General features: G+C 75.8%; 50 protein-coding genes and 1 pseudogene (1 of these 51 only partly in view). 22 read left to right on the top strand and 29 right to left on the bottom strand.

Annotated elements, in window-relative coordinates:
* From ACFPK1_RS27015 to ACFPK1_RS27005, 3 genes are all read left to right on the top strand, one after another.
* Window positions 1-129, top strand: partial view of a class F sortase gene (locus tag ACFPK1_RS27015; protein ID WP_378024049.1) — the 3' end only. Its footprint begins 1,338 nt before the window's first position; only the last 129 of its 1,467 coding nucleotides appear in the window; its start codon lies off the left edge, out of view; it ends in the stop codon at window positions 127-129.
* Window positions 130-149: 20 nt separating this feature from the next.
* On the top strand, window positions 150-662 hold the full coding sequence (locus ACFPK1_RS27010; protein ID WP_378024048.1) for a mycothiol transferase: 513 nt from the start codon (window positions 150-152) through the stop codon (window positions 660-662).
* Window positions 663-756: 94 nt separating this feature from the next.
* Window positions 757-2,037 carry a GH39 family glycosyl hydrolase gene (locus ACFPK1_RS27005; RefSeq protein ID WP_378024047.1) on the top strand — a complete coding sequence of 427 codons (1,281 nt, stop codon included), beginning with the start codon at window positions 757-759 and terminating at the stop codon, window positions 2,035-2,037.
* A 27-nt stretch (window positions 2,038-2,064) separates the two neighbouring features.
* Here ACFPK1_RS27005 and ACFPK1_RS27000 read toward each other — a convergent pair whose 3' ends face one another.
* From ACFPK1_RS27000 to ACFPK1_RS26970, 7 genes are all read right to left on the bottom strand, one after another.
* Complete coding sequence (locus tag ACFPK1_RS27000; RefSeq protein ID WP_378024046.1) at window positions 2,065-5,769, bottom strand: hypothetical protein; 3,705 nt, start codon at window positions 5,767-5,769, stop codon at window positions 2,065-2,067.
* On the bottom strand, window positions 5,766-6,584 hold the full coding sequence (locus ACFPK1_RS26995; protein WP_378024045.1) for a polysaccharide deacetylase family protein: 819 nt from the start codon (window positions 6,582-6,584) through the stop codon (window positions 5,766-5,768). Before ACFPK1_RS26995 ends, ACFPK1_RS27000 begins: the two co-directional genes overlap by 4 nt.
* Entirely contained in the window at window positions 6,581-7,510 is a 930-nt protein-coding gene (locus ACFPK1_RS26990; RefSeq protein WP_378024044.1) for a glycosyltransferase family 2 protein, read from the bottom strand. Before ACFPK1_RS26990 ends, ACFPK1_RS26995 begins: the two co-directional genes overlap by 4 nt.
* Window positions 7,507-8,613 carry a GNAT family N-acetyltransferase gene (locus ACFPK1_RS26985; protein ID WP_378024043.1) on the bottom strand — a complete coding sequence of 369 codons (1,107 nt, stop codon included), beginning with the start codon at window positions 8,611-8,613 and terminating at the stop codon, window positions 7,507-7,509. The genes ACFPK1_RS26990 and ACFPK1_RS26985 overlap by 4 nt, the downstream gene beginning before the upstream one ends.
* Window positions 8,610-9,035 carry a hypothetical protein gene (locus tag ACFPK1_RS26980; protein ID WP_378024042.1) on the bottom strand — a complete coding sequence of 142 codons (426 nt, stop codon included), beginning with the start codon at window positions 9,033-9,035 and terminating at the stop codon, window positions 8,610-8,612. The genes ACFPK1_RS26985 and ACFPK1_RS26980 overlap by 4 nt, the downstream gene beginning before the upstream one ends.
* A 1-nt stretch (window position 9,036) precedes the next feature.
* Window positions 9,037-9,993, bottom strand: coding sequence for a glycosyltransferase family 2 protein (locus ACFPK1_RS26975; RefSeq protein ID WP_378024041.1), 957 nt, complete (start codon window positions 9,991-9,993; stop codon window positions 9,037-9,039).
* Between the two features lie 191 nt (window positions 9,994-10,184).
* Window positions 10,185-10,907 (bottom strand): helix-turn-helix transcriptional regulator, encoded by a 723-nt coding sequence (locus ACFPK1_RS26970; protein ID WP_378024040.1) that lies wholly within the window; start codon window positions 10,905-10,907, stop codon window positions 10,185-10,187.
* 414 nt (window positions 10,908-11,321) lie between these two features.
* Between ACFPK1_RS26970 and ACFPK1_RS26965 the strand changes: the two genes are divergently transcribed.
* Window positions 11,322-11,858 carry a LuxR C-terminal-related transcriptional regulator gene (locus tag ACFPK1_RS26965; RefSeq protein ID WP_378024039.1) on the top strand — a complete coding sequence of 179 codons (537 nt, stop codon included), beginning with the start codon at window positions 11,322-11,324 and terminating at the stop codon, window positions 11,856-11,858.
* A 2-nt stretch (window positions 11,859-11,860) separates the two neighbouring features.
* Complete coding sequence (locus ACFPK1_RS26960) at window positions 11,861-13,126, top strand: cytochrome P450 (RefSeq protein WP_378024038.1); 1,266 nt, start codon at window positions 11,861-11,863, stop codon at window positions 13,124-13,126.
* Here ACFPK1_RS26960 and ACFPK1_RS26955 read toward each other — a convergent pair.
* Together ACFPK1_RS26955 and ACFPK1_RS26950 are read right to left on the bottom strand one after the other, a co-directional pair.
* Window positions 13,123-14,211, bottom strand: coding sequence for a GNAT family N-acetyltransferase (locus ACFPK1_RS26955; protein WP_378024037.1), 1,089 nt, complete (start codon window positions 14,209-14,211; stop codon window positions 13,123-13,125). The genes ACFPK1_RS26960 and ACFPK1_RS26955 overlap by 4 nt on opposite strands.
* Before the next feature lie 94 nt (window positions 14,212-14,305).
* Complete coding sequence (locus ACFPK1_RS26950; protein ID WP_378024036.1) at window positions 14,306-14,659, bottom strand: VOC family protein; 354 nt, start codon at window positions 14,657-14,659, stop codon at window positions 14,306-14,308.
* A 237-nt stretch (window positions 14,660-14,896) separates the two neighbouring features.
* Between ACFPK1_RS26950 and ACFPK1_RS26945 the strand changes: the two genes are divergently transcribed.
* On the top strand, window positions 14,897-15,493 hold the full coding sequence (locus tag ACFPK1_RS26945; RefSeq protein ID WP_378024035.1) for a hypothetical protein: 597 nt from the start codon (window positions 14,897-14,899) through the stop codon (window positions 15,491-15,493).
* A gap of 41 nt (window positions 15,494-15,534) precedes the next feature.
* Here the strand turns inward: ACFPK1_RS26945 and ACFPK1_RS26940 are convergent, their stop codons facing one another.
* Window positions 15,535-16,554: a C39 family peptidase gene (locus ACFPK1_RS26940; RefSeq protein WP_378024034.1), complete on the bottom strand. Its 1,020-nt coding sequence runs from the start codon at window positions 16,552-16,554 to the stop codon at window positions 15,535-15,537.
* Between the two features lie 58 nt (window positions 16,555-16,612).
* Window positions 16,613-16,774, bottom strand: a complete 162-nt coding sequence (locus ACFPK1_RS26935) for a hypothetical protein (RefSeq protein ID WP_378024033.1) — start codon at window positions 16,772-16,774, stop codon at window positions 16,613-16,615.
* A gap of 204 nt (window positions 16,775-16,978) precedes the next feature.
* On the opposite strand from ACFPK1_RS26935, the gene ACFPK1_RS26930 reads away from it, so the two are divergent.
* Entirely contained in the window at window positions 16,979-17,164 is a 186-nt protein-coding gene (locus tag ACFPK1_RS26930) for a hypothetical protein (protein ID WP_378024032.1), read from the top strand.
* Window positions 17,165-17,168: 4 nt separating this feature from the next.
* On the opposite strand, the gene ACFPK1_RS26925 is transcribed toward ACFPK1_RS26930, so the two are convergent.
* Window positions 17,169-19,190 carry an acyltransferase family protein gene (locus ACFPK1_RS26925; RefSeq protein WP_378024031.1) on the bottom strand — a complete coding sequence of 674 codons (2,022 nt, stop codon included), beginning with the start codon at window positions 19,188-19,190 and terminating at the stop codon, window positions 17,169-17,171.
* A gap of 124 nt (window positions 19,191-19,314) precedes the next feature.
* Here ACFPK1_RS26925 and ACFPK1_RS26920 point away from each other — a divergent pair, with 124 nt between their 5' ends.
* Window positions 19,315-20,823, top strand: coding sequence for a DUF2235 domain-containing protein (locus ACFPK1_RS26920; protein ID WP_378024030.1), 1,509 nt, complete (start codon window positions 19,315-19,317; stop codon window positions 20,821-20,823).
* Between the two features lie 173 nt (window positions 20,824-20,996).
* Window positions 20,997-21,551 carry a hypothetical protein gene (locus ACFPK1_RS26915; protein WP_378024029.1) on the top strand — a complete coding sequence of 185 codons (555 nt, stop codon included), beginning with the start codon at window positions 20,997-20,999 and terminating at the stop codon, window positions 21,549-21,551.
* 177 nt (window positions 21,552-21,728) lie between these two features.
* On the opposite strand, the gene ACFPK1_RS26910 is transcribed toward ACFPK1_RS26915, so the two are convergent.
* The gene (locus ACFPK1_RS26910) at window positions 21,729-22,643 is read right to left on the bottom strand and encodes a hypothetical protein (RefSeq protein ID WP_378024028.1); all 915 of its coding nucleotides are present in this window, start codon (window positions 22,641-22,643) and stop codon (window positions 21,729-21,731) included.
* A gap of 531 nt (window positions 22,644-23,174) precedes the next feature.
* Between ACFPK1_RS26910 and ACFPK1_RS26905 the strand changes: the two genes are divergently transcribed.
* A complete protein-coding gene (locus ACFPK1_RS26905) occupies window positions 23,175-24,620 on the top strand; it encodes a heparin lyase I family protein (protein ID WP_378024027.1) in 1,446 nt (481 codons plus the stop codon).
* 40 nt (window positions 24,621-24,660) lie between these two features.
* Window positions 24,661-25,674: an endonuclease/exonuclease/phosphatase family protein gene (locus ACFPK1_RS26900; protein ID WP_378024026.1), complete on the top strand. Its 1,014-nt coding sequence runs from the start codon at window positions 24,661-24,663 to the stop codon at window positions 25,672-25,674.
* A 178-nt stretch (window positions 25,675-25,852) separates the two neighbouring features.
* Here ACFPK1_RS26900 and ACFPK1_RS26895 read toward each other — a convergent pair whose 3' ends face one another.
* From ACFPK1_RS26895 to ACFPK1_RS26860, 8 genes are all read right to left on the bottom strand, one after another.
* A complete protein-coding gene (locus tag ACFPK1_RS26895; protein ID WP_378024025.1) occupies window positions 25,853-26,308 on the bottom strand; it encodes a hypothetical protein in 456 nt (151 codons plus the stop codon).
* A gap of 204 nt (window positions 26,309-26,512) precedes the next feature.
* Complete coding sequence (locus ACFPK1_RS26890) at window positions 26,513-27,283, bottom strand: DUF1990 family protein (RefSeq protein WP_378024024.1); 771 nt, start codon at window positions 27,281-27,283, stop codon at window positions 26,513-26,515.
* Between the two features lie 29 nt (window positions 27,284-27,312).
* Entirely contained in the window at window positions 27,313-28,638 is a 1,326-nt protein-coding gene (locus ACFPK1_RS26885) for a hypothetical protein (RefSeq protein WP_378024023.1), read from the bottom strand.
* Window positions 28,639-28,749: 111 nt separating this feature from the next.
* Entirely contained in the window at window positions 28,750-29,205 is a 456-nt protein-coding gene (locus ACFPK1_RS26880) for an SRPBCC family protein (protein ID WP_378024022.1), read from the bottom strand.
* Between the two features lie 117 nt (window positions 29,206-29,322).
* Window positions 29,323-30,672: a UDP-glucose dehydrogenase family protein gene (locus ACFPK1_RS26875; RefSeq protein WP_378024021.1), complete on the bottom strand. Its 1,350-nt coding sequence runs from the start codon at window positions 30,670-30,672 to the stop codon at window positions 29,323-29,325.
* Between the two features lie 94 nt (window positions 30,673-30,766).
* Window positions 30,767-32,143 carry a PepSY-associated TM helix domain-containing protein gene (locus tag ACFPK1_RS26870; protein WP_378024020.1) on the bottom strand — a complete coding sequence of 459 codons (1,377 nt, stop codon included), beginning with the start codon at window positions 32,141-32,143 and terminating at the stop codon, window positions 30,767-30,769.
* Between the two features lie 23 nt (window positions 32,144-32,166).
* Entirely contained in the window at window positions 32,167-32,838 is a 672-nt protein-coding gene (locus ACFPK1_RS26865) for a DUF5134 domain-containing protein (RefSeq protein WP_378024019.1), read from the bottom strand.
* A complete protein-coding gene (locus tag ACFPK1_RS26860) occupies window positions 32,835-33,071 on the bottom strand; it encodes a hypothetical protein (protein ID WP_378024018.1) in 237 nt (78 codons plus the stop codon). Before ACFPK1_RS26860 ends, ACFPK1_RS26865 begins: the two co-directional genes overlap by 4 nt.
* Window positions 33,072-33,356: 285 nt before the next feature.
* Here ACFPK1_RS26860 and ACFPK1_RS26855 point away from each other — a divergent pair, with 285 nt between their 5' ends.
* The 4 genes from ACFPK1_RS26855 (at window position 33,357) to ACFPK1_RS26840 (ending at window position 37,351) form a co-directional block, all read left to right on the top strand.
* Window positions 33,357-33,908, top strand: a complete 552-nt coding sequence (locus ACFPK1_RS26855) for a sigma-70 family RNA polymerase sigma factor (protein WP_378024017.1) — start codon at window positions 33,357-33,359, stop codon at window positions 33,906-33,908.
* Complete coding sequence (locus ACFPK1_RS26850) at window positions 33,905-34,690, top strand: zf-HC2 domain-containing protein (protein ID WP_378024016.1); 786 nt, start codon at window positions 33,905-33,907, stop codon at window positions 34,688-34,690. The genes ACFPK1_RS26855 and ACFPK1_RS26850 overlap by 4 nt, the downstream gene beginning before the upstream one ends.
* Window positions 34,671-36,560, top strand: coding sequence for a cytochrome c oxidase assembly protein (locus ACFPK1_RS26845; RefSeq protein WP_378024015.1), 1,890 nt, complete (start codon window positions 34,671-34,673; stop codon window positions 36,558-36,560). The genes ACFPK1_RS26850 and ACFPK1_RS26845 overlap by 20 nt, the downstream gene beginning before the upstream one ends.
* Before the next feature lie 62 nt (window positions 36,561-36,622).
* On the top strand, window positions 36,623-37,351 hold the full coding sequence (locus ACFPK1_RS26840) for a DsbA family protein (protein ID WP_378024014.1): 729 nt from the start codon (window positions 36,623-36,625) through the stop codon (window positions 37,349-37,351).
* Window positions 37,352-37,691: 340 nt separating this feature from the next.
* Here ACFPK1_RS26840 and ACFPK1_RS26835 read toward each other — a convergent pair whose 3' ends face one another.
* Both ACFPK1_RS26835 and ACFPK1_RS26830 read right to left on the bottom strand, forming a co-directional pair.
* Window positions 37,692-39,890 (bottom strand): heavy metal translocating P-type ATPase, encoded by a 2,199-nt coding sequence (locus tag ACFPK1_RS26835; RefSeq protein ID WP_378024013.1) that lies wholly within the window; start codon window positions 39,888-39,890, stop codon window positions 37,692-37,694.
* Complete coding sequence (locus tag ACFPK1_RS26830) at window positions 39,887-40,519, bottom strand: vitamin K epoxide reductase family protein (RefSeq protein WP_378024012.1); 633 nt, start codon at window positions 40,517-40,519, stop codon at window positions 39,887-39,889. Before ACFPK1_RS26830 ends, ACFPK1_RS26835 begins: the two co-directional genes overlap by 4 nt.
* A 134-nt stretch (window positions 40,520-40,653) precedes the next feature.
* Between ACFPK1_RS26830 and ACFPK1_RS26825 the strand changes: the two genes are divergently transcribed.
* Window positions 40,654-41,313, top strand: coding sequence for a hypothetical protein (locus ACFPK1_RS26825; protein ID WP_378024011.1), 660 nt, complete (start codon window positions 40,654-40,656; stop codon window positions 41,311-41,313).
* Between the two features lie 592 nt (window positions 41,314-41,905).
* On the opposite strand, the gene ACFPK1_RS26820 is transcribed toward ACFPK1_RS26825, so the two are convergent.
* Genes ACFPK1_RS26820 through ACFPK1_RS26800 form a run of 5 tightly spaced genes read right to left on the bottom strand, consistent with a single transcriptional unit; the run spans window position 41,906 to window position 50,244 of the window.
* On the bottom strand, window positions 41,906-43,105 hold the full coding sequence (locus ACFPK1_RS26820; protein WP_378024010.1) for an acyltransferase family protein: 1,200 nt from the start codon (window positions 43,103-43,105) through the stop codon (window positions 41,906-41,908).
* Complete coding sequence (locus ACFPK1_RS26815; RefSeq protein ID WP_378024009.1) at window positions 43,102-44,859, bottom strand: ArnT family glycosyltransferase; 1,758 nt, start codon at window positions 44,857-44,859, stop codon at window positions 43,102-43,104. The genes ACFPK1_RS26820 and ACFPK1_RS26815 overlap by 4 nt, the downstream gene beginning before the upstream one ends.
* Window positions 44,856-47,612 carry a glycosyltransferase gene (locus tag ACFPK1_RS26810; RefSeq protein ID WP_378024008.1) on the bottom strand — a complete coding sequence of 919 codons (2,757 nt, stop codon included), beginning with the start codon at window positions 47,610-47,612 and terminating at the stop codon, window positions 44,856-44,858. Before ACFPK1_RS26810 ends, ACFPK1_RS26815 begins: the two co-directional genes overlap by 4 nt.
* On the bottom strand, window positions 47,609-49,192 hold the full coding sequence (locus ACFPK1_RS26805) for a glycosyltransferase family 4 protein (RefSeq protein ID WP_378024007.1): 1,584 nt from the start codon (window positions 49,190-49,192) through the stop codon (window positions 47,609-47,611). The genes ACFPK1_RS26810 and ACFPK1_RS26805 overlap by 4 nt, the downstream gene beginning before the upstream one ends.
* Window positions 49,189-50,244 (bottom strand): glycosyltransferase, encoded by a 1,056-nt coding sequence (locus ACFPK1_RS26800; protein WP_378024131.1) that lies wholly within the window; start codon window positions 50,242-50,244, stop codon window positions 49,189-49,191. Before ACFPK1_RS26800 ends, ACFPK1_RS26805 begins: the two co-directional genes overlap by 4 nt.
* A gap of 348 nt (window positions 50,245-50,592) precedes the next feature.
* Between ACFPK1_RS26800 and ACFPK1_RS26795 the strand changes: the two genes are divergently transcribed.
* The 6 genes from ACFPK1_RS26795 (at window position 50,593) to ACFPK1_RS26770 (ending at window position 56,975) form a co-directional block, all read left to right on the top strand.
* The gene (locus ACFPK1_RS26795; protein ID WP_378024006.1) at window positions 50,593-51,345 is read left to right on the top strand and encodes a hypothetical protein; all 753 of its coding nucleotides are present in this window, start codon (window positions 50,593-50,595) and stop codon (window positions 51,343-51,345) included.
* Between the two features lie 2 nt (window positions 51,346-51,347).
* On the top strand, window positions 51,348-51,956 hold the full coding sequence (locus ACFPK1_RS26790; RefSeq protein ID WP_378024005.1) for a hypothetical protein: 609 nt from the start codon (window positions 51,348-51,350) through the stop codon (window positions 51,954-51,956).
* Window positions 51,953-52,918 (top strand): hypothetical protein, encoded by a 966-nt coding sequence (locus tag ACFPK1_RS26785; protein ID WP_378024004.1) that lies wholly within the window; start codon window positions 51,953-51,955, stop codon window positions 52,916-52,918. Before ACFPK1_RS26790 ends, ACFPK1_RS26785 begins: the two co-directional genes overlap by 4 nt.
* Entirely contained in the window at window positions 52,915-54,117 is a 1,203-nt protein-coding gene (locus ACFPK1_RS26780; protein WP_378024003.1) for an OmpA family protein, read from the top strand. Before ACFPK1_RS26785 ends, ACFPK1_RS26780 begins: the two co-directional genes overlap by 4 nt.
* Window positions 54,118-54,379: 262 nt before the next feature.
* Complete coding sequence (locus tag ACFPK1_RS26775) at window positions 54,380-56,074, top strand: glycine/sarcosine N-methyltransferase (RefSeq protein ID WP_378024002.1); 1,695 nt, start codon at window positions 54,380-54,382, stop codon at window positions 56,072-56,074.
* 157 nt (window positions 56,075-56,231) lie between these two features.
* On the top strand, window positions 56,232-56,975 hold the full coding sequence (locus ACFPK1_RS26770) for an LLM class flavin-dependent oxidoreductase (RefSeq protein ID WP_378024001.1): 744 nt from the start codon (window positions 56,232-56,234) through the stop codon (window positions 56,973-56,975).
* Here the strand turns inward: ACFPK1_RS26770 and ACFPK1_RS26765 are convergent.
* A pseudogene (locus tag ACFPK1_RS26765) lies at window positions 56,972-57,159 on the bottom strand (IS630 family transposase); the annotation flags it as partial. The gene ACFPK1_RS26770 and the pseudogene ACFPK1_RS26765 sit on opposite strands and share 4 nt — an antisense overlap.

The following is a 57,159-nucleotide window of genomic DNA, read 5'->3' as shown; positions in this document are numbered from 1 at the left end:
CTGCCGTCCGATCGGATCTACGGGCCCGCGACCACGCCCCAGCTGCGGCTGCTGACGTGCGGCGGGCCCTTCGACGAGAGGACGCTGTCGTACCAGGACAACGTCGTCGTCTTCGCCTCGGTGCGGTGACGCGGACCGGAGGTCGATCCATGGACGCCATCGACGTACTCGTCGACGCTTTCGGCCGCGCGCAGGACGACGCGCGGCGGGCCGTCGACGGGCTGACCGCCGACGAGCTGAGCTGGCGCGCGGACGCCGAGGCCAACCCGATCGCCTGGCTCGTCTGGCACCTCACCCGCGTGCAGGACGACCACGTGGCCGACCTCGCCGGCACCGAGCAGGTGTGGACCGCCGACGGGTGGGCGCGCCGCTTCGACCTGCCCCTCGACGACGCCTCGATCGGCTACGGGCACACCTCCGAGCAGGTCGCGTCCGTGCGCGTCGAGGACCCCGCGCTGCTCACCGGCTACCTCGACGCCGTCCACGAGCGCACCGTGGCCTACCTGCGGACGCTGTCCGGCGACGATCTCGACGAGGTCATCGACGACCGCTGGGACCCGCCCGTGACGCGCGGGGTGCGGCTGGTCAGCGTGGTCGACGACGACATCCAGCACGCCGGGCAGGCGGCCTACCTCGGGGGCCTCGTACGCCGCCGGCGGTGATCTCGCCGGGGTCCCTGTGTTCCTCACCACTCTCCTACTCGATCGAGGGCTAGACTCCGGGCGCGGCGATCACGCGCGTGGGGGTGGGGGGCAGATGCGGAGCCAGGGCGTCCGGTGGCCACGGGTGCTGGCGGCGCTGTCCGCCGCGGCCACCCTGCTGCTCGCGGCAGGCTGCGAGAGCGGGTCCGCGCGCGCGTCGGCCGCGCCGTCGAACGTGCTCGGCCCCGGCCTCACCCACACCCAGTTCAGCGCGATCGACGCCGGTCCTCAGGCGGCCGGGGCGATCGCGGCCGCGCTCGGCGCGCAGCCGATGCCGCAGGCGCAGCACATCATGGGGTTCGGGGTGGCCAACCCCGAGCCCTCGCCCGGCGAGTACGACTTCGCGAGCCTCGACGCCCGCATGGACTTCATCCGCCGCAGCGGCGGCACCCCGGTGATCACCCTGTGCTGCGCGCCGGACTGGATGAAGGGCGGCCCGGAGGGCAGCACCGACTGGAGCCGGCTCGAGGTCGCCCCCCTGCCCGAGCACTACCAGGACTTCGCGGACCTCGCCGCCGAGATCTCCCGCCGTTACCCCGACGTCCACCACTTCCAGGTGTGGAACGAGTTCAAGGGCTTCTTCAACGAGCAGACCAAGACCTGGGACGGCCCCGCGTACACCGACCTCTACAACCGCGTCTACGACGCGCTCAAGGAGGTCGACCCCGGCAACCAGGTCGGCGGGCCCTACATCGAGATGACCGCGCCGCCGCCGGGGGTCTACACCGGGCCCTCCGAGCTCACCGGGCCGTGGGGGCTGGTCGACCAGCGCATCCTCGACGCGTTCGGCTACTGGAACGACAACAAGACCGGCGCCGACTTCGTCGTCGTCGACGGGCACACCACCACCGAGGAGGGCGCGCCCGACGACGTCACCGCCCTGGCCAAGATCGGCGACGTCAACCGCTGGATCCAGGGCCGGACGTCGCTGCCGCTGTGGTGGGCCGAGTGGTACGTCGAGCCCGACGCGGCCCGCTGGCCGCCGGAGAAGCGGCTGGCCCAGCGCGCGGCGGGGCTCGTCGAGTTCGCGCGCACCGGGGTCGCGACGTCCTTCTACTGGAACGCCGCCGCCCGCAACGCGTCGTCGCCGACCGGGCTGTGGGCCGCGAACGGGCAGCCCGAGCCGTTCCTGGCGACGCTGCAGGAGTTCGCGCGCCAGTTCCCGCCGGGCGCCCCGGTCGCCGACGTCGGCGTCACGCCGCCGGTGTTCGGCGCGCGCGGGCCGCGCGCCACAGTGTTGGTCAACACCAGCGACGCCCCGGTCACCGCGACCGTCGAGGGCGCGGACGTCGAGCTCGGGCCCTACGAGGTCCGCTGGGTGCCCCAGGGTGTGTAGTGGCAGGGCGTCTGAGCAGTAGCCAGGTCAGGTCAGCGCGAACAGGCGCTCGACCACCACCGCCAGGAACGCGAGCAGCAGCGGCCCCCACACGAACACCGTGGTGGCCACGGCGGCCCGGCCCGGGCGGCGCAGCGCCCAGATCTGCTGCGCGAGCAGCACGCCGACCAGCCCGATCAGTACCGTCACCCCGACCGGGGTCCACTCCGTGGGCCCGATGCGCACGCCGAGCAGCTCCGGGACCCGCCCGGTGATCGGGTCGAACGCCTGGGGGTTGCGCGGGACCCAGACCTGGGCGTCGCCGGTGTCGAGGACCTTCTCCAGCCGGGGGTCGGCGGCCAGCGCCGCGCGCAGCTGCTGGCCCCAGCCGCGCGGGTAGCCGGCGCTGACCTCGAGGTACTGCTCCTCGGAGCGCGAGGTGACGAAGTAGGTGCTGCCGCCCCAGTAGGCGAGCTGCTCGACAATGACCCCGGTGTTGGCGGCGGCGTCCGGCGACGCGAGCGTCGCGCGCACGCCGACGCCGATCATGTCGGTGTAGCCGATCGGCATCATCGGGGTCGCCCCGGAGTCCAGGGAGTCGGTGAGGAAGAGGACCTGGGCGTTGCCGGGTCGGTCGTAGACCCACTGCACGGCGGCCAGCTCCCCCGGCGACACGCGCTCGAAGGCCTCGTTGCCGTACGCCGCGACCCCGTAGGCCGCGCCGAGCACCAGCACGACGAGCCCCGCGGCCACGTAGCGCCAGATCGACCCGAACGCCGCCCGGAACCCGGTGCCCCGCGAGGTCTCGGGGAAGAACGCCATCGCGATGAGCACGCACGCGCCGGGTAGCGCGAACATGTACACCCGCAGCCCGATCTCGCCGCCGTAGCTCTGCACCAGCACGGCCAGGAACGGCACGGCGAGCAGGAGCGCGACCACCCGGTCGTCGACCCCGCGGTGGCGGCGGCGCAGCAGGCCCACCACCGAGCCGACCGCGAGCACGCCGAACAGCGCGACGCGCACGAGCACCACGGCGGCGTGGGCCACGTCCCCGCCGGAGCGGGCGACGATGCTGGTGGCGACGTTGCCGGACACGTCGCCGACGCCGCTGAGGAGGTCGTTGAGGTGGCCGGTCCAGTACGCGGCGGTCATGAGGCTCACCCAGGCCACCAGCAGCACGCCGAGCAGCACCGGCAGCCCGCGCAGCGTGGAGCGCCGGCCCAGCGCCAGCGCCCCGGCGGCGATCACCATGACGAACGGGGTGAGCTGGTGGCTCGTCGTCGCCGCCGCGAAGATCACCAGCAGCAGCCCGAGCAGGGCGACGCGGGTGGCCGGGGAGGACGGCCGCGCGGCCGCCTCGCCCGCCTGGGTCGGCGTCCCGGTCACCCGGCGCACGCCCCGCCGGGTCGCGCTCCCGGCACGGCGCAGCCACGACGGTGTCCGGCGCAGCGCGCCGTCGACCCACGCCGGGCGCCCCGCGGAGCCGACGGCCTCGCGACCCACCGGGCGGAACCACGTCAGCAGGATCCCGATGAAGATCATGTAGAGCAGGAACGTGAAGCCCTGCGGCGAGAAGTAGTCCTGCCCGATCCACTGCAGGACGGTGAACAGCAGCGCGGCGAACCACTTGCCGCGCCAGCTGATCCGCAGGGTGCGCAGGATCAGCCACAGCGCGAGCAGGTAGAGCAGGTTCGACAGCAGCGGCGTCACCCGCACCAGGGGCAGCAGGTCGGTCGGCGACGCCCCGTCGGACACGAACGACACCAGGGCGAAGAAGCCGGGCCAGCTGAAGCGGGCGTCGACGTCGGGGGCGACGGTGCCGAACGTCGAGATGAAGTCGACGAACCCGAGGTGCACGTACGACGTCGGGAACCGGGGCAGCGGCTCGATGAGCGCGGTCAGGCCGTGCAGCGCGCAGCACACGGCGACGAGCTGGGCGGTCAGCAGGACCTTGTGCTCGCGGGCCAGCGCGATGGCCGCGACGACGCTGACCAGCAGCAGCGCCACCCCGACGAGCGTGAGCACCGGCAGCACGGCGATCAGGCCCCAGCCGCCGAGACCGTCGAGGTTCACCCACATCAGCGGCTCGAGGATCATGACCAGCGACAGCAGGCTGGCCATGGCGACGATCACCGCCGGGCCGCCGCGGTCGACCGAGATCAGGAAGCGCTGCCACCGCGAGCGCTCGGGCGTCGCCCGCGCCGGGCGGGGCGCGGGGTCCTCGACCGGTTCCTCCACGGGTTCCTCGGCGGTGTCCTCGACCGGGGGTGCCGGCGGGGCCTCCCCGGCGGCCGTCGTCCGCTCGCGCACGACCACCTGCAGGGGGATCACGCGCCGGTCGGTGCCGGTCGGGGACGGGGTCGGGGACGGGCGCGGGGTCGGGCTCGGGCGCCACGGGTCGAACGGGGCCGGCCGCCGGACGGCGATCACGGGCAGCAGGCGGGGCAGCACCAGGAGCGCCACGGCCACCTGGCTGACCAGCACCAGCACCCCGACGCCGGTGACGGGGTCGATGGGCATCCCGAGCGTGCCGCCGCCGAGGAACAGGCCCGCCACGACGGTGCCGACCACGACGGTGCCGGAGACGACCTGCCAGCGCACGATCGACCGGGCTCGTCCCTGAGCGCGCAGCACGCCGAGCCAGACCTCCATCACCGCGCGCCCCAGCGCCGCGAGCGCCAGCAGCTGCAGCAGCGGCGCGGCGGCGGCGTAGTCCGGGCCGAGGAAGGACAGCAGGGGGCGGGCGAGCACGAGCAGGCCCACCGCGGCCGCCCCGAGCAGCGCGACCGAGCGCACCAGCGCCGAGCGCGCGTAGCGGGCCAGCCGGTCGGCGTCGAAGACCCCCTCGACGGTGAGCGTCTGCGCGAGGTTGTTGGGCACCAGGTTGAGGACCGCGGCCATCATCCAGGCGATGTAGAACACCGCGAACGTCGAGGGCGGCAGCGCGGCGGCCACGACGACCGGGATCAGGTAGATCGCGCCGAAGCCGAAGAGCGCGCCGATGAAGTCGCCGGCGAGGAACCCGCGGATCCCGGTGGCCGTGCCGCCGGCGGTCTCGCGGGCGTGGCGCGGCACCCGGCGCGCGAACACGAGCAGGTTGACGGGCAGGCAGAGCAGGATCATCGGGACGATCCACGCGACGTAGACGCCGGTGGCGGGCAGCGTGGTGGCGAGCAGCACCAGCAGGCCCGCCTTGACGATGCCGAACACGGTGTTCTCGAGCGCCACCCAGCCCGCGCCGCGCATGCCGACGAGCACGCCGTCCTGGACGGTGAAGATGTTGGCCGCGACGGCGACGCCGACGAACCCGATCGCCGCCCAGGGGCTCGCGAGCAGCCCGAACGACGGCCCCCACCAGCCGAGGGTGAGCACGAACCCGGCCGCGAGCGCCGCGACCGCGAGCGAGCTGAGCCCGTAGCTGACCAGCACCAGGCGCGCCGTGCGCCGCCCGCTCCGGGGCAGGAACCGGCTCAGGGTGCCGGTGATGTTGATGCCGACGATCGCCGAGAGCAGGGTCATCGCCGAGATCAGCGCCGAGGCGCGCCCGACGTCCTCGGGCGTGTAGAAGCGTGCGGCCAGGAACCAGAAGACGAGCCCGAGCAGCCCGGTCATGCCGGTGTTGACGATCAGCGCGTAGGAGTTCCGCGAGAACGGGTCGGTGAGGTGCGACCGCAGCCGGGCCCGCCGCGACGGCGCCGGGGCGTCGCCCACCCGCAGCGTCGCCGTGCGGGCGTCGACGGAGCCGGCGGTCACGAGCGGGCCCGCCCGGCCAGAGCCGACCGTGACAGGGCCGACCGGCCGCGCCGCACGACGAGGTACCCGGCGGTCAGGGTCCGCTCCTTCCAGTAGATGCGGGCGTGGTGCTCCCCGCGGACCACGCGCCCGAAGGTGTCCAGGCCGGTGTCCCGCGCGACCGTCAGACGCGGCAGGGCGTAGCCGTCCGCGCCCGGGCCGGCGGCGAAGTTGCCGACGCTCGCGGCCAGCCGGTAGCCGGCGTCGGCCACGGCGCGGCGCACCCGCGCGCTCGAGTAGCCGTAGGGGTAGGCGAGGTGCGGCACCTCGTGCCCGAGGCGCTCGGCGAGCAGGCGCCGGGGGCGGGCGAGCTCGTCGCGCAGCGCGGCGTCGGGCAGCTGGTCGAGCTGGGCGTGGCTGTGGCTGTGCGCGCCGACCTCGATGCCGGCGGCGTCGCACTCGGCGACCTGCGACCACGACAGCATCCGGTCCAGCGGGTGCCCGGCCGTCTCGGGGCCCGCGTCGTCGAGCCACCCGGTGGTGACGAACAGCGTGCCCGTGGCGCCGGCGGCGCTCAGGCGCGGGAGGGCCTCGCGGTGGAAGTCGGCATACCCGTCGTCGAAGGTCAGTGCGACGGGCCGCTCGGGCGCGGTGGCCTCGCCGCGGCGGATCGCAGCGAGCTCGCCGACCGTGATCGTCGTGAAGCCCTCGGCGGCGAGGAGCTCGAGCTGCGCGGCGAACCGGTCGGGGTGCACGGACAGGCCGTACGTTGCGTCGGCGGGCCGCGCGGCGACCGCGTGGTACATGAGCACGGGGACGGTCACGGGCGCCGTCACGACGCGCTCCGGGCCAGGGTGCCGACGGCGTAGCCCGCGGTCGTGGTGAGCAGCCCGGCGGTGATGGCGCCGGCGCGCGCGAGGCCGTGGCGGTCGCCGCGCCAGGCCTGGCGCACCCCGCGCGTCACCCCGCGGCGCAGCGTCACCGCGGCGTAGCTGCGCTCGGCGGCGAGCCCGGCCGCGGCCCCGACGCTGCGCGTGACCAGCGCCTTCGACAGGCCCTCGGCGTAGCAGCGCGCGCGGAAGTAGCGGAAGCCCTCGCGGGCGGGCGGGACACGGTGCCAGATCACCGCGCGCGGGTCGTGGACGAAGCGCGCGCCGGGCCGGTGGGCCGCGACGCGGATGCAGAACTCGGTCTCCTCGCACCCCAGCGGGCGGCGCCGGGCGGCGGTGCGGCCGATGTGGGAGGGGAAGCCGCCGGCGATCTCGAAGGCGTCGCGGCGGAAGGAGGCGTTGCCGCCCAGCAGGTTGCGCACGGGGCCGGGGTCGCGGCCGACGAACGTGCAGCCGACCACCCAGTCGAACTCCTCGGGGAACCACGTCGGCCGCTCGGTGGCCCACCAGGGCAGCGTCAGCCCGCCGACGCCGAGCACGTCGGGGTCGTCGTAGCCCGCGGCGAACGTGCGCACCCAGTCGGGGCCGGCGACGGCGTCGTCGTCGAGGAACGCGACGACCTCGCCGGTGGCGGCCGCGACCCCGGTGTTCTTGCCGCCGGACAGGCCGCGGGCCTGGGCGTTCGCGATGACGTGGGCGTCCGGGAGTGCGCGGGCGAGACGGTCGCGCAGGTCGGGGTGGTGGTCGACGACGACGATCAGCTCGTGCGGGGCCGTGGTCTGGTGCTCGGCCACCGACGACGCCGCGGCGAGGACGTCGTCCCACCGCTCGTCGGTGTAGGCGCAGATGACCACCGAGACCGTGCGCGTCATGCCGACACCCCGTTCACGTGTCCGGGCGGGCGGATGCGGCCGCGGGCGCGCAGCACCCGGTCGGCGACGCCGTAGAGCCGCGGGTTGCGGTCGACCGCGCGGCGCGCCGAGCGCACCGGCGCGGTGCGCGCCCACGCCAGCGCCGCGGCGGGCACGAGGCGCGCGACCCGCCCCTCGGCGACCGTGGTGTCGCCGGACTTCAGCTCGTCCTTATAGGTCTTGGCGCCGCGGCCCATGTCGATGAGCGCCACACCGTCGTCGGCCGCCGCGCGCGCCATGGCGAGGTGCAGCAGCAGCCCGGGCGAGTACCGGCCCATGCTCGGGGCGTAGGCCGGGAACCAGGTCGGGACGACGCCGTGGTCGCGCAGCCCGAAGTGGCCGGCGACCAGCTCGTCGCCGGCGTAGAGCAGCGACAGGCAGCCGCGGAAGGTGCCGTCGCGCTGGTCCAGCAGCTGGTGCACCAGCCCGCGGATCCAGGGCCGGGCGAAGCGGTCGGAGCGCCCGGTGCGCTGGTACTGCGCCGACTTCCACTCCAGCACCGTGTCGAGCGCGCCGGCCGCCGTGTCGTCGGCGGCCTCCAGCACGAAGCGCAGCGGGCCGTGCTCGCGCTCCAGCCGCCGCGCGCGCCGGGGCAGATCGCGGACACGGGAGGAGCGGGCCCGGACGAGCTGGTACCAGGGGTCGAAGCCGTCGGTGAGGTCGATGACCGGCGACGGCGCGCCCGACGTGCGGTACGCGTCGAGGACGTGCTGGCCGGCCACGAGGTGGTCGAACTCCCACACCGACAGCCCGCAGGCGCGCACCATCTCCCGCGCGTCCCACGTGGCGTCGTGCGCGTGCACGAGGCCCTGCGCGTCGCTCAGCCCGGGCGCGACGGGCAGGCCGCGGCCCAGCGGCGCGTGCTCGAAGGGGAAGAAGCCGACGATCTCGTCGCGCTCGTGGACCACCCCGACGCGCGTGCGGGGCCGGAAGCGGGCCACGGCCCGCGTGAACTCCGGCGACAGGAACGGGGTGTGCAACGTCGGGGTCAGCGCCTGCAGCGCGCGCCACCGGCCGATCTCGCCGGACGTGAGCTCGGCGGGCTGCACCACGTCGAACCTCACGTGCTCACCTCGGCGGAGATGTCCGTCCTCGCCGTGCGCCCGGCCGCCGCCCGCTCCGAGCGCGCCGTCGCGAGCTCGACGCCGACCCACACCGCCACGCTGATCCCGGTCACGACCAGCACGCCGAGCCGCACGTCCCACGGCCCGAGCGCCAGCATCACCTGGGCGACCACGGTGTCGAGCGCGAGCGTCCAGCCCACCGCGATCACCGCGCGAGCCACCGGTTCCAGGCGGTGGGTGGGCACGGCGACGGCGAGCGCGGGGACGAGCAGCAGGACCGCGGCGACGGGCAGCGGCTCCCGGCCGTCGAGGACCACGGCGGCCCACCAGCCGGCGACCAGCGCGAGCGCGGCCCCGGTGAGGCTGGCGACGAGGCGGGCGGTGGAGAGAGGGACGCGCCGCAGGAGGGCGGCGGGGTCCACGTCAGGGCCCCACGGGGTCCGGCGCGGTCGCCACGCTCGCCCGGTCGCGGTGCTCGGCCCGCTCGTGCACGAGGCGGCGCAGCTGCTGCACCGCGCGGCCGCTGGGCCCGCGGTCGTGCTCGCGCAGCAGGGTGCGCAGCACGCGGGTGCCGTCGCGGACGACGTGGAGGTTGGAGTGCCCGTGGCGCCGCGGCATCTCCAGGCTCGGCACCTCGGCGATCCGGAAGCCCGCGCGCAGCGCCGAGATCGTCAGCGACGTCTCCACCTCGAAGCCGGGGCGGCTGAGGTCCAGGTACGGCAGGCAGCGCCGGTGGAAGGCGACGTAGCCGTAGCAGAGGTCGGTGAGCACGGTGTCGTGCATCCGGTTGACCATGCCCACGAGCACGCGGTTGCCGCTGCGGCGCAGGCGCGTGATGTCCCGCGAGCCGCCCCCGCCCATGAAGCGGGAGCCCTTGACGAAGTCGTAGCCGTTGTCGAGGAAGTGCAGGAAGTGCGGGATCTCGTCGGGCGCCATGCTGCCGTCGGCGTCGATCATGACGATGTGGTCGCCGGTGGCCGCCAGGAAGCCCTCCCGCAGCGCGTCGCCCTTCCCGGTCCCGACCTGCTCGACGACGTGGATGTCGGGCCGCACGGTCTGCGCGATCATCACCGTCGCGTCCCGCGAGTGGCCGTCGACCAGCACCACCTCGTCGATGCAGCTCGGCACGTGCCCGAGCACCCAGGCGATGTTGGTGGCCTCGTTCATCGCCGGGATGACCAGGGAGACCTTGTCCAGGCGGGGTCCCTCCCGTGCGACCGCCCGTTCCACCGCCCCCCGTTCCACGGCCCGGCCGGGCACGACCCGGGGCAGCGGGACCTCGGGGAACGCCTCGGGGAACGCCTCGGGGAAGGCGCGGGGGGACGGGGGGAGGGGACCGCGCCGCCCCTCCCCCGCCTCGCCGTTGCGCTGGACGGTCACCATTCCTCCATCAAGGTGGTCGGGACCCCCGGATGCGACGGTGGTGGGTCGAGGCCGTTCGTCCCGCGCGGCCGATCTGGTGTCTCGGGAGGCACGGGAGGAGGACCGGGGTCCCTCAGGGAGGCGACGCTACGACGGGGGCCCGGGTGTCCGGATCGCCTCGGAGGAGCAGCAGGAGTAGTCACAATTCATCAGGGTTCGAACCCCTCGTCGGCCCGTTCGCGCACGAGTCGGACAGGACGCGAGGACGGCGCCGTCGCGATTTCCGCGAGCGGGGCGAGACCCTCGGCGCGGGCGATGCGGACGGCCTCGAGCCGGCCGTGGACCCCGAGCTTGCGGAAGATCCGGTGGGTGTGGGTCCGGACGGTGTTGACCGCGACGTCGAGGTGGTCGGCGACGTCGCGGGCGGAGAGGCCGTCGACGAGGGCGCGCAGCACCTCGACCTCCCGCTCGGTGAGCGCGGACAGGCGACCGGTGGGCCGCCGGGCCTCGGCGATGTCGTCGCGCAGGCCGTCGAGCACCGCGGCCAGCACCCGCGACGGGTAGACGCCGTGGCCCTCGTGCACGAGGCGGACCGCCGCGGTCAGCTCGTCCACCGACGACCCGTCCACCAGCCAGCCCGAGGCGCCGGCGCGGGCGGCCCCGTGCGCGCTCTCCTCGTCCCCCGGCTCCGCGAGCACGACCACCCGGGGTCCGGAGGCCGCCTCGCGCAGGCCCGCCACGGCGCTCTCCCACCGGGGCGGGTGCAGGGCGAGGTCGAGGACGACGACGTCGGCGCGCCGGGCGGCCAGGTCCTCCCAGGTCTCGTCGGTGCGCCCGGAGACGACGGCCAGCCACGGCTCGCGCGACCACCGCGCGACGAGCAGGTCGCGCAGCAGCTGGTCCGCGACGACGAGGACCTGGACGGGACGCACGGTCCGTGGACACTAGGCACGCCGTGCACCCCGGTCGTCCCCAAGATGCAGGAGAAACGCTCCGCAGCGGGGATCGGTACCGTTTCGTGACACGGAGTCAGGCAACCTCGACGAGCCTGCACCCGAAAAGTCCAGCGATACCCTCCTGGTGGGCGCCACTCTCCTTGAGGAACCTGAGAGCCTCCCTCATATTGGTCACTCCCCGTGCTTGACGTGCCCTCGATCGAGTGGTCACTCTCATGGTGCCGGGGGGCGTACCAGGATGCCGAACGGTGTGAGTTCCTGGGGGGAACCATGGAACTGGTCGTGGGGGGCCGCGGAACGCTGCTCACGGACTTGCTGGAGCCGACGCTGAGTGCCCAGGGGCACCGCGTCGCACTCGGCCCTGCGGGTCGGGAGGGGCTGGCCGCCGCCGTGGCGACCGTCCGGCCCGCTGTGGTCATCGCCGACCACCTCGGTGACGCCGACCGCGACGTCTCCCGGTTCGTGCGCGCGCTGCACGAGGCGGGCGACGGGCGCACGGGCGTGGTCGTGCTGACCTCCGACGGGCACCGCTCCTCGGTCGAGGCCGCGATCCGCGCCGGGGCCCGGGCCTACCTGCACCGCAGCCACGGTGTCGACTCGCTGCTGCGGGCGCTGCGCCGGGTGGCCGCCGGCGAGACCGTCGTGACCGCCCCGCGCGCGCCGCAGGACCAGGACCCGGCCGGCGCGCAGGCCCGGCGGCTGGTGTCGCTGCTGACCGACCGTGAGCTGGAGTGCCTGTCGCTGCTGGTCGACGGCGTGAGCACCGGCGAGATGGAGCGCAGGCTCGGCATCGCCACGCTCACCGTGCGCAGCCACGTCCAGTCGATGCTCTCGAAGCTCGGGGTGCACTCGCGGCTCGAGGCCGCCTCGCTCGCCGTGCGCCACGACCTGCTGGGCGCGCGGGCGCTGCCGTCGCGGGCGGGCTGACGGTGGGGCTCGCCCCGGAGAGCAGCGCCCCCGCGCCGCCCGACCTCACCGACCTCGCCTTCTGGGCCCGCCCGGAGCCCGAGCGCCTCGCCGCGTTCGCCCGCCTGCGCGCGCTCGACCGCCCCGTGTTCTTCCCCGAGCCCCGGGTGCCGCTGCTGCGCCCGGGCGGCGGGTTCCACGCGCTGGTCCGCCACGCCGACGTGCTCGAGGCGAGCCGGAACAGCGCGGTGTTCTCCAGCGAGCCCGCCGCCGTGAGCCCGGAGCCGCCGCCGTGGCTGCCGCTGGTGTTCGGGCGCCCCCTGGTCAACATGGACGACCCGCGGCACGCGCGGCTGCGCCGGATCGTGTCCCGCGCCTTCGCCCCGCGCCGGCTCGATGCGCTGGACGGGGAGATCGCCGACACCGTCGACGAGATCGTCGCCCGGCTGGCGCGGCACGGCACGGGCGACTTCGTGGCCGACGCCGCCCGCGAGCTGCCGATCCACGTCATCTGCTCGATGCTCGGCATCCCGCGCGAGCGCCGCGACCACGTGCTCTCGCGCATCGACGTCATGACCGAGTACTCCGGCGTGCGCGGCGAGATGCACCGCCTCGCCACCGCCCGCCTGCTGGTGGGCAACCTGCGCGCAATCGTCGACCTGCGCCGCTTCGTCGTCGGGCTGGGTCGGGCGCGCCGGCGCGACCCGGGCGACGACATCCTCTCCGCGCTGGTCACCGCCGACGTCGACGGCGAGCGGCTCTCGCTGCGCGAGCTCGGCTCGTTCTTCGACCTGCTGCTCGTCGCCGGCAACGAGACCGTCCGCAACGCCGCGTCGCACGGGCTGGTGCTGCTCACCGAGCACCCCGACCAGCGCGACCGCCTCGCCGCCGACCCGGACGCGCTGATGGGCACGGCGATCGAGGAGATCGTGCGGCTGTGCTCGCCGATCGTGCAGTTCCGCCGCACCCTGACCCGCGACCACGAGCTGCGCGGCCACCTGCTGCCCGCGGGCTCGAAGGTCGTGCTGTTCTACGGCTCGGCCAACCGCGACGAGGCCGTGTTCGACGCGCCCGACACCTTCGACGTCGGGCGCCGGCCCAACCCGCACGTCGGCTTCGGCGGGCCCGGTGCGCACCTGTGCCTCGGGGCGCACCTCGCGCGCCGCGAGCTCGGGGCCCTGTTCCGGGCGGTGCTCGACCGGCTGCCGGGGCTGCGCGCCGACGGGCCGGCGGTGCCGCTGCGCTCGGCGTTCGACAACGGGATCGTGGCGCTGCCGTACCGGACCTAGCCGGGGCGGAGCACCTTCGTGCGCACCGTCGCGGCCCGCTTGAGCACCGTGTCCGCGGCGCGGTAGAGGCGCGGGTCGTCGAGCACGCGGTTGCGCAGCCGCCGCACGGGCTCGCGGCGGGCCCAGTGCACGGCCGCGGACGGGCTGCGGCGCACGATCCGTCCCTCGGCGACGACGAGGTCGCGGCTGCGGAAGCAGTCCTTGTAGCCCTTCGCCCCGCGCCCCATGTCGATCTCGACGATGCCGGCGGCGGCGGCGTGCTCGGCGAGCAGGAGGTGGTGCAGCAGGCCCGGGGAGTAGCGGCGGAACCGGGCGTCGAAGGCCGGGAACCAGCCGGCCAGCGCCGGGCCGTGGCGCAGCCCGAAGTGGCCGGCCACCGGGGTGTCGCCGGCCCGCAGCACCGAGAGCGTGCCGGCGAAGGTCTCCGACGGCGTGGCCAGCAGCGACTCGAGCAGCTCGCGGATCCAGGGGACGCGGAAGCGGTCGCTGCGGTAGGTGCGCTGGTACTGCTCGGACTTCCACGCCATGATCCGGCGCAGGTCCTCGACGTCGGCGGTGCCGAGCGTGAACGTCACGGCGCCGTGGTCGCGGCCCAGGGCCCGGCCCTTGCGCTCGAGCTCGGAGAGGAACGACTTCGACCGCGCGCGCACCTCGGCCCGGAACGCCGCGTAGCCGCCGCCGAGGTCCATGACCGGCGACGGCACCCGCAGGGCCTGGTAGCGCTCGAAGGGCTTCTGGCCGTCGACGAGGTGGTCGAACTCCCACACCGACAGCCCGCAGGCGCGCAGGAGCTGCTGGGGATCCCACTCGGCGTCCGGCGCGTGCACCAGGCCGTGCGCGTCGGTGAGGCCGGGCGCGGGCGGCGTGCCGTAGCCCATCCGCCCGCGCTCGAAGGGGAAGAAGCCGACCGTGCGGCCCGCGTCCTCGAGCACCGCGACCCGGACCGGGCGCCCGACCCGCCCCACGGCCTGCACGAACTCCGGCGCGAGGAAGGGGTGCGCCGTCGGGCCGGAGCGCTGGAACGAGCGCCACAGATCGAGGTCGGACGCCCCCAGCTCGTCCGGCCGGATCACGCTGATCTGCACGTCGTCGCCCCCCTGCCGCCCCTCGAGGACAGTAGGGACCGGATGGGCGCGTGGCGTCGTCAGAGAGGACGAGTCCGTGTAATGCCCGTGTGGGTCACCGAGGGCACAGGCAGAACGGGTGACCCACCGGGTCGATGAGCACCCGCCAGGTCTCGCCCGGCTGGTGCTCGGGCAGCGTCGCTCCCAGCTCGCGGGCCCGGGCGATCGCGGCGTCGAGGTCGTCGACGGCGAGGTCGAGGTGGTAGCGCTTGGTGCCCTCGGGGTCGGGCCAGGGCGGCGCCGACCAGCCCGGCACGCGCCCGAACCCGATCGGCGCGCCCTCACCGGCGATCATCGCGTACTCGTCCTCGGCGTGGACGGTCTGCCAGCCCAGCAGCGCGCCGTAGAAGGCGGCCTGCGCGCGCGGGTCGGGGCCGTCGAGGTTGATCATGGCGAGCGACGTGGTCATGGCGACGACGCTAGGAGCCGTTCCTGTCAGGTCGCGTCAGGTTTCCCGCACGGATCCGACCTTCGTCCGGTGCACCGCGTTCACCCGACCCGGTGGACCCGCCCCGTACGCGGCCCGCGGGGCTAACGGAACCCCGGCCCTCGCCGACACCGCTCACACAGCGTCCGACCGGGCGCGCGCCGGCTAGGCCGTTCGGGGGTCGACATGGGGCAGCACCACCGCCGCGAGGACGGTTCGGTGACGCACGCGGTCCGGCCCGCGCCCGCACCGGCCCTCCGCGTGGCCCCCGACGCCGCCCCCGCCGGCCTCGGCTACCCGCCGCCGACCGCGTACCGCCGCGACCCGGTGACCGGCGTGCCGACCCCGCCGCGCGCCGTGCCGGCCGCGGCACCCGCGCCCGCGCCGCGCCGGAAGGCCGGCACCCGCGCGCCGCTGGCGGTCGCCGTCGCGGGCGCCGCCGTGGCACTGGTCGGGATGGGCGCCCAGATCCCGGGCCTCGTCAGCGCGGTCAGCGCGTCCGCGGCCACCGCGCCGGCCCCCGCCGCGGAGAGCCCGGCCGTCGTCGGGCAGTGCGCGACGGTGGTCGCCGACGCCATCGACGAGACGGTCGCCACGCTCGGGCGCACCCCGGCCGGGCAGTGGACCGGCGTGGTCGCCGCCCGCGAAGGCTCGCTCGCCGCGACCTACGGCGACTCCTCGCCCGAGCAGCGCGCCTACGCCGCCGGCGTCGACGACGTCATGGACTGGCTGATGACCGACCCCGTGGCCGCGGAGAACTGGGACGTCGTCACCACCCGCGTCGCCCGCACGGTCGCCACCACCTGCGCCTCCTGACCCATGTGAGCGAACTTCGGGGCTATAGCCCCGAAGTTCGCTCACATGGGACGGCGGCGGACGAGGCCCGCGGCCACGAGCGCGGCGGAGACGGCGGCGGACGCGACGGCGACGTCGCGCAGCACGACCGGCAGCAGGACCACCCCGGTCGAGCCCGTCGAGATCAGCATCCCCGCGCCCGGCTTCCCGGCGGCCCCGTCGGCCGGGGGTGCGCCGCCCGCCGACGGTTCCGGGACCTCGTGCGTCGGCGCGTTGGTCGCCGGCTCCGAGCGCGGCGGGGCGGTGTCGGTCACGAGCATCTCGCGGCCCGAGTCGTCCCAGGCGTCCTCGAACGTCGCCCGCGGCACCACCGAGATCGCCCCGCTCGGGTCGCCGGGGTCGGCGAGGTACACGTGCTCGTCGTCGATGCCCGTCACCACCACCGCGTGGTTCGCGTCGGAGCCCCCGTCGGAGCCGTCGTCGTCGGCGCCGTACCAGATCTCGTCGGAGTCGACGTAGGCGATGATGTCGCGGTCGGCGTCGAGCAGGGACTCGAGGTCCTTGAGGCTGCCGTGCGTCGTCGTCGCCGGGATGCCGTAGCTCTCCAGCAGCGCCTCGGCGTCCGACGAGGTCATGCCCGAGGCGTCGTCGGGCACTCCGTCGCCGTCGGTGTCGGTGGTGGTGAGCCAGCCGTGCGCCACCGCCCGCGACACGACCTCCGGCTCGCCGACGTTCTGCCCCTGCCACTCCCCGACGATCTGCGCGACCGCGGCGGGCACGCAGTAGCCGTTGACCGACTGCGCGTACCAGTACGAGGACGCCTGCTCCGGGTCGCCGTGGATGTCGTCCTCGCCGCCCGGCGGCAGCACCCCGTCGCGGTCCTCGAGGCGGTACCGGTCGGGCGACCACGCGCCGTCGGTGACCGGGTGGACCTCGTCGCCGGTGACCACCCCGTCGCCGTCGGCGTCGGTCCAGGCGAGGTCGAGCACCCCGTCGCCGTCGGTGTCCACCGCGGTGACGTCGACCCGGCCGTCACCGTCGAGGTCGGTGAAGAGGTCGAGCTCCCCCGCGTCGGCGTCCATGCCGCGTTCGACGACGCGGGGACCCCCGGATGTTCCCGGACGGTCCGGGAGCAGCGACCTAGTGCGAGAGCAGCGACTCGGTGCGCACGGCCGAGATGTGCCGGTCACGCTGGTTGCGGCGGGCACGGTCCGCGGACTGGTTCTGGGCCACGCTGACGCCGAGCAGCGCCCCGCACAGGAAGATCACGCCCACGACGACCACGCCCACGATGACGAACATCCGACTCTCTCCTTCGACCTCGAGCGCCGGGAACGCCCCGCACTCACGGATCCAGACGGGTGTGGGGCCGGACGGTTGGCGGTCACGCTGCGTCGGCTACGTCACGGCCCGGACCGGGACGCCGGGAGCAACCTCGGGGCCGCAACGTGCCCGTGACACGCCCGCCGGCGTCGCCGCGGCGCATCCCGGGTACCGCTCCCGATGATGAGCACCGACCCGCGCACCCCCGACGAGCGGCAGCTCGACGACGAGCAGGGCGTCACCAGCCCCGAGCCCACCGACGACGCCGCCCCGGACGCCGACCCCGACGAGGTCGAGCCCGCGTTCGCCATCGACCTCGAGCCCGACGAGCAGGGCCTCGCCGAGGCGGGCGAGGAGCCCACCGGCTGAGCCGCTACCAGCCCAGGAGCGCCGGCAGCTGCGTCCCGACGGCCGTGGACATCGTCCGGCTGTAGGACGCCGACAGGTGGTTGTCGTCGAGGTAGACGAGCACGTTGCCGATCTCGGGCGGGCACGTCGCCGGCGTGCACAGCTCGTTGCTGAGGTCGAGGAACGCGACGTTCGACGGGACGTCGTCGCGCAGCGCGTAGGGCGGGTCCGGCGCCAGCAGCTCGGCGCGCGGGATCTCGCACGGCGCCGCGCCGCGCCCGTAGGTCTCGAAGCACTCCGACGGGCGGTGGTCGAAGCGCGGGTTGTCACGCACCGCGACGACCGGGATGCCGAGCTCGTCGAGCTCCCGCCAGCCGGCCACGAACCCGTCCGGCGTCTGCTCGGTCAGCCCGGCGCGGACGTCGCGGGTGGCGCTGACGACGACGGCGTCGGGCGGGTCGAGGGCGAGGTGCTCGACGGCGGCGGCGTTCCAGTCGACGCACGTGGCGTCCTCGGGGTCGGTCTCCGACGCCAGCGAGAACGGGCACCGCGCGCGGACCAGCGTGCTGACCTGCCAGCCCCGCTCGCGGGCGATCGGCTCGAGGGCGGGCAGGAGCTGCTGCATGTGCGAGTCGCCGACCACCGTGATCCGGCGCTGCGGCTCGCCCTCGGGGCTGATCGGCACGCACTGCTCGAGCACCGGGTGGTCGGGCACCGGGGCGCACGCGTCGCGGTAGTCCGCCCAGTCGTCCTGCACCCGCGCCGTCGAGGGGCGGACGGGCGCGGCCGGGTCGCCGGTGCTGTCCTGGCCGGCGACGAGGACCGCGGCCCCCGGGTGGTCCTGGTCGCCGATCGCGACGGGCGTGCCCCGGTCCGCGGCGACGACCGCGGCCCAGACGCCGAGCCCGAGCATCGCCGGCAGGAGGCTCGCCGCGACGGTCAGCGAGGCGAGGCCGACGGGGCGCGGCAGGGTCACGCGGCGCAGCGGTTCCTCGACGAGGTGGTGGGTCGCGACCGCGAGCGCCACCGACAGCGCGACGACGACCACGCCGCCGACCAGGCCCGGCGTCGCCGTCCCCATCAGCACGAGCGCCACCACGAGCACCGGCCAGTGCCACAGGTAGAGCGGGTAGCTGATGCTGCCCAGGTACTGCGCGGTCGGCGACGCGAGCAGCCGCTCGCCCGCGCCGGCCCGCCCGGCCACGATCACCGCGACCGCCGACAGCACCGGCCACAGCGCGAGGTAGCCGGGGAACGCGGCGCCGACGTCGAGCACGGCGCCGCAGGTCACCAGCCCGACGACCCCGGCCCACCCGAGCCACGCGCGCGCCCGGTACCCGAGGCGCACCCGCTCGAGGACGAGGGCGAGCAGCCCGCCCAGTGCGAACTCCCAGAGCCGCGTGCGGGTGTCGAAGTAGGCGAAGGCCTGGTCGGTGGCGGTGGCGTGGACCGAGTGCACGAACGACACGACGGTGACCGCGGACAGGGCGACCAGCAGCGCGGAGCGCACGTCGACGCCGCGCGAGCGCGCCCACCACGCCACGAGGAGCACGAGCAGCGGGGCCGCGAGGTAGAACTGCGCCTGGATCGACAGCGACCAGAAGTGCTGCGCGACGCTCGCCGTGCCGTGGTCGGCGTAGTAGTCCACCGCGTCGGTGGCGAGGCGCCAGTTCTCGAGGAACAGGCCGGAGGCGACGAGCTCGCGCAGGTTGCGCACCCACGTCGAGGGCGGCAGCAGGACCGCGGCGGCCACGGTGCTCGCGAGCAGGACGAGGCCGGCGGTCGGGACGAGGCGCCAGAACAGCCGGGTCCACGTGGCACCGAGGTCGACGCGCTCGCCGCGCATCGCCCGGCGGGCCACCATCCCGAGCACGAAGAAGCCCGAGAGCAGGAAGAACACGTCGACGCCGCCGGAGACGCGCCCGACCCACACGTGGTAGAGCACCACCAGGACGGCGGCGAGGCCGCGCAGGCCCTCGATCTCGGGCCGGCGCTCGCTGCGGGTACGGGCGGCGGACGAGGCGACCGGTGTCCCGCTGCTCGCCACGTCTCCCGGCCCTCCCTCGTGGTGATCCCGCCGTCACCGACCATCGATTTTTCCGTATGGCGCAGCGCACCCCGACGCCGGGCCGTCGATCGCCGGCTGATCAGTCTCGCGCGAGACTGATCAGGTGAGCGTGACGCGGCGTCTCGTCGTCTGTTGTGACGGCACCTGGAACACGGCCACCGACCACACCAACGTGCGACGCCTCCACGACCGCCTCGCCGTCACCGACGAGCAGCTCCCCCGGTACTTCGAGGGGCTCGCCACCGACGGCGGGCCGGTGCGCCGGGTGCTCGACGGCGCCTTCGGCACGGGCCTGCCCGAGGCGATCCGCGAGATCTGCCGGTGGCTCGCCGAGACGTTCCGGCCCGGCGACGAACTGGTGCTCCTCGGCTACAGCCGCGGCGCGTTCACCGCGCGGAGCACGGTCGGGATGCTCGCCCGGTGCGGCCTGGTGGCCTTCTCCGCGGACCAGGACGACGCGGCGCGCGACGCGGTCGTCGCCCGCGTGTTCAGCGAGGGCTACCGCGCCGGGCGGGACCTCGAGGGCCTCACCTTCCACCCGGGGTTCGCCCCCGACGACCGGGCGCCGATCGCGTTCCTCGGCGTGTGGGACACCGTCGGCGCGCTGGGCATCCCGCGGACGTTCGGGCTGCTCTCCGGCCTCGCCGGCACCGAGCGCGTCGAGTTCCACGACCTCGAGCTCGCCCCCGACGTCCGCCACGCCCGCCAGGCCGTCGCGCTCGACGAGCGGCGGGGCCCGTACGTGCCGTCGCTGTGGCCGACGCCGCCGCCGGACCGGCACACCACGTTCGCCCAGGTCTGGTTCCCCGGCGGGCACGGCGACGTCGGGGGCGGCGGCTCCGGCACGGCGCTGTCCGACGGGGCGCTGCGCTGGATGCTCGACGAGCTCGACGCGACGATCGCCCCGCGGTGGCGCACCGACGCCCCGCCGCGCCCGGAGGGCGACCCGTGCGGCCCGCACGACGACGGCGTCGACGGCCTGTGGCGCCTGCTGAGCCCGCGGCCGCGCCCCGCCCCGCGCGTGGTCGAGGGCGCGCCGGACGTCAGCGCGTCGGCCGTCGCGCGCCGGCGCTGCGACAGCGTCGACTCCTGGGATCCGCCCTACCGGCCCGGGCGGGTGCTGGCGGTCGGCGAGTCCGCCGTGGTGGCGGTCGGCGCCGACGAGCCCTGGGTGGAGACGGGGCTCTTCCTCGTGCCGGGCCGGTACGCGCTCGCCGTGTCGGGCGAGTGGCGCGACCACGGGGCCGCCTCCCCGGGCACCGGCGCCTCCCCGTGGCCGGTGACGTCGTGGCCCGCCTACACGGTGGGGACAGCGCTCGACGGGGTGCGCCGGCTCGTCGAGCGCGTCACCGGCAACGCGCGCAGCGACGTCGTCGGCAGCCGCCGGGTGCCCGAGGCCGCGTGGCTCGAGCTGGTCGCCGCGGTCGCCGACGACGTCGTCGACGTCGACGGCACCGTCCGCGAGGGCACCACGGTCCCGATCGGCCCGACCGGGCACCACGAGCTCGCCACCGCGCGGGGCGGCTACCTGTACGCCTTCGCCAACGACGCGTGGACCGGGTACGGCTCCAACGGCGGCGCGGTGGCCCTGTCGGTGGCCCGGGTCGGCTGAGCTCCCGAGGTTCGTCGCTCGTCCGTGTGGGGTGACCCAGGCCTCCGTTATCAAGTCGTTACCTCACTCGTTGTCCCGCCCAGGAGACGCAGCGTCACGTTCTCCAGACGGACGGGGTCCCGCACCTCGTGCGTCGTCACCGCTTCCCACCTGACGCGAAGAGGTACAGACCCATGGGTCAGCACTCCGCGCGCCGCTCCGGCGGCGCCATGTCCTCCGTCGCCGGCCGCGGCCTGTTCACCGCCACGGCGGCGGTCGCGCTGCTCGGCGGCGGCACGAGCATGGCCTTCGCCGGAGAGGCGTCGTCGTCCGGCCACGAGCACGCCCACGGCCAGGAGCACTCGCCGAGCGGGTCGAGCGGCGAGGGCGGGTCCTGCGACATCCCGGTCGTGGACGACACGACGAAGACCGGCGAGGCGACCGTCAACGCCGTCACGGGCGACGCGACCGCGCCGCTCTTCGAGGCCGGCGGCCAGGCCACGCAGCCGGTGCACGACGCCGTCTGCCCGCCGGCCAGCGAGCTGCTCGGCCCGATCGTCGGCGAGGCGCCGGCGACCAGCGACGAGGAGACCGGTTCGGAGGAGGCCACCTCGGAGGACGAGGGCTCCGACGAGTCCGAGGCGTCGGCCGAGTCGTCCGGGTCGGCCGGGAGCACCCCGTCCGCCGAGGGCGCGACCGAGGGTTCGACCGAGGGCTCGGGTGTCCCGATGGAGATCCCGATCCGGTAACCACCGCGCTCGCGCGGCAGGACCGGCACGGCCCCGGTGGCGTCCCCGAAACGCCACCGGGGCCGTGTGCTGTCCGTGCTCCGGGACCCGCGGGACCGCGTCGGCCCCGACCCGTCGGGGGACGGGCCGGGGCCGTGCGGCGCTGGGGAGCGGGGTCCGGAGAAGGAGGGGTGCGGCTCAGCGCACGCGTTCGCGGCGGGCGGAGCGCCGGCCGGCGGTGTTCGCCTCGAGCTGGCGGCGCCAGAGCTCCCAGGTGTCGGGGTCCATCGACTGCCCGGCGGGCGGGGTCTGCGGGTTGCGCGGCGCCGGGAGCGCGGGCTGGCGCCCGGTGCCCGTCGGCAGTGCGGGCATGCTGCCGGTCAGGGGCTCCCAGGGCCACGACCGGCGCACGGAGCGGGAGCGGTAGAAGCCCAGCCCCATGATCCAGCCGAAGATCAGGTGGCCGATCAGCGAGAGCGTGATCGTGACCCAGGTCAGCGGGAACATCATGGTCTGACCGCGCGGGGCGATCGCGACGGTGCCCATCAGGCCGGCCCACACCGGGAAGACCGAGAACGCGATCGACGCGCCCACCACGGCGCGGCGCGACCAGCGCTGCAGCCCGAAGGCGCAGGCCAGGGCGAAGAACGTGATGCCGATGCCGCCGCCGTCGCCGACGTAGCGCCAGAGGTAGCCGACGACCGCCCCGGCCGTCATGTCGTCGGGGTTGCCGGTGATCCAGGTGCCCATGGTGGGGATGAAGTCGGCCCACCAGCCGAACACGTGGACCGTGGTGAGGCGGAAGCCGTCGTAGATGGCGCAGCCGACGACGCCCCAGATCATCCCGTCGGCGACGACGCGGTCGCCCGTGTGCGGCGCGAGGACCGTCAGTGCGACGATCGCGGCGGCCAGCGGGATCACGAGGAGCCCGGCCGAGACGTTCATCGTGATCAGCCCGAAGACGTGGGCGGAGATCGCGAGGAGCGGCAGCGCGGCCAGCAGCAGGTGCAGACCGATCCGGACCAGTCCGGCTCCGTCACGGCCCCCGGGGTGGCTCGCGGTGGCCGGACCCGACCCCGTGAGGGGGTGCTCCGGCGTGGTCGTCGTACGCATCGCCGGAAACGCTAGGGATGCGGCCGGTCACGAACCGCGAACCTGAGAGACCCTGAGGAGACCTCCGCCCACGCGCCGTCGGGACGCGACGACCGGCCGGACTGCTCCCCCGATCGGACGAGCGTGACGCGGGGGCCGGGACACGGGGCGCTCAGCTCCGGCGATCACGGCGTCGCGGCGACGGCGACCCGCCGGGGACGAGCGGCGAACGGCCGGGACGATCGGTCGCGGTCAACACGATCGCCGCCGGGCCGACCGGTCGTCGACGCCGGACCGACACCGCGCCGTGATGCCACCGCGACCAGGCTCGTCACCGTCGGGCAGCGGTCGGCCACGTGACGTGGTCGTGAGGTGACGGCCGGACGGCGCAGCCATCCGCCGCGAGGAGCACGCCGTTCGGCCCAGGACCACGCTCGGGAGCAGGGCGGAGTCACGGCCGGGTGACAGAGTGTCGGCAGACGAGCACGACTGCACGGCCCCGTGACGGGGGCTCCCCTTCACCCGTCCGGACCGACCCGGGAGACGCCCTCGATGACCGACGTGGTGAGCCACGCCGACACCTCGCCCGACGACGGGCGGCGTCCCACCCGCAGCCACCGGACCCGGCGCGCGCAGCGCGGGATGCGGGTCCCGGGCGCCCCGCCGGCCGCGGCCGGCACCGAGGACGGCGCGGGAGCGCGTCACCGCCGGGCCCCGGGCACTGGGCCGTTCGTGGTACCCACGGCGACCGGCGGCGCTCCCCGGCACCGGCACCACGCCGCCGACGCGACGGAGACCCTCGGGGCGCCCACCGGCGGGCTCGTCATCGGACGCCCGTCGGAGCCGCGTCCCCGGCACCGTCCCGACCCCGCCGCCGATCCGGTCACCGGGCCGATCGCGATCCCCGACGGGACCACCGCGCTGACCGCCGTCACCACCGCGACCTCCACGGGACGGCACGCCGCGATCGAGGCCCCGGCGCCGATCGCGGCGGCGCCCGGTGCCTCGACCACCGCGGCGCGGCACGCCGTCCCGGCGTCCCCCGTCGAGGAGACCGCGCCGAAACGCCGGGGCCTGCCGCTGCGCGCGACCATCGGGCTCGTCGGCGGCGGCGGCGTGGCGGCGCTGTTCGCGCTCACGACACCCGGCTCGCCACTGCCGGCGTCCGCGCCCAACGACCCGCAGCCCTCCGTGGCGGCGCCCGCGGGCCTGTTCGACTCCGTGCTGCCGAGCGCGCCGGTCGCCGCGCCGCCGTCGTCGCTCGTGCCCGTCTCGCCCTCCGAGATCACGACGACGACACCCACCGAGGAGGGACCGCGGCCGGTGATCGGCGCCCTGTTCGACGCCGCCGCCGGGGCGTTCGACGACCTCTTCGACAACAGCGCCAACGACGGCCTCGTCGAGAACGGGCCGCGGCCGCGGATCGTCGCCAACCCGGACGACCCGGGGCGCCAGGCCTGGCAGTTCTCCCTCGGCCCCGGCGGCAAGCGCAGCGAGGTCCTGCCTCAGGGCCCGGGCACCGAGCCGGTCGACGGCGACGAGCAGTACATCCGCTACACCGCGCACCTGTCCGACGACTTCCCCACGGACACGGGCAACTGGCAGGTCATCCTGCAGTGGCACCACACCTCGCCGAACGGGTCGCCGCCGCTGGCGCTGCAGGTCACCCGGGGCCAGCTGTACATGGTCAGCGAGGGCGACGACATGCAGGCGATCGGCCCGGTCTCCCCCGGCCAGCGCATCGACCTGACGATGCGCGTCACGTTCGCGCAGGACCCGGACGAGGGCTCGGTCACCGTCTGGCGCGACGGGCGGCCGACCGGCGTCACGAACTGGCAGCCGCACGACGGCACGATGAGCACGCACGCGGCCTACCTCAAGATGGGCATGTACCGGGCGCAGGCCATCCGTGAGAACGGCTCGATCGTCGTCACCGACCTCAAGATCGGGAAGACGCCCGAGGGGATCGGCGGCATCGGGCCGCGCGGCGTCGACTGACCTCACGCCCGGCCGCCCGGGCGCGACCTAGGCTGGCTCGATGCCGTTCCGCGCCGCCGACGTCGTGCGGCGCGACCCGGACGTCGTCCGGCGGGTCCTGGTGCGCGCGGTCCTGCCGGTGGCGCTCGCGGTGCTGCTGCTCCTGCCCGACCTGCTCGGCCTGGACCGCCACCTGCCGTTCGCCGTGTTCACAGCGCTGCGGCCGGCGCTCACGGTGGCCGCGGCGGCGCTCCTGGTCGGGGTGGTCGCCGTCCGCCGGCGTCGACTCCAGCGGCCCGGGGTCGTGGGACTCGCCGGCGTGGCGGCCGTGGTGGCGGTCGCGGCGGGGCTCGTCGTGCCGCGCGCGGTCCCCGTCGCCGCGCCACCGCCCGGGGGCACCCCGCTCACGGTGCTCGAGTTCAACGCGTTCGAGGGCCGGGCGGACGTGGACGTGCTCGCCTCGGTGGTGCGGCGCGAGCGTCCCGACCTGGTGGTGCTGCCCGAGGCCGGCGAGCGCTTCCGCGGCCGGGTCGCCGCGCTGCTGCCCGAGTACCGGTCGTGGACGAACGTGCCGGCCCGGGCCGCCGACGTCCGCGGCATCACGGTGCTGGCCTCGCCGCGGGCGGGTGACGTCACCGCGCGCACGATCTCCGACGCGCCCGGCTCGCCGACCGACACCCGCTACCCCTGGGCCGAGATCACCGGCGGCATCCTCGGCCCGGTGCGGCTCGGCGCCGTGCACGTCGTGTCGATCGTCCCGGAGTGGATCTCCTACTGGCCCGGGGAGCTCGCGCAGATGCAGCGGTGGTGCGGGGCGGGGCCGGCGCTGGTGGTCGGCGACTTCAACGCGACCCCCGACCACTCCGCCTTCCGCGCAGGCACGCGAGGGTGCACGGACGCCGCCACCGAGCGCGGGGAGTCGCTCACCGGGAGCTGGTTCGCGGGCGTGCCGCGAGCCCTCGGCGCCCAGATCGACCACGTGCTCATGACGGGCGGGCCGCAGGCGCGGGAGGTCACGGTCATGGACGTGCCCGGCTCCGACCACCGCGCCCTGCTGGCCCGGCTCACGCTCTGAGGCGCTCGCGGAGAGTGTCTCCTCGCCCGCCGACACCGACGGCTCCCCGGAGAGATCGTTCTGGCGAGCCCGGGCGACGAGAGGCACCGTCAGCAGGCGATCCGACCGTTCGATCATGCGCACCGTGCCGCTCGCCAGCGGCGGGCCGAGGGGCCTGCCGACACGCAGAGGCCCCGGGTCACATGCGGGTCAGAGCCCTCGCGTGGGCGTGGCGCGGCCGGACGGGGCGGCCGTGGAGATCGAGGTGACCGCCGGCGAGCCCGCACCAGGAGCACGGGGGCCCGGCGACCGCGGGCGACGGCGCCGACCCGCCGGTCCCCCGCCCCACACGTCCCGCGCGGCCGGTCACCTGGCGCGACCGCGGACGCGCCGTCCCGGCACCCGAGCCGGCCGCGGGCACGGCACCGGATCCGGTCGACGACCCCGCACCGTCGGTCGTGGGCACCGCAGCGGACGCCCGCGCCTCCCGCCGGGCGCGGACCGCCCGGACGATCCGCCGCAGCGCGAAGCGCAGCACGGCGAGGAGCACCAGCGCCGCGATGGCGACGACCGCGAGCCACTTGGCGAGCAGCAGGGCGCAGAACGCGATGAGCAGTCCGACGATCATCGTCGTCACCCGCACGTCGTCGTCCACGCGGAGGAGGGTACGTCCACCGAGGGACGGCACCCCGCCACATTCACCCCGCGTGTCACAGAAGCACCGTGAGTCACACGATCGCGGGTCCCGGACCGGTGAGACGCGGAAGGGCCCGGACACGGAAAAGCCCCGCGGGCCACCGGGTCGGGGGTCCGGTGGCCGCGCGGGGCACCCGGGATGTCGTCCTGGGCCCGCGAGCCGTTACACGGCGGCGGAAGAATTTTCCTCCGAGCTGTGTGCACCGTCCGGCCACGCGACCGTCCGCGTCCGGACCGTCACGCCGCCCGGCGTGTGCCCGCCCGCGAGCTCGGCGGCCCGCACGCAGAACTCGACCCAGAGCAGGTACTGGATCTGCTTGGCCAGCCCGAGGCGGCTGTAGAGGACGTCGGCGATGCGGTCGCCGGCCCGGGCCCAGGTGGTGATCCCGAACTCGAGGTCGCCGTCGGGCCGCTCGTGGGCGGCGAACTCGATCTGTCCGGCCTCGAGGTGCCCGACCAGCGTGCCCAGCCGGAACGACGTCGCCGACCGCTCCAGCACCCGCACCGGACCGTCCCAGGGCCCGGGCATGCGCACGACGAGCTCGTCGCCGACCCGCAGCGCCCCGCTCGCCGCCACGTAGTCGAACCGGGCCACCCCCGGCACCACGGCGCGGTTCATGTTCCGGGCCAGTGCGTCGATCAGCTCGCCGGCGCCGCGCCGCGCCCCGACCACGTGCACCCGGAACTCCCGGTGCAGCGCGGGCCCGAACCCCTGCTCGAGGGGCTGGTCGCGCAGCGTGGCGTCGGGCAGGGGCGGCGGCAGGTCACGGTGGTCGCCGGCCTCCTCGATGGTGTGCACGGCCGCCTCGGGACGCACGCACCGCCAGAGCACCCCGGCGACCCCGCGCGGGAGCCGCGTGAGCATCATCGCCTCGCGGACCACCTGCCGCGGCCCGGGAATCCAGGTCGAGGTGCCCAGAGAAGGATCCTCCATGGTCGGGACATACCCGCGGTCGGACCCGGTCAGCCCGTGACCGCCCTGACGTAGTCCTGGCGCGTGACCCCCGACGCCGGGTCGTTGAGCACGCTCTCGAACGCCAGGAAGAAGCCCACCAGGTCGCACTCGCGCGCGTAGGCGGGGCTGCGCCGGATCTGCTCGGCGATGGGGTCGCTGGCGGCGGTCCCGCCGGTCTCCGCGGCGGGCGGGCCGGGGTTCTCCCCGACGGCCGCGAGCCCCGCCCGCGCGGCCTGCGCCCGCGCGAAGCGCAGGTTCGACCAGTTCTGCACCGGGGTTCCCGTCGCGACGCTGGTGGTGGCGTCGTTCGCCGCGCACCGGTCCTGGGGCGGGTCCAGCCGGCGCGCCGTGACGGCCGTGGCGTCGTCGACGCCGGTCAGGTCCACGACGAGCGGGCCGGCGACGTTGCCGGCCAGCGCCGGGAACTGGTCGACGTAGTGGAGCCCGCGCCCGAGCGAGCCGTCGCGGTCCCCGGCCCCGCCCAGCAGCGCCCCCGTCGCCGTCGCGAGGTCGGCGGGCAGCACGCCCTTGCCCGGCGACGGCACGTGGACGGGCTTCGCGTAGCCGGCGGCCCGCAGCACGTCGACCTGCCCCTTGATCGCGTACAGCAGCGACCGCGAGTACCAGAGGAACCAGTTCTGGGCCATCGCCGGCGTCACCGCGCGCCCGTTCCACGTCGGCTGCCCCGGCTTCCACCCGGGCATGGGCGTCGCGGGCGTTCCCGCGGCGAGCCCGGTGCCCTGCTCCGGCGCCGCGCCGAACGCCCACCAGCTCTGCAGGAAGCCGTCACCGGCCTCGTTCGGTCCCGGGAAACCGATCTCGCCGGCGGTGCTGGTGCCGACGCGGATGCCGTCGAGGCGCGCCGAGGGCAGGTCGGCGACGAGGCGGCGCAGGTAGTCGCCCTGGGCCGCCCGCACCGCCGACGAGTACACGACGTCGATCGCCCCCGTGGTCGGGTTCTTCCCGCGCTGGTCGACCAGCGCGGCGCCGGGCAGCCCGCGGGCCCAGCCGGGCGGGTACTGCGTGCCGGGACCGAGGACGACGCGGATGCCGTTGTCGAGGCAGGCCGTCACGCGCGCCCGCAGGTCCGCGACGTAGGCCGCGTCGACCGCGCCGGCCCGGGTCGGGAGGTACCGGTCCCAGTACGCCTCGACCTCGACGAGCCCGATCCCCACCGCACGGTTGGCGGCGATGTCGGGCGGGGTGCACGACGACGCCACCAGCCCCCAGGCCGGCTCGGTGACGGCCTGCGCGGGCACCGGGGCCGTGAGGACGGCCAGGGCCGCGGCGAGGCCCGCGGTGAGCGCGAGACGGACGGGACGGAAGAGGCGCATGACGAGTCAAGTCGCCCGACCTCACGCCGAATTCACGTCCTCGGCGCCACCGACATCCGACCGGCCGAGCGACACCACCCTGGCAGAGCAGCGGGAGCAGGCCCGTTCGGGTCAGCCCGCGGGGGCGGCGACCCCGCTGCGGCGCCGGGTCTCGCAGTGCGCCTTGAGGTCGGCGCCGAGGAGCTGCAGGTTCCCCTGCACCGTCCGGGCGGTGAAGCGGGCCACCGGCGTGCCCAACCACCCGACGCGCTCGTGGGTCACCACGAGGCGGGTGCGGGAGACCCCCGTCGGGAAGAGCGCGAAGCGGACGTCGGCCCGCCCCCCGATGCCCTCGTTGCGCAGGGCGAAGCGGTGCCGGCGGGCCGCGAACTCGGCGACGCGCCACGTGCGCTCGGGCAGGTGCGGGGCCCGCAGCCGCACGACGCCGTGCAGCGCGAGCGTGCCGCCGCCGAGCAGCGCGGCGTCGCGGACGGCGGTCGTCCAGCGCGGCCAGCGGTTGAGGTCGGTGATCACCGCCCAGACGTGGTCCGGGCAGGAGTCGATGTCGACCGCGATCTCGCAGCGCATGCTCGCCTCTCCGATGAGACCGACGCGCCGCCTCGGCGGACGCCCCGACGTACGCCCACCACGGTAAGCGGACGTCCGGGCCCGGACCAGACCAGGGCCCCGCTCAGGACATCACGGTCAGGCCTCGCGGCGCCCCAGGCCGATGCCGGTCAGCCCGGCGCGGCGCAGCGTGGCCGGGTCGAGCAGGTTGCGGGTGTCGACCACGATCGGCTGCTTCATCGCCCCCGCCATCGCCACCCAGTCCAGCGTGCGGAACACCGGCCACTCGGTGAGCACCACCAGCGCCTCGGCGCCCTGCGCCGCCTCCATCGGGTCGGTCACCAGCGGCACCCCGTCGACCTCGTCGACCACCGGCCGGTCCGGGTTCCCCGGCTCCCCCACCAGCGCCGGGTCGTAGCCCACCAGGTCCGCCCCGGCCTGGCGCAGCAGCGCCGCGATCGCCAGCGCCGGCGAGTCGCGCAGGTCGTCGGTGCCCGCCTTGAACGTCAGCCCCAGCAGCCCCAGCCGCACCCGGGTCAGCGACCCGGTCCGCCGCCCGGTCACCGCCGCCCGCACCTTGTCCACGATCCGCTGCCGCTGGCGGGTGTTCGTGTCGATCGTGGCCCGCAACAGCCGGAACTCGAAGTCCGCGGCGTCCGCCACCTGCAACAACGCGTGGGTGTCCTTCGGCAGGCACGACCCGCCCCACCCCGGACCCGGCGACAGGAACGCCTGCCCGATCCGCCGGTCGTACCCGATCCCCTCGGTCACGTCGGAGATGTCCGCGCCGACCCGCTCGCAGAGCTCGGCCATCGCGTTCACGTACGACAGCTTCATCGCCAGGAAGCAGTTCGCCGCGTACTTCATCAGCTCCGCCGACGCCGCGTCGGTCAGCACCGTCGGCGCGCCCAGCCGCGCGTACAGCGCCGCCACCCGCTCCGCGGCCTCCGCGGTGTCACACCCCACCACGATCCGGTCGGGGTTCAGGAAGTCGTGCACCGCCGAGCCCTCACGCAGGAACTCCGGGTTCGACACCACCGATACGTCCCGGCGGTCCAGCAGCTCCGCGGTCCGCCCCGCCGTGCCCACCGGCACCGTCGACTTGTTCACCACCACCGTGCCCGCCGCCAGCAGCTCCCGGGTCTCCTCGACCACGGCCTCCACCGCCCGCAGGTCCGCCACCCCGCCGACCCCCATCGGCGTCGGCAGGCACAGGAACACGATCTCCGCGTCCAGGTCATCGGGAAACGCCTCGGACACGCCCGCCGCCGCCCCCACCACGAACGACAGCCGCCCCGCCGACACCTGCTCGGTCACCAGCTCCGACAGGCCCGGCTCCACGATGTCCACCACACCGCGACGCAGCCGCTCCACCTTCGCGGTGTCGATGTCCGCGCACACCACCTGGTGTCCCAGCGACGCCAGGCACGCGCCCGTCGTCAACCCGACATAGCCCGTTCCCACCACGGCCACCCGACGTGTGAACACGGCGCTTCCCCCTCAGGTCCCCGGACCGAGCGGCCCGACCGATCTCGTCGGACACGCTGCCAGATGGGGCTGCGCGCCCGTGGCGGCGGTGTCGCTACGCGTCCGCGCCGGGGTCCGCGGGGGCCGTGCGGCGCCGGTCCAGCAGCGTCTCGAGCAGCAGGAACACGAGCAGGGAGGCGCCGAGCAGCGGCAGCGCGACGCCGACCGCCACCGTGACGGCGAGGACCCCGGCCAGCAACGGGCGCGGCAGCGAGCGCAGGACCCCGTCGGCCGGCACGTGCCCGGGACGCCGGCCCGGCCCGCGCCGCCACCACAGCACGTAGCCCCAGACGACCGAGCAGGCCAGCCCGGCGGCGAGGGCGGCGAGCGCGACCTGGTTGGCGACGCCGAACAGCAGGCCCATGTGCGCGTCGATGCCCCAGCGGGCGAGCTTGGCCGCCAGCGGCCAGTCGGCGAACCGGACGACGTCGGTGATCTGCCCGCTGCCCGTGTCGACGGCGACCGCGTCGAGCTGCTGGGGCCACACGCGGTCGATCTGGGTGACGGTCGTCGCCGCGCCGTCGCCGCCGGGCGTGATCTCCACCGGCCCGGTGAGCCCGAAGTCCGCCGCGGCCCGGGCGGCGACGTCGACGTCCCCCGAGGACCCCGGGGTGGTCGCCGCCGCGGTGCCCGGCAGCGTCGTCGCCGGCTCGGGGGTCTCCCACGACAGCTGGGCGCGCAGCACACTGATGTTCTCGCCGGCGTAGGTGGACCACGTCAGCCCGGTCGCCGAGAGGAACAGCAGCCCGAGCGCCGCCCACAGCCCGACGACCGCGTGCCACGACAGGAGCCGCGCCCGGCGCCCGCCCGAGACGCGCGGGACCAGCAGCGCCGAGGCGCGCTCCCGGCGGCGGCGCCGGACCAGCCCGACCCACAGCACGAGCCCGGCCAGCACGAGCACCCACAGCCACGACGCGGCGACCTCGGTGTAGAGCCGCCCGGCGTCGCCGAGGTGCAGGTTGCGGTGCAGCTGGTCGACCCACGCACGCAGCGGCATCGCCTGTCCCGAGCCGTAGGTCTCCAGGACGCCGCGCAGGTCGCCGGTGTGGGGGTCGACGAAGGCGGTGCGGTAGGACGACTCGGGCAGGCTCGCGTCGTCCGCGATGACCTGGGTGCTGTCGGTCGGCGTCGCGCCCGGCCGCACGGCCCGCAGCTCGGTGCCCGGCATCGCGTCGAGGCCCGCGCGCACCTGGTCGGCGAGCGGGACCTGCGCGGCCGACGCCGGCACCGTCAGCTCGTCGCGGTAGACGACGGTCTCGAGCGAGGGCATGAGCGTGTAGACGAGCCCGGTCAGGGCCGCGACCAGCAGGAACGGCCCGACGAGCACGCCGGCCCAGAAGTGCACGCGCAGCACCAGGGGCCGCAGCAGCGACCGGGTCCCGCGCTCCGCTGAACTGCTGCGGGCAGCATCGGGCTGCTCGACGACGGTCACGGGAAGCCTTCCTGGGGGGCGTGTCAGTGCACGAGCAGCATCAGGGCCATCCCGGCCCCGGTGACCGCCTGGCAGCCGAGCTGCACGGCGGGGGCGTCGACCACGCGACCGACGCGGGTGCCGAGGCCGACGGATGCGCCGCCGCCCCCGGCCGTCACGGCCACCGTCGTCGTCGAGCGCACGAGCGCGCCGACGGTCAGGACCGTGTGCAGGATCAGGTAGACGGCGAGGGAGAAGGAGACCGCCTGCAGCGCGAGCGGCGAGGAGGCGCCGCCGCCGTGGCCGGCGTGCTCGCCCGTCCCCGCCATGGCGCCGGCGCTCGGGACCATCGCCACGTACATGACGGCCATCGCCGCGTTGCTCAGCAGCAGGTGGGTGGGGTGCGCCGCGCAGCGGTCGCCGCCGATCGCCGAGCCCAGCGACCGGCCCTGCGCGCGCAGCGCGACCAGGCGCACCGCCCACACCACGCCGAGCGCGCCGAACGCCACCGCGCCCGCGACCGGCGGCACGAGGCTCATCGTCGCGGGCAGCACCATCGCCGCCATCGCGACGCTCATGACGATGTGGTTCGCCTCGGACGCCGCGGCGGCGCGCTCGTGGCGGGCCCGGCGTCGCCACAGGCTCGCCACGCACAGCGCGGCGGCGGCGAGGAAGACCGCGGCGAGGAACCCCGCGACCGAGGTGGGGAGGGTCACCGCGCGCCCGCGAGGAGCTCGTCCAGCACGCCGGCGCGGGCGTCGTCGACGATCACGGCGAGCTGCGCGAGGCTCATGCGGATGGACCGGCCGAAGTCGTCGGTGATGACCACGCGGCGGTCGTCGTCGGCGGCGGGGTCGACGTAGAGCTCGGGGCACCCGCACGAGCACTGGCCGCAGAACGTCGTGACGTGCTGCAGGCCGCCGGCCGGCAGCGGCTCGTGGTCCGTCATGGGGTCCTCCGTGGGGCGTGGCTGTCCTGCGACCTGCGGGGACGGTACGGCGGTCGGGTTCAGCCGCACACCGCTCACCTCGCCGCCGGGGGGTGGTGTGCCCGGTCGGCGCAGCGTTCTCAGGTGTGGGCCCGCTCCTTCTCAGGGAGCCCGGGGGCCTACCGTCGGGGAGGCACGGTAGGGACCGTCGGGCCGCCGGCGGAGCCCCGTTGTCGAGACGGTCACGGCCGGGAACTCCCGGGCCCCGCGCGACGACCACGTGCGTGACGACGAAGGAGTACCCGGGTGGACGACGCGAGGATCACCGCGCTGGCGCTGCGGGCCCGCGAGGGCGACCGCACCGCGGCCGGCGAGTTCGTCGCCGCCACCCAGCACCAGGTCTGGCGGCTGCTCGGCCACCTCGCCGACCCGGGCGTCGCCGAGGAGCTTGCCCAGGAGACCTACGAGCGCGCGCTCGGCTCGCTGCGCCGCTACCGGGGTGACGCGCCCGCCCGCAGCTGGCTGCTCTCGATCGCGCGGCGGGTCGCCGCCGACCACCTGCGCCGGCGCGCCCGCCGCCCGGTCGCCCCCGCCGAGCCCGCCGAGGACGACCGCCCGCTGGGCCGCGCCCCGCAGCCCGACCCGGCGGAGTCCGCCGCGGTCCGCGACGCGCTGGCCGCCCTGGACGCCGACCGGCGTGAGGCGTTCGTCCTCACCCAGGTGATCGGGCTGAGCTACGAGGACGCCGCCGCCGTGTGCCGCTGCCCGATCGGGACCATCCGCTCGCGCGTCGCCCGGGCCCGCGCCGACCTCGTCGACGCCCTGGGCGAGCCGGGCGCCGAGCGTCGGTCCGGGTGACCGGGAACTCCGGCGGGGGTCGCGGCGACCAGCAGGGCATGGCCGGCTCCAGCGACTGCGACGTCTGCCGGGAGGCGGTGTCGGCCGCGCTCGACGGCGAGGCCGACGCCGCCGAGCTCGCGCGGGTCGACGCGCACCTCGCCGGCTGCGCCGCCTGCCGCGCGTGGCGCCGCGACGCGGAGGCCGTGACGCGCCGCGCCCGCACCGGCGTGGTGGTCGGCGGACCCGATCTCGTCGACCGCGTCGTGGGCGCCGCCCCGGGCCCGCGGGCGCGCTGGTGGGGCGTGTCGGCCCGCGCGGGTCTCGCGGCCGTGGGCCTGGCGCAGGCGGTGCTCGGGCTGGTGGGGCTGCTCGGCGCGGCGACGCACGCGGGGCACGGGGACGACCCGCTCATGGTCCTCGGCGCGGGGATGGCGCACGCGGCGCACGAGAGCGCGGCGTGGAACCTCGCGCTCGGCGTCGCCTTCGTCGCCGGGGCGGTCCGGAGCCGCCACCTCGCCGGGCTGATGCCCGTGCTCGGCGCCTTCATCGCGGTGCTGGCGGTGCTCTCGGGCATCGACCTCGTCGCCGGGCGCGTCGAGCCCGCCCGCGTCGTCGCGCACCTCGTCGTCGTCGCCGGCTTCCTGCTGGGGCTCGCCGTCGTGCGCACCACCCCGCGCCCCGGCGCCGGGCCCTCCCCCGGCGCGCGGTGGCGCTCCCGCCTCACCGACCAGGGCGCCGCGCCCGACGGCCCGCGCCCCGCTGCCCCGACCTCCTGGGAGCGTGAGTCCGACGTCGCGTGACCGCCGGCGCCTCCTCGTCGTCACCGCCCTGCTCGCCGGCCTCGTCGTCGCCTTCGCGCTGCTCCGCGGCGACCTGCCCGCGGCGCTGCTCGGCGTCACCGCCCCGCCGGCCGCGGTCACGGTGGCGACGGCGCTGGCGCGCCTGGTCGTCCTGCTCGCGGCCGGCGCGACGCTCGGCGGGCTCGTGGGCGCGCTCGTCACCCGGCGCTCGCCCGGCGGCGCGCTCGGCGCGCAGGCCTACGCCGCGGTCCGCTGGGCGGGCGGCGCGGCCGCGGTCTGGGCCGTCGGCGCGCTGGGCGCCGCTGTGCTCACCGTGCTGGCGGGAACCGGCAGCGACCCGCGGATCCTCACCGCTCCCGACGCGTTCCTCGACGCCGCGGGCGCCCTGGAGGAGCCGGCCGGGTTCCTCGTGGCCGCCGTCCTCGCGGGCGGGGTGGCCACGCTGTGCCGGGTCACGCTCTCGTGGCGCACGACGGCGGGCGCCGCGGTGCTCGCGGTGCTCGGCGTCGTCGCGCCGGCCGTCACCGGGCAGGTGGCGAGCGCGCGGGCCGGGCACGACATCGCCACCGACGCCGCCGCGCTCGCCGCGGTCGCCGCCGCCGTGTGGCTCGGGCTCGCCCTGCTCGAGACCGTGCAGCCCGGCCGCGACGCCGCCGGGCGGGCCCGCCCGATCGCCCTGGTCGCGGCGGGCACCGCGGTCGCCGGCACGGTCGTCGCGGAGTCGGTCATCGTGCGCGGCGACTGGTTCGCCGGGCTCCACGGCCCGCTCGCCCTCGTCCAGCTCGGCCTGCTCGCGGGCGCGGCGGTGCTGACCGTGCGGCGACGGGCGGGGGTCGCCGTGCTGCTCGTGCCCGCCGTGGGGCTCGGGGCGGTGCTGGCCACCGAGCTGCCGCGCGCGCTCGTCGAGCCGGTGCTCACGACGGTCGAGGGCGTCCAGGACGCGGCGCTCGGCTACCGCCTCGACCCCCCGACGGTCCTGGGCCTGCTCGGGCCCGGGCGGCTCAACCTGTGGTGGGCCGTGGTCGCCGCGGTGCTCGCCGGCACGTACCTGGCCGGCGTGCGGCGGCTGCGCGGGCGCGGCGACGCGTGGCCCGCCGGGCGCACGGCGGCGTGGGTCGGGGGCTGCGCGCTGCTGCTGTGGGCGACGAGCTCCGGGCTCGGCGCGCACTCCATGGCGACGTTCAGCGTGCACATGGGCGTGCACATGATCCTGTCGATGGGCGTGCCGATCATGCTGGTGCTCGGCGGCCCGGTGACCCTCGCGCTGCGCGCGCTGCCGGCCGGCGACGACGGCCCGCGGGCGTGGCTGCTCTCCCTGCTCGACGCCCCGCTCACCCGCGTGCTGACCCACCCGCTCGTGGCGCTCGCCCTGTTCGTCGGCTCGTTCTACGCGCTGTACTTCTCGTCGCTCTACGCCCTCGCGCTGCCCTACCACTGGGCGCACCAGCTGATGTTCGTGCACTTCCTGCTCACGGGCGCGCTGTTCTTCTGGCCGATCATCGGCGTCGACCGCCCGCCGCGCCCGCTGCCGCACCTCGGGTGCCTGGCGATGCTGCTCGCGTCGATGCCGTTCCACGCGTTCTTCGCCGTGGCGCTGATGAGCACCGACGCGGTGATCGGCGGGGACTTCTTCGGCCAGCTCGCGCTGCCCTGGGTGCCGGACCTGCTCGCCGACCAGCACCTCGGCGGCGGCATCGCCTGGGCGTCGGGCGAGGCGCCGCTGGTGGTCGTGCTCATCGTGCTGCTGGTGCAGTGGTCGCGCGCCGACAGCCGCGACGCCACCCGCCGCGACCGCCACGCCGACCGGGACGGCGACGCCGAGCTCGCCGCCTGGAACCGGATGCTCGCCGACCTCGCCCGAGGCCGGTGACACGACCCGATCCCGCGGCGCCGCACACTCCGCCGGCGCCCCGACACGAGGAGGACCCCCGGATGGCCACGCGCCCCAAGCGCCCCGCACCGGTGAACCGCACGACGTCCCGGACGCCGACGATCGTGGCGGTCGCCGTCGTGGTGCTGGTCGCGGCCGTGGTGTTCGGCGGCGTGCTGCTCTCGGGCAACGGCTCGTCGGGCGGGGCGCCCGCCGCGATCCCGGACACCCCCGCCCCCGCGCAGTACGCGACGACCGTCGACGACGGCGTCGTCACCGCCGGCGGGCCCGCGCCCCACACCCTCGACCTCTACGAGGACGCGCTCTGCCCCGCCTGCCAGGCGTTCGAGCAGCGCGAGGGCGACCGCATCGCGCAGGCCGTGGCGGCCGGGCGCCTGCAGGTCCGCTACCACCTCGTGAACCTGCTCGAGCAGCGCTCGAACCCGCCCGGCTACTCCTCGGCGGCGGGCAACGCGATGATGTGCGCCGCCGAGAACGGCGCCTTCCCCGCGGTGCACACCAGCCTCTACGCCGCCCAGCCGCCCGAGGGCGCGCGCGGCTACGACACCGCCCAGCTGGTCGACCTCGGCCAGCGCGCCGGCGCCGGCCCGGGCTACGCCGACTGCGTCACCACCGGCCGCCACGTCGGCGAGATCGCCCTGAACTTCCACGACGCCTCGAACGACCCGGCGCTGCAGAACCAGGGCTCGTTCGGCACGCCGACCGTGGTCCTCGACGGCCGCCTCGTCGAGCCGGGCGCGCCGGAACTCGACCAGGTGCTCGCGGGCTGAGCTCGATGATCGCTCCGGGTGCTCCGGCGAGGCGGTGTCATCGTCCCGGCGGAGCAGCTGGAGCGATCACCCCCGGTGCGCGGAGATCAGGAGCACGTGGTGCACCGCGGCGCGGCCCGAGACGGGCACCGGGTGCTCCTGATCAAGGGCCGGGACGCGGGCGTGCGGGGTGGGCGGCGGCGCCGGCGTGGGCGGAGATCATGAGCACCTCACGTGCGCCGCACCGCCACCCCGGGTGCACCGTGTGCTCCTGATCCCCCGGCGACCGACGCCGCGCGCGGGCACGCGACCCGAGCAGTCGGTCCCCGACGCGTCCCGACCGAACAGGCGGACCGGCGGGTCAGCGCCCCCGCAGGCGCAGGCTCGAGGTCACGACGAGCAGCGACGACAGGGCCATCGCGAGCCCCGCGAGCAGCGGGTTGAGCAGGCCGGCGACGGCGAGCGGGATCGCGGCGACGTTGTAGCCGAACGCCCAGCCGAGGTTGACGCGGATCGTGCGGTGCGTGGCTCGGGCCAGCGCCAGCGCCTCGGGGACGGCGGTGAGGTCGTCGCGCACGAGGATCACGTCGGCGGCGTCGAGGGCGACGTCGGTGCCCGTGCCCACGGCGAGCCCGAGGTCCGCGGCGGCGAGCGCGGGGCCGTCGTTGACGCCGTCGCCCACCATCGCCACGACGGCGCCCGCCGCGCGCCGCGTGGCCAGGAACGCGAGCTTGCCCTCGGGCAGCACGCCGGCGACGACCTCGTCGATCCCCACCGCCTCGGCCACGTGCCGCGCCGCCCGCTCGTGGTCGCCGGAGAGCAGCACCGGGTGCAGCCCGGCCTCGCGGAGCATCGCGACGGCCGGGGCCGCGCTGGGCTTCACCTCGTCGGCGAGCACGACGGCGCCCTGCACGCGCGAGTCCCACCCCACGGCCACCACCGTGTGCCCGGCCTCCTCGGCCGCCGCCCACTCCGGAGCCAGCGACGCCGGCACCGCGCCGACCAGGTCCGGCCGGCCCACGGTGACGGTCACCCCGGACACCACCGCCCGCGCTCCCAACCCCGGCAGCGCCTCGAAGTCCTCGGGCTCCGCCGGCGCGTCGCCTGCCGCCCCGGTCGCGGCCACGATCGCCGTCGCGATCGCGTGCTCCGACCCCCGCTCGACGCCCGCCGCCCGCGCGAGGACGAGGTCGCCCCCGAGCACCGACACCACCGTCATCCGGCCCGTGGTCAGCGTCCCGGTCTTGTCGAGCACCACGGTGTCGACGCGGCGGCTGGTCTCCAGGGCGTGGTGGCCCTTGAGGAAGATGCCGCGCCGGGCCCCGCGGCCGGAGGCGACGACCATCGCCATCGGCGTCGCGAGCCCCAGCGCGCACGGGCACGCGATGACGAGCACGGCCAGCGCCGGCGCGAACGCCCCCGCCGCGCCGGCGCCCGCGAGCCACCAGCCCGCGGCCGTGAGCGCCGCCAGCACGACCACGACCGGCACGAACCACGCCGAGATCCGGTCGACGAGGCGCTGCACGTCGGCCTTGTCGGCGCGCGCGTCGCGGACCAGCCGCACCATGCCGGCCAGGGCCGTGGCCTCGCCGACCGCGGTGGCCTCCACCACGAGGCGCCCGGACACCGCCACCGTGCCGCCGACCACCCGGTCGCCGACCCCGAGGTCGTCGGGCACCGGCTCGCCGGTGAGCATGCTGCGGTCCACCGCCGAGCGCCCGGCGACCACCCGCCCGTCCGCGGCGACCTTCTCGCCGGGCCGCACCACGAACCGCATCCCGACGGCGAGCGAGTCCACCGGCACCCGCGTCTCGGTGCCGTCGTCGGACAGCACCGCCACGTCCCGCGCCGCCAGCCGCGCGAGCGCCGCGAGGGCGTCGCCCGACGCCCGGCGCGCGCGGCGCTCGACGTAGCGCCCGGCGAGCACGAACGTCGTCACCCCCGCCGCGACCTCGAGGTACACCGGTCCCGCCGGGTGCAGCAGCAGTTCCCACGTGCTCGCCGCCGGGGCCGGCGCGGCACCCCCGAGCAGGGCGCCGAACGACCACACCGTCGCCGCGACGATGCCCAGCGAGACCAGCGTGTCCATCGAGGTCGTGCCGTGGCGCAGGCCGGCGAGCGCGCGCCGGTGCAGCGGCCACGCCGACCACGCGACGACCGGCGCGGCGAGCACCGCCAGCACCCACTCCCAGCCTCCGAAGCGCAGCGAGGGCACCGCGGTCATCACCAGCGCCAGGTCGGCCACCGGCAGGAACAGCGCCGCGGCGACGACCAGCCGACGCCAGAGGTCGCGCAGCTCGACGTCCTCGTCGTCCGCCGGCTCGCCATCAGGGGCAGCCGCCGGCCGCGCCGTGTAGCCGAGCTTCGCGACGGTGTCGACGACGGTCGCCGTCGTGACCTCCGGCGAGTCGATGACGACACGGGCGCTGTCGCCGGCGAGGTCGACGGTCGCGGCGACGCCGTCGATCCGGTTGAGCCGGCGCTCGATGCGCGACGCGCAGGCCGCGCAGGTCATCCCGCCGATGTCCAGGTCGAGGACGGCGGCAGCGGGTGCGCTCACCGACCCACCAGCCCGGCGGCCCAGGCGGGGAAGGTCGCGACGATCGCCACGACGATCGCGAGGTACCAGGCCGCGAGCCCCCAGCCGTGCCGGCGCAGCGGGGCCGGGGCGCCGCCGAGGTGCCCCGCGCGCAGGTCGTGCACGGTCACGAACCAGAACATCGCGATCACCGCGACCCACGCCACCATGCACCAGGGGCACAGGGCGTGGATCACCACGAGGCTCTGGACGATCAGCCAGTGCACGAACAGCAGGCCCAGCGTCGTGCCCGCCTGCAGGCTCCACCACGCCCAGCGGGGCAGCGCGACGCCGCCGAGGACGAGCGCGCCCATCGCGGCGGCGACCGGGAAGGCGACCAGGCCGATCACGGGGTTGGGGAACCCGAGCAGCGACGCCTGCCACGTCTTCATGATCGTCCCGCAGGACAGCACCGGGTCGATGCTGCACGACGGCACGAACGTCGGGTCGGCGAGCAGCGCGAGCTCGTCCAGCAGCAGGAGCAGCGAGACGACCGCGCCGGTCAGGCCCCCGACGAGCAGGACGACGCCGACCGCGCGGGTGCCCGGCGGCTCCGCGGCGGGCTCCTCGACAACCGGGGCATCGACCCCGTCGGCGACCTGCGTGTCCACGCCCCGATCGTCCTCCCGGAGCACGGGAAAGGCCTCGGTGGGGGCTGTTCGGCTGACCACGTCTGCTGGTCGTCGCGGGGGGCGATGCGGTTCCCGCAGCCACGTAGTCGGCGAGCGTCACCCCGGAGCGCGGGGTGTGCAGGTCCTCCTCGAACGCGAGCAGGAACGTCGCGAGCCCGCACGCCCGCGCGTACGCCGGGGCGCGGCGCACCTGCTCGATCTCGGGATCGGAGTCGGCGGCGCCGCCCGTGGTCGCGCCGGGCGGGCCGGGGTTCTCGCCGACGACGGGCAGCCCGGCGCGCGCGGCCAGGGCGCGGGCGAAGCGCAGGTTCGACCAGCGCTCCACGCGCGTCGTGGGATCGAGCGCGACGTCGGGGTCCCCGGGCGCGCACGTGTCCTCGGGCGGATCGAGGGCCCGCGCGCGGACGGCGGTGGCGTCGTCCACCGAGGTCAGGCCGATCACCACGGGCCCGGGGACCGCGGCGGCGATCCCGGGCAGGGCGGCGACGTGGTCGAGGCCGCGGCCCAGCGAGCCGTCGCGGTCGCCGTGCCCGTCGAGCAGCGAGCCCACCGCCACCGACCGGTCGGCGGGCAGCACCCCGCGCCCCGGCACGGGCAGGTGCACCTGGCCGGTGAACCCCGCCGCGCGCAGCACCCAAGCCTGCGCGGCGAGCGCCTCGACCAGCGCCCCGGAGTACCAGCCGAACCACTCCCCCGCCCCGGCCGCCGTCGCCGTGCCGCCCGGCCACTGCGCCGAGCCGGGCACCCAGCCGGGCATCGGCGTCGGCCGCTGACCCGGTGCGAGTCCGGCACCGGTCTGCGCCGGCGCGCCGAACGCCCACCACGAGTTGATCCCGTACCCGGACTCGTGCGGTCCCGGGTAGCCGATCTCGCCGGCCGCGCTCGTGCCGACCCGGATGCCGGTCAGGCGTGCCGCGGGCAGGGCGGCGACGAGGCGGGCCAGGTAGTCGTCGAGCGCCGCGCGCGGGGCCGCGGCGAACACCAGGTCGACGCCGCCGGAGCGGGGCACGGCGCCGCGCTGGTCGCGCAGCAGCGCGTCGGGCAGCGCCGACACCCACGACGGCGGGTACTGCGCGCCCGACCCCAGCACCACGCGCATCCCCGCGTCGAGGCACCGCGCGACCCGGGCGGCGAGCCCGTCCACGGCGGCCGCGTCGAGGTCGCCGGGCCGCGGCTGCAGGCGGTCCCAGTGCGCGTCGACGACGGCCACCGTCAGCCCGGCGCCGCGCTGGGCGGCGAGCCGGTCGGGCGCGCAGGCCGAGTCGACCACGCCCCACGCGGGCTGGGCGACCGCGGGCGCGGCGTGCGACGGGCACGCCGCGCCGCTGAGCAGCAGCACGCCGGCCACGACCGGCGCGAGCGCCCTCACCGCCCGGTCCGCGCCTCGTCCCGGGACGGCGGCGTGCTCTCCACCGCCGCCTCCGTCTTCTCCTCCACCGACGCCCTCGGCGCCTTCGCCGGCCGCTTGACCAGCGCGCGCATGATCCGCTGGCCGGGCCTCTCCACCAGCACGAACGCGAGCCAGCCGCACACCGCGACCCCGGCGAGCAGCAGCGCGATCCCGAGCCAGCCCCAGCCGCCGGGGAAGGTCCGCGGGTTGATCAGCAGCGACGCCCCCAGCAGCCACGGCACGTGCGTCAGGAAGATCGCCACGCTGACCTCGCCGAAGACCATGCTGGAGCGCGTCGACAGCGCGCGGTCGAGCCACCCGCGCTCCTCGCCGAGCGCGAGGACGGTCAGCCCGACCACCGGCAGCGCGTACATCGTCGAGACCTCGAGGGTCGACATCAGCACGATGAGGGCGAGGCCGAGCACCGCGAGCGGCCCCGTCCACCGGCCCGCGAGCGCGGGGAGGCGGCGGTCGACGTGCACGAGCTGCTGCAGGCACGCCCCGGCGAGGAAGAAGCCCAGCGCGCGCGGCAGCGGCATCGCGTACGTGATCGTGGCGTCGTCGAACCCGATGACCGAGTAGGCGACCAGCGGGATCGCGCAGGCGAGCAGGTAGCCGACGACGCAGGCCGTGCGCGTCCGCAGCGTCAGCACGAGCGGCTGCAGCAGCGGGATGAGCAGGTAGCAGAACCACTCCGCCGACAGCGACCACACCGGCCCGTTCCACGTCAGCGCGTCCGCACCGCCCCAGCCCGAGGTGAGCGTGATCTGGCGGAGCAGGTCGACGCCCAGGTCGCCGCCGTGCGGGATCTCCCGCCCGATGGCCCGCGCGCCGAGCACGGCGCCGACGAGCACGGCGAGCACCGCGAGGTGCACCGGGTAGAACCGCGACAGCCGCGCCCACAGGAACTTCCCGAACGCGCCCCAGCCCGGCCAGCGCGCGAACACCCCGCGGTAGCCGGCGGTGATGACGAAGCCGGACAGCACGAAGAACAGGTCCAGCGCGACGTAGGCGTGGTGCCAGACCGGCAGGAAGAACGGCGCGGTCAGCGGCACCAGCGCGATCGCGAACGGTGCGAGGTGCACCGCGACGACCACGACGGAGAGGTAGCCGCGGATGCCGACCAGGCTCCTGATCAGTCCCTTGGACGTCGGCTGACCAGGGGCGGCGCTCATCGCGGCGGCCCCGGGGCGACCGGCGGGGTGCCGTCGAGCGGTTGGTTGAGGTCGTAGAGCCGCAGGTCGCCCGCGGTGCGCCCGTGCGCGGTGAACACGAGCGTGTAGCGGCGGGCGAGCTCGTCGACGAGCTCCGGCGAGGCCGGGGCGAGCCCCAGCTCGGAGAGCTCGGTCGAGACGACCGCGTAGCGGGAGAACGTGGCCCGCGCGTCGTCCACCGACGTCAGCTCGTGGATGCCGAAGCCGGGGAGGACGAACTGCGCGGTGTGCTCCCCGACCGCGACCTCGTTCTGGACGTCGATGTTCGCGTACATGTACTCCACCAGCTGCAGATAGGTGTCGTCGCGGGCGGTGCGCAGGGTGAACCAGATGATCGCCGAGGAGGTCAGCACGAGGGTCACGACGACCGTGAGCGCGGTGCGGCCGGCGCCCTGCCAGGACGCCATCTGCGTGAGCAGCATCGCCACGACCACCGTGGACGGGACGGCGAGCAGGTAGAACGTCTGCTCCTCCACCTCGCCGAGGCCGAACGTGTAGACGATCGCGCCGAGCACGCCGGCGAGCCAGCACGTCAGCAGCCCGAGGTCGTCGCCGTCGCCGCGCAGCGCGTGCGCCCCGCGCGTGCGCCGGCCGTGGGCCCCGCGGTCCTCGCGCGTCACCCGCAGCGAGCGCCACCCGATGAACAGCAGGTACGACGCGTAGGTGCAGGCGACGCCGATGAGCAGGTACGACGGGAAGAACCACACGCCCTGCACCAGCAGGCGGTCGACGAACGACGGGGCGTGCCCGGAGTTGAACCCGGTCTGTTTGAGGATCCCGATCGCGCGCAGCGTCCCCGCGATCGTCTGCTCGAACCAGGGCCCGATGTTGCCCGTGGCCAGGACCCAGACGACGTAGGTCGCGTACACCGAGCACTGGATCGCGAGGACGCCGACGGCCTCCTTGCGGCGCAGCCCCCACGACGTGACGATCATGATCAGGAGCGGGAACGCGGTGATCAGCGCCGCGGTGCTCTTGGTGGTGATCGCGATGCCCCACGCGAGGCCGCCGACCGCGAGCCAGGCGAACCGCGCCCGCCGCGACGGCTGGTCCACCGCGACGAGCAGCGCCAGGATCCCGGCGAGGGTCCCGAACATCATCGGCGCCTCGAGCATGAGGCGGCTGTCGAAGCGGACGACGAACGGGTCGAGGGCGTAGACCAGCCCGGCCAGCAGCGCCGCCCACGGCCCGACGACCCGGCGCGCGACCCCCACCACCAGCAGGACGTTCGCGGCGGCGAACCCCAGCTCGATCGGGCGCAGGCCCAGGACGAACGGGACGGTCATGTGGTCGACGGGCTGGTCGATGAACAGCCCGAACAGCGCGAACAGCAGCGGCGGGTGCAGGAAGAACGGCTCGCCGAAGAGCTCCGGACCGTGCCCCGCCGCGAACGAGTTGCCCACGTCGGCGTACTGGATCTCGTCCATGAACAGCTCGTACGCCGACGCCTGGTGCCACGCGCGCAGCGCGACCGTGCCGGCGCACAGCGCGGCGAGCAGCACCCAGAAGACGACCCGGCGGGTGCGCCCGCCCGCGGCGGACTCCTCGCGGCGCCGGCGCTCGCGGATCGTGCGCCGGCTGCGGCCGGGCACGGGGGCCGGCGGCTCGTGGTCGCGGTCGGGGTGCAGCGTGCGGGTGATCGGGTCCCGCGCCGGCTGCTCCCGCAGCGGCACCAGGGCGGCGAACGACCCGCGGCGGGCGGCGCCGGTGGTCACGACGGGACCTCCACGGGGACGGGCGCGACGCCGGCGGCCGCGCGCAGGACGCACTCCTGGGTGCGCGCAAGGGCGTCCCAGTCGTGGACGGCGGCGAGCGCGGGCCCGCGCTGCGCGGCGGCCTCGCGCAGGCCCTCGCAGCAGGCGACGGCCCGCAGCGCGGTGGCGAGCGCCGTCACGTCGGCGCCGTGGTCGCCGAGGTAGGGCACGAGCACGCCGGCCTCCTGGCGGACGACCTCGCGCAGGCACGGGATGTCGTACGCGACGACGGCCGTGCCGCAGGCGAGCGCCTCGGCGGCGACGATGCCGAAGGTCTCGAACCGCGACGGGACGACCGCGAGGCGGGCGTTGGCGACGAGGTCGTACTTGGCCTCGCCCGACACCCAGCCGGCGAAGTGCACGCGCTCGCCCACCCCGTGGCGCTCGGCCCGCTCGCGCAGCACGTCCTCGTCGGGCCCGGTGCCGGCGAGCACGAGCCGCCCGCCGATCGTGCCCGCGACGCGCGCCCACGCGTCGATCAGCAGGTCGAGGCCCTTCTGCGCGATCTCGAGCCGCCCGACGAACACGACGTCGGTGCCCGGTCCGCGGCGGCGCGCGCGGAAGGCCTCGGGGTCGACGCCATTGCCGATGACGGCGACCTCGGCGCGCGGGTTGCTCGCGAGCAGCGCGTCCGCGACGCCCTGCGACATCCCGATCAGGCGCCGGTGGCTGCGCACCCCGAGCCGCTCCACCCAGTGCAGCGGCAGCCGGTACTGGCGCGACTTCTCGCGCGCGTTGAGCCACTGCACGATCCCGACGGTCGGCGCCGGCGACCAGCGCGGCACCGACACCGACGAGATCGGGGCGAAGAAGTCCTCGACGACCACGTCGGCCTCCACGCCGCGCACGACGAAAGGCAGGCGCGCGACGTAGGCCAGCAGGCGGGTGAGCCGGTGCGCGCCGCGGCCGAGGTGCACCCAGCGCAGGACGCCGTCGCCGAGGTACTCGGTGCGGTCGCGCGCGTCGGGGAAGCCCTGGACGACGACCGTGAGGCGGTGCCCGGCGGCGGCGAGCCGGCGGTCGATCTCGGCGGTGCGCTTGGCGCCGCCGCCCGAGCCCGGCATCTCGGGGTCCTCGAACGCGAGGTGCAGCACGTGCATCCCGCCCGGTGCGGGGCACAGCTCGCCCCGCGGGTCGACGGCGGCGCGCAGGCGGCCCGTGACCACGGGGAGCCCGACGACGCCGATCCCGAGCACCGCGACCGCGAGCACCCAGAGCGGCAGCACCGCGCGCGTCGCCCCCAGCAGGCCTGCGGCCAGCGCGGCCCAGAGCAGCCCGCGCACGACCCACGCGACGAGCCCGGCTCCCGCGCGGCCGCCCCGCGGGCGGTGGCGCACGCCGAGCACGGTGAGCAGCAGCGCCCCGCCCAGCGCGCCCGCGGCGGTGCCGGCGGCGAGGCCCGGGGCGCCGTCGCGCAGGCCCAGGGCGATCCCGGCGGCGAGCGCCGCGGCGGCGAGCACGAGCGCGACCGCCAGGGAGCGCCGCGCCCCGACCGCGAGCAGCAGCGTCGCCAGCACCGTCGTCGCCCCCAGCCCGAGGCCGGCGAGCGCGAGCGCGGGCAGCAGCGCCAGCGAGGGCGCGTACGCGGCGGGCAGGACCAGGCCCACGATCACCGGCGGCACCGTCGCCACGACCGCCGCCGCGGGCACGGCCAGCCGGACGAAGGTGGACAGCGCCTCCCGCAGGGCCCGGTCCCTCGCCTCCTCCGCGCCGGCGCGGGGCAGCGCGCGCAGCACGGGGAAGCTCACGAGGGCCGTGCCGACCGCGACGTACACCGGCGCCTTGGCCAGCGTCGCGACGGCCTGGTACCCGGCCGCGGCGACGACGCCGACCCGGGAGTCGGCGACGTTCGCGACCACCACGACGTCGGCGGCCGCGAGCGTGGAGAGCACGAGCTGGACGGCGGCGACCCCGCCGGTCTCGGCCCAGCGCGCGCGGTCATGGAGGATGCGGCGCAGGGGCGCGAGCCCGGTGTCGTGGGCCGCGCGGTGGGGAGTGAGGGCGTCCCCGGGTGCGTGCGACGCCGCGAGGGCGTCCCTCGCTGCACCACCCCGGACGGCGCGTGAGCGCCCCGCGGCCAGGAGCACGACCACCGCGCCCGCCGCGAACGCGCCGACGGCACCCGCCGCGCCCGCGCCGAGCAGCACCGCGCCCACGCCGACCGCCAGGCGCACCGCCACCTCGGCGACGGTGAGCAGGGCGTAGCGCACGAACCGGGACTCGCCCTGCAGGCGCCCCCACACCGGCGCGATCGCGAACAGCGCCCAGGCCGACAGCCCGGCCGCCAGCGCTGTCGCGGCGGCCGCGAAGCCCGCGACGACCGCGCCGAGCACCAGGCCCGCGGCGAGCCCGACCAGCACCGAGACCGCGGTCGCGAAGGTCAGCGCGTCCCGGCGGGCGGCGCTGCCGGGCGGGTGCGCGCGCACGACGTGGGCGAGCGGCAGCGGCACGAGCGCCGCCGAGGCCACGCCGGCCGTGCCGACGAGCGCCGCCGCCCCCGCGAACGCGGTGTACTCCGCCGGCGCGAGCAGGTGCGCCAGGACGAGCGTGCACGCGTAGCTCAGCAGCCCCACGAGGCCGGCCGAGGCGGAGAGCAGCGTCGCGTGCCCGCCCGTGGTGGCGGGCGCCGCCGGCGTGCTGGAGCCCGCCCCGGTCGCCGGTGGCGGGGGCACGGCGGCGACCGGGGGGACGATCTCCGGGGCGACCCCGGTCATCGGCCGCGTCCGTGGGACGCGGCGCTGCCGGCACTGGTGGCTCTGGCCGCGCGGGACTCCACCAGCGCGGGCCCCCCGAGCAGCTCGTGGCGCGACGCCAGGCGCACCCGCGGGTCGACCACCCCGATGCGGGCCAGCGTGGCGAGCGCGTCGACCTCGTCGCACCCGCGCAGTAGCGCGGTGACCTGGTCGCCCCGCACCGCGCACTCGTCGGTGAGGCGCAGCGCGGCGGCCGCGGCGGCGGGGTCGTGGTGGACGAAGCGCGCGAGCGTCGTCATGTCCGAGCGCGCCTGGCGGCGGGTGGCCGCGCGCGCCAGCAGCGAGCGGTCCGCCGGGGGCAGGTGCGTCTCCTCCGCGCCGGAGCGGTGGAACCCGCTGATCTCGGAGACCAGCACGCCCGCCAGCAGCTCGGCGGAGCGGTCCCAGGAGAAGCAGCCGGCCCAGCTGCGGCAGTCGTCGGCGACCTCGCGGGCCCGCACCGGGTCGGCCAGCTCGCGCAGCACGCGGGGCAGCGCGGCGGCGAGGTCGTCGACCCCGTCCACCAGCCAGCCGGTGGCGCCGTCGACGACCGAGTCGCGGATGCCCGGCGCCCGCAGCGCGAGGCAGGGCACGCCCTCGGCGGCGGCCTCGAGCACCACGCAGCCCCAGCCCTCGCCCTCCGAGGTGCTGGTGGTGAGCCACGCGGTGCTCATCAGCTCGTCGCGCTCGTCGTCGGGCAGGCGGCCGTGGAAGCGCACGACCCGGCCCAGCCCGAGCTCGACGGCCATCCGCCGCAGCTCGGTGAGCTGGGGGCCGCCGCCGACGACCTCGACGGCGAGGTCGGGCACGTCGGGCAGCGCCGCCGACACCGCGTGCAGCAGCAGGTCGATCCGCTTGTGCGGCACGAGGCGGCTGGTGACGACGATCGTCGGGGTCCCGGCCCGCCGTTGCTGCCGCTGCTCCGCCCCGGGCCGCCCGGCGCACCCGTTGGGCACCACCTCGATGACGTCGCCGAACTTCAGCCGGCGGCGCAGCTCCTGGCGCGTCGACGCCGACACCGCGACGGTGCGGCGCCCGCGGTAGACCCGGCGGGCGACGCGGCCCTCGAGCAGGCGCCCGACCGCGGCGCCGGTCGCCGAGAAGCGGGTGGAGAACTGGTCCTGGTGCACGTGGTGCACGACCTGGATCACCGGGACGTCCCCGCGGGTGAACAGCGGCGAGAAGAACGGGATGCCGTTCTGGCAGTCGACGATGGCGTCGAACCCGCCGCCGTGGCGCAGGAGGTCGACGGCCGCGCGCAGGTAGACCGACATCGTGCCGCCGGCGCGCCGGATCTCGACGCCGTCGATCTCGTCGCGCGCCGATTGGCCGGCGTCGCGGGCGGTCAGCCACACGACCTGGGCGCCCGCCGCGGCCCAGCGCGTCGAGATCTCGTGGGCGTAGGCCTCGGCGCCACCGGCCTGCGAGTGCCGGACGTCGCGCCAGTTGAGGACGAGGATGCGCCGGCCCGCGAGGCGGGACAGGGCGCGGCCGCCGACGAGGACGGCGGGCTCGCGCGCCCCGGCGTCGGTCGGCGGGCCGGAGGGGACGGTGGTCGTCATGCGGGGCTCCCGGCGGCGGCGCGGAAGGCCGCGCTGGTGGTACGGGCGGGGGTACGGGTCGCGGCGAGCTCGTCGACGGCCTCGTGGAGCGGCCGCTCGGGACGGCCGCCGCCGAGCTGGGCGTGCAGGCGCGCGACGGCGCTGAACGCGGCCAGGCCGTCGCGGACGGGGCGCAGGCTCGAGCCGGCCGCGTCGGTCCACGTCACGGGGATCTCGACGATCCGGCCCCCGTCGTCGCGGACGTGGCGCAGCAGCTCGACGTCGAACGCGAAGCCGACCGAGCGCGAGCGCCACAGCGCCGACTGCACGGCCGCGCGGTCGAAGAACTTGAAGCCGCACTGGGTGTCGCGCACGCCGGGCAGCAGCGGCCGGGAGACGGCGCGGAAGGCCGCGCCGCCGAGGCGGCGCCCCAGCGGCTGGCGGGTCGCGATCTGCGCGCCGGGGGCGTGCCGCGACCCGATCGCCGCGGCGGCCCCGCCCTCGAGGGCGTCCATCACCGGACGGAACGTCTCCAGCGGGGTGGACAGGTCGGCGTCGGTGAACCCGACGAAGCGCGAGCGGCTCGTCCGCAGCCCGCGGTAGACCGCGGCGCCCTTCCCGGCGCGGGAGCAGCCGATCGCCACGACCTCGACGCACCAGCCCGTCGCCACGTTGCAGGCGCGGCCGTCGACCGCGAGCACCGAGGCGGCGGTGTCGTCGACGCTGCCGTTGTCGACGACCACGACGCGCGAGGTCCACGGCTGTTCCGACAGGAACGCGACCATCGCGGCGAGGGTCGCGGGCAGCCGCCCGGACTCGTTGTAGGCGGGGATGACGACCTCGAGGTCCACGGGGTGCCGCAGCTCCCGCGGCTCGGCGCCCGCGGGCCCCGCCGCGCCGTGGCGCTCGTAGTCCAGGAGGGCGTCGCTCGCCTCCGTGACGCGCGCCGCCACCTCGGCGACGACGCCCTCGTCGACGGCGTCCACCAGCTCTGTGCGGCCGACCCCCGCGACCACCTCGGCAGGCCCGAGGCCCCCGGACCGACCGGGGAGCGCGGGGTGCGGCGCGGTCATGTCGCTCACCGACTCCACTGCGTTGTGCACCCTCTAGTTATCAACCGTATGGCCCAACACTTAACCCATATGCCACGGAGGCCCAGGAGCGGGTGGGCGAGAAAAGCCCAGGTCGAACGGTGCGGGTCGGCCGATCGAGGCACGCGCGCGGACGGCGATTTCCGCCCCTTCGGGTGACGGGGCGCGCGGCGTGTCGTCCACCGGCGTGCCGCCCGCCGGCCACCGAGATCCGGTCCGGGTGCCGATCGCCGCGACCGGCACGCGGGGGGTCGGCCTAGACTCGTCGGAGGCGCCCGTCACTCCACAGGGCGATGCAGGAGGAACCCGCCAGGTGGAACGGCCCGCCCGATGACCTCGGAGACGACCCCGGGGACGACCCCGGAGACGCGACGATCCCGGCGATCGGCCGGACCCTCGCGCGGCGCGACCACGTCCCCTCTGCCCCCGTACGGCCTCGTCGCCCGCGTCGGCGACTGGTGGCGGGCCCGGGCGGACGGCCGCGCGGGGCTGCCCAGCCTCGAGCCGGGCCGCCCGGCGGGCACGCCGGCGCTCGAGGAGCTCCACCAGGACTACCTCGCCCGCGTGCACCGCGAGCGCCTGCGGCTCGACCTCGAGATCGCGCCCCTGCACGAGACCCGCGCGCAGATCGCCGTGCGCGTGCCCGCCACCGAGGACGCGCTCGCCCGGGCCCGGGCGAGCCTCGACGCGCTCCCGGTGCTGCTCGACGCCGAGGCGCTCGCCGTGCGCCGCGGGGGCGAGACCCACACCGCCGCCGACGTCGTCGCCGCCCGCCGGGCCCGCGAGCACGTGGCGCGCCGGCGCCCGCTGGTCGACGAGGCCGCGCGCCTGCACAGCCAGCTGACGCAGATGCGCACCGAGGACGCCCGGCTGGGCAGCACGATCCGCTCGTGCGAGCTCGTCGGCGCCACCCGGATCCGCCGCCTGCACGCCTTGGTGATGCGCCGCATCAGCGCCTACGAGCGCCACCTCGTGCGCCACCACCCCGCCGGCGACCGCATCGGCCCGGCGCTCGTGGCCCAGCACCCCGCCGTGCCCGACTGGGTCGTCGCGGCCGAGACCGCCGACCCCGGACAGGAGTAGCCATGGCCCGCAGGATCTGGCAGCGGCGCCGCCCGGAGGCCGCCGCGCCCGTCGCGCCGACCGGGGGTCGGCTCGCGAGCATCTCGGCGGTCCCGGGCGGGACGGCGACGCCCGAGGAGCACCGGTTCGCGCAGGTCTACGCCGCCGACCGCGTCGGTCCCATGCCGTACCCGAACCAGGCGACGCCGGACGTCGCCGCCGCACGCGGACGGGTCCGGGCGCTGGTGGAGGGGATGCTCGACGGCGTCGACGAGGGCAGCGGCCGGGCGCTCGACCCGCTGATCGCCTCGATCGCGTCGGGCTGGCTCGCCCGCGTCGACTCCCAGCACGCCGACCACCACGCCGTCATCGACCGGCTCGTCGGCGGCGCGCGCCAGCAGCTCGCCGAGGCCGAGGCCGCCCACGAGCGCGACCGCCGCGCCCTCGAGATCGCGCGCCGCGACTACGCCGAGGCCCGCGAGCGGCTGGGTGAGCCGGTGGGTCCCCCGGCGGGGGAACCGCCGGGGGACGGAGCGCCGCGGAGCGCGGCACGGGCACCGGGTGGGACCGCCGACGCACCCGCGCCCGTCGACCCGCCGACCGGCCCCCTCCCCCGCGAGGAGCGCCGATGAGCCGCGGCGACGGCGCGCGTCCCCGCTCCTACCGGGACGCCACGCTGCTGATCAACCGGTCGCGCGAGGACCACCTCGCGCTCGTGATCGTCCTGCTGGCCATCGGCGGCGACATCGCGGCCTTCTACGTCGTGCTCGCCCGCGTCTTCCGGGGCTCGCCGCTGCTCATCGCGGTCGGCACCGTGGGGTTCGCGGCGGCCGCGGTCGGCCTCGCCCACCTGGTCGGCCAGGGGCTCGCGCGGCGCCGCTGCGGCGACCCGCGGGCGTCGCTGGTGCTCACGGTGCTCGCCGCGGTCACCTGGTTCTCGCTGGGCGCCGCGGCGTTCTACACGCGGCTGATGACCCCGAGCAGCACCTCGTCGGGCGGCTTCGGGTCCGGGGGCTCGTCCAGCGGGTTCGGCTCGGGCGGGGGCGGCGGCTTCGGCTCCGGGGGCGGCGGTTTCGGGTCCGGCGGCGGGGGCTTCGGCGGGTCGTCCGGCGACATCGAGCTGACCGCTCTGCTGCCCGCGCTGCTGTTCGGCGCGCTGTTCCTCGCCAGCGGGATGGCGGCGATGATCGCGACGTTCGTGTCGTTCAACCCGGTCGCGAGCGCCCTGCGCCGCGCCGAGCGCCGCATGCGCGAGGCCACCGAGCGCGAGCGCGCCAGCCGCGCCGAGCTCGAGCGCGCCCGCGAGGCACTGCGCCAGCAGGAGAACGAGCGCGCCCGCGAGGACCAGCGCTGGCGCGCGGCCCGCCAGCAGGTCACCGCCGAGATGCTCGAGCTGCAGAACTACGCGCGCACCCTCATGGCGTCGAAGAAGGCCGACCCGTCGGTCACCGACGGCCTCACCGATTCCTCGCCCTTCCCGCTGTTCACGCCGGCCAGCGACGTCGTGCCCGGCGAGGAGGCACCCCCCGCGATGCGGGCCGACGCGCCGCCGTTGTCCACCGCCGACACCGCCCCGAACGGAGACCCTCGTTGATCCACCGGCGGGCCGTCCTGCCCTTGGTGCTCGCCGCCGCGCTGCTCGCCGGCTGCTCGAGCGGCGACGACGCCGGGGGCGGGTTCGCCGGCGGGGGCGGGGGCGCGCTGTCGTGCCCCGTGCCGGTGGGCCCGATGGCGTTCGCGGTGTCGGGCCGCGCGAACTCCCCCGAGCCGGGCCTGCCGCAGGCCGTCCAGGACGCGACCGTGTCGGTGCTGACCCGCGCGGTCGACCAGGGCTACCAGCCGCGCGTCACGCTGATCAACCTGGACGGGCGCCCCACCTCGGCGGGCAGCGACACGTTCTCCAGCGACGCCGGCAACGGCATCGCCGCCGAGGACGACCGCAACCAGTTCACCAGCGGCCTCGGCGAGGCGCTGACCGGGATGCGCGCGCAGGCCCCCGAGGCCGACGTGCTCTCCGCGCTCGACCTCGCCGGGCGCTCCGCAGGCGGCAACCGTCCGGGCACCGTCGTCCTCGTCGACTCCGGGCTCTCGACCGTCGCCCCGCTCGACTTCCGCCAGCGCGGCCTGCTCGACGCCCCGCCCGCCGAGACCGTCGAGGCGCTGCGCGCGGCCAACGCCCTGCCCGGGCTGCAGGGCGTCACCGTCGTCCTCGCGGGCCTCGGCGACGTCGCCGAGCCCCAGGCGGCGCTCGGCCCCGCCCAGCGCTCCTCGCTGGTGGCGCTGTGGACCGCGGTCGCCGAGGCGGGCGGCGCCTCCTGCGTCGCCGTCGTCGACGAGCCCCGCGGCGGCGACGCCCCGAGCGACGTCCCGCCGGTGAGCCTTGTCGACGTGCCGCCGCCGGTGACGATCACGCCGGGACAGACCACCGCGCTGCCCGACGACAATTCCGTCGGCTTCCGGCCCGACACCGCGGAATTCCGCGACCGGAATGCGGCCCGCGCGGTCCTGACGCCGTTCGCGCAGTTCCTGGCGGAATCGCCGGCGCGGCGCCTCGCGCTCACCGGCACGAGCGCGCGGGCGGGCACGCCCCAGGGGCAGGTCGATCTGTCGACCCGGCGGGCGGAGGCGGTGAAGGCGCTGCTGGTGGAGCTCGGGGCGCCGGCCGACCGGATCAGCACGCGCGGTGTGGGCAGCCAGTTCCCCGGATACGTGAACGACGTCGGGCCGGACGGCCGGCAGCTGCCCGGTCCGGCGAGCGCCAACAGGACGGTGATCGTCGAGCCGACCGGGTAACCGGACGGTGACACGGCGTCACCGGGCGCCGCGGTTGCGCATTCCCGAAGAAACGTGGCTGCCATCACAGCACGATGTGGTCACGGAGATCCCCATCCGCGCACACCCGGTCGGAGCAGCGCCGATGGCGCTGATCGCGCTAGCCGACGGGGTCCGGACTGTATCGATTCTGTCGACCGTACGACCTCGGGCCGGGTTCCCGGAGGCCCCGCGTCTGCCTAGCGTCGTCTCCCCGGAAGCGTCACCGACGTCCGGAGGACACATGACCGCAGCCGCAGACCGGAGCCCCGACACCGCGGCTGGCCTCGACGAGTACACCGAGGCCGATGTTCATCAGGAGTTCGGCGAGAACCCGAACGAGGTCCGAGACACGAACCATTACCAAGAGGAGTACGTCAAGGGGTTCGTGGACAAGTGGGACGACTACATCGGCTGGGAGGGACGCGCCGCCAGTGAGGGCTCGTTCTTCATCGACCAGCTGAGCGCCCGTGGGGTCGAGAAGGTCCTCGACGTCGCCACCGGCACCGGGTTCAACTCCGTGCAGCTCCTCAAGGCCGGCTTCGAGACGGTCTCCGCCGACGGCAGCGCGGAGATGCTCGCGAAGGCCTTCGAGAACGGCCGCCAGCACGGGCACGTGCTGCGTGTGGTCCAGGCCGACTGGCGCTGGCTCAACCGCGACGTCCACGGCGAGTACGACGCGATCATCTGCCTCGGCAATTCCTTCACGCACCTGTTCAACGAGCGTGACCGCCGCAAGGCCCTCGCCGAGTTCTACGCGATGCTCAAGCACGACGGCGTGCTGATCCTCGATCAGCGCAACTACGACGAGATCCTCGACAACGGGTTCTCGTCGAAGCACAAGTACTTCTACTGCGGTGACACCGTCACCGCGGAGCCCGAGTACATCGACGACGGGCTCGCCCGGTTCCGGTACACGTTCCACGACGACGGTTCCGTGTACCACCTCAACATGTTCCCGCTGCGCAAGGACTACGTGCGCCGGCTCATGCGCGAGGTCGGGTTCCAGAAGATCGACTCGTACGGCGACTTCCAGGAGACCTACGGGACCGAGAGCCCGGACTTCTGGATCCACGTCGCGGAGAAGACCTACCGACCGGATGACGAATTGAGCGAGAGCTACTCGACCGCGGTCCACACCGCGCGCGACTACTACAACTCGACCGACGCCGACACCTTCTACCACGAGGTCTGGGGCGGCGAGGACATCCACGTCGGGCTCTACGACTCGCCCGACGAGGCCATCGCGCCGGCCTCGCAGCGCACCGTCGAGCGCATGGCCGAGGGCATGGGCATCACCGCGGAGACCCGCGTGCTCGACATGGGCGCGGGCTACGGCGGGTCGGCCCGGTGGCTGGCCAGGAAGTACGGCTGCCGCGTGACCTGCCTGAACCTCTCCGAGGTCGAGAACGAGCGCAACCGCGAGAAGAACCGCGCCCAGGGCCTCGACCACCTCGTCGACGTCGTCGACGGGTCGTTCGAGAGCATGCCGGTGCAGGACAACTTCTACGACCTCGTGTGGTCGCAGGACGCGTTCCTCCACTCCGGCGAGCGTGCCCAGGTCGTCGAGGAGATCGACCGGGTGCTCGTGCCCGGCGGTCAGGTCGTGTTCACCGACCCGATGGCCGCCGACGGTGCCGACGTCTCGGCGCTGACGCCGATCCTCGCGCGCCTGCACCTCGACACCCTCGGGTCGCCGGGCTTCTACCGCCAGGAGTTCGCCAAGCGCGGCTACTCGTCGGTGGAGTTCGAGGACCACACCGCGCAGCTCACGACCCACTACGGGCGCGTGCTCTCCGAGCTCGAGGCCGCGGAGCCGACGTTCAAGGGCGCGATCTCCGACGAGTACGTCTCGAACATGAAGACGGGCCTGAAGAACTGGGTGAACGGCGGCAAGAGCGGCCAGCTCGCCTGGGGCATCTTCCGCGTCAAGCACTGAGGCCCTGAAGCACTGAGCCCGACACGGGGCCGGCCCGGGACTCCGTTCCCGGCCGGCCCCGTTCGTGCGCCCACGGGGCGCCGCACGGGGTGTGCCAGCGTGGCGGCCACGCTGACGCTCAACGTCAGAAAAGCCCCCAGCTCACCGGGGAGGGTCCATGCGCCTGGGCGCCACGCTCGTCCACCTGACCCCGGCGCCGCCGTTCCCGGTCGCCGCATGGGCGCGGCGGCTGGTGGACGCGGGCTTCGAGAGCCTCTGGACGCCCCAGCTCATCGGCCGCGGCGCGCTGGTCCCCGACCCGTTCGTGACGCTGGCGGTCGCCGCGACGGCCGTCCCGGACGTCGAGCTGGGCACGGCCACCGTGCAGGTCCCGCTGCACCACCCCGCCGATCTCGCCCACCGCGTCCTGTCGCTCGCGGCGGTCTGCGGCGACCGCCTCACCCTGGGGGTCAGCCCGGGCTCGACCGCCGCCGACTTCGCCGCCCTCGACCGCGACCACGCCGCGCGCTTCCGCACCTTCCGCCGGGACGTGGCACGGCTGCGGGGGCTGCTCGCGCACGGCGGTGACGAGGACGCCGACCTCGCCCCCGCCGGGACCGTTCCCGCACCGCCCCTGCTGCTCGGGTCGTGGGGCGCCAACGTCGAGCGCGCCGCGCAGGAGTTCGACGGGTGGGTCGCGTCCGGGTACCGCCGCACCGCCGACGAGATCGTCGACGCCCTCGCGCGGTTCCGGGCGGCCGGCGGCGGCCGGGCGGTCGTGTGCGCGATCCCGGTGTCGGGCGACCCCGGCCCCACCCGCGAGGCGCTCGCCGGCTACGCCGAGGCCGGCGTCGACGACGCCGTCGTGCTGTTCGCGCCCGGCGGACCGGAGCCCGCGCGGGTCCGCGCGCTGCTCCCCTAGTGTCCTGAGTCGTAAGTTCGCCAGCGGTTGCAGTAGTTGGCGATGCTGTCAAGGATGTCGTCGGCGGTCTTGGTCCAGACGTAGGGCTTGGGGTCGTCGTTCCAGGCCTTGATCCAGGCGCGGATATCGGCGTTGAGCGCGGACACCGAGCGGTGCGCCGAGCGTTGCAGCTTCTTGGTGGTCA

It is taken from the genome of Actinomycetospora rhizophila (genome assembly GCF_042657905.1).
Classification (GTDB): Bacteria; Actinomycetota; Actinomycetes; order Mycobacteriales; family Pseudonocardiaceae; genus Actinomycetospora; species Actinomycetospora rhizophila.
Note: the sequence above shows the minus strand (reverse complement) of the source record. Positions and strands in the feature narration are given on the sequence as shown.

Coding starts and splice junctions, on each gene's coding strand:
- ACFPK1_RS26890 (WP_378024024.1), bottom strand. CDS start 27,283: ATGGAGGATCCTTCTCTGGGCACCTCGACCTGGATTCCCGGGCCGCGG.
- ACFPK1_RS26820 (WP_378024010.1), bottom strand. CDS start 43,105: ATGAGCGCCGCCCCTGGTCAGCCGACGTCCAAGGGACTGATCAGGAGC.
- ACFPK1_RS26785 (WP_378024004.1), top strand. CDS start 51,953: ATGAGCCGCGGCGACGGCGCGCGTCCCCGCTCCTACCGGGACGCCACG.
- ACFPK1_RS26990 (WP_378024044.1), bottom strand. CDS start 7,510: ATGACGCGCACGGTCTCGGTGGTCATCTGCGCCTACACCGACGAGCGG.
- ACFPK1_RS26910 (WP_378024028.1), bottom strand. CDS start 22,643: ATGCGTACGACGACCACGCCGGAGCACCCCCTCACGGGGTCGGGTCCG.
- ACFPK1_RS26775 (WP_378024002.1), top strand. CDS start 54,380: ATGACCGCAGCCGCAGACCGGAGCCCCGACACCGCGGCTGGCCTCGAC.
- ACFPK1_RS27005 (WP_378024047.1), top strand. CDS start 757: ATGCGGAGCCAGGGCGTCCGGTGGCCACGGGTGCTGGCGGCGCTGTCC.
- ACFPK1_RS26935 (WP_378024033.1), bottom strand. CDS start 16,774: ATGTTCGTCATCGTGGGCGTGGTCGTCGTGGGCGTGATCTTCCTGTGC.
- ACFPK1_RS26900 (WP_378024026.1), top strand. CDS start 24,661: ATGCCGTTCCGCGCCGCCGACGTCGTGCGGCGCGACCCGGACGTCGTC.
- ACFPK1_RS26885 (WP_378024023.1), bottom strand. CDS start 28,638: ATGCGCCTCTTCCGTCCCGTCCGTCTCGCGCTCACCGCGGGCCTCGCC.
- ACFPK1_RS26880 (WP_378024022.1), bottom strand. CDS start 29,205: ATGCGCTGCGAGATCGCGGTCGACATCGACTCCTGCCCGGACCACGTC.
- ACFPK1_RS26840 (WP_378024014.1), top strand. CDS start 36,623: ATGGCCACGCGCCCCAAGCGCCCCGCACCGGTGAACCGCACGACGTCC.
- ACFPK1_RS26795 (WP_378024006.1), top strand. CDS start 50,593: ATGACCTCGGAGACGACCCCGGGGACGACCCCGGAGACGCGACGATCC.
- ACFPK1_RS26770 (WP_378024001.1), top strand. CDS start 56,232: ATGCGCCTGGGCGCCACGCTCGTCCACCTGACCCCGGCGCCGCCGTTC.
- ACFPK1_RS26860 (WP_378024018.1), bottom strand. CDS start 33,071: ATGACGGACCACGAGCCGCTGCCGGCCGGCGGCCTGCAGCACGTCACG.
- ACFPK1_RS26950 (WP_378024036.1), bottom strand. CDS start 14,659: ATGACCACGTCGCTCGCCATGATCAACCTCGACGGCCCCGACCCGCGC.
- ACFPK1_RS26930 (WP_378024032.1), top strand. CDS start 16,979: ATGAGCACCGACCCGCGCACCCCCGACGAGCGGCAGCTCGACGACGAG.
- ACFPK1_RS26790 (WP_378024005.1), top strand. CDS start 51,348: ATGGCCCGCAGGATCTGGCAGCGGCGCCGCCCGGAGGCCGCCGCGCCC.
- ACFPK1_RS26915 (WP_378024029.1), top strand. CDS start 20,997: ATGGGTCAGCACTCCGCGCGCCGCTCCGGCGGCGCCATGTCCTCCGTC.
- ACFPK1_RS26800 (WP_378024131.1), bottom strand. CDS start 50,244: ATGACCGCGCCGCACCCCGCGCTCCCCGGTCGGTCCGGGGGCCTCGGG.
- ACFPK1_RS26940 (WP_378024034.1), bottom strand. CDS start 16,554: ATGGACGCCGACGCGGGGGAGCTCGACCTCTTCACCGACCTCGACGGT.
- ACFPK1_RS26805 (WP_378024007.1), bottom strand. CDS start 49,192: ATGACGACCACCGTCCCCTCCGGCCCGCCGACCGACGCCGGGGCGCGC.
- ACFPK1_RS26905 (WP_378024027.1), top strand. CDS start 23,175: ATGACCGACGTGGTGAGCCACGCCGACACCTCGCCCGACGACGGGCGG.
- ACFPK1_RS26810 (WP_378024008.1), bottom strand. CDS start 47,612: ATGACCGGGGTCGCCCCGGAGATCGTCCCCCCGGTCGCCGCCGTGCCC.
- ACFPK1_RS27010 (WP_378024048.1), top strand. CDS start 150: ATGGACGCCATCGACGTACTCGTCGACGCTTTCGGCCGCGCGCAGGAC.